General features: G+C 71.6%; 43 protein-coding genes and 1 pseudogene. 29 read left to right on the top strand and 15 right to left on the bottom strand.

The annotated features are described in order from the left end of the window. Positions 1-173: 173 nt before the first annotated feature. The 7 genes from ACG2DA_RS06110 (at position 174) to ACG2DA_RS06080 (ending at position 5,961) form a co-directional block, all read left to right on the top strand. Positions 174-1,244 (top strand): type II secretion system F family protein, encoded by a 1,071-nt coding sequence (locus ACG2DA_RS06110; protein WP_395254596.1) that lies wholly within the window; start codon positions 174-176, stop codon positions 1,242-1,244. After that, positions 1,244-2,287 (top strand): type II secretion system F family protein, encoded by a 1,044-nt coding sequence (locus tag ACG2DA_RS06105; RefSeq protein WP_395254595.1) that lies wholly within the window; start codon positions 1,244-1,246, stop codon positions 2,285-2,287. Before ACG2DA_RS06110 ends, ACG2DA_RS06105 begins: the two co-directional genes overlap by 1 nt. A gap of 91 nt (positions 2,288-2,378) precedes the next feature. Continuing rightward, positions 2,379-3,527 carry a type II secretion system F family protein gene (locus tag ACG2DA_RS06100; RefSeq protein WP_395254594.1) on the top strand — a complete coding sequence of 383 codons (1,149 nt, stop codon included), beginning with the start codon at positions 2,379-2,381 and terminating at the stop codon, positions 3,525-3,527. Next, entirely contained in the window at positions 3,524-4,051 is a 528-nt protein-coding gene (locus ACG2DA_RS06095; RefSeq protein ID WP_395254593.1) for a hypothetical protein, read from the top strand. The genes ACG2DA_RS06100 and ACG2DA_RS06095 overlap by 4 nt, the downstream gene beginning before the upstream one ends. Before the next feature lie 77 nt (positions 4,052-4,128). Further along, positions 4,129-4,596, top strand: a complete 468-nt coding sequence (locus tag ACG2DA_RS06090; RefSeq protein ID WP_395254592.1) for a hypothetical protein — start codon at positions 4,129-4,131, stop codon at positions 4,594-4,596. 56 nt (positions 4,597-4,652) lie between these two features. Next, positions 4,653-5,057 carry a hypothetical protein gene (locus tag ACG2DA_RS06085; RefSeq protein ID WP_395254591.1) on the top strand — a complete coding sequence of 135 codons (405 nt, stop codon included), beginning with the start codon at positions 4,653-4,655 and terminating at the stop codon, positions 5,055-5,057. Further along, the gene (locus tag ACG2DA_RS06080; protein WP_395254589.1) at positions 5,050-5,961 is read left to right on the top strand and encodes a DUF1559 domain-containing protein; all 912 of its coding nucleotides are present in this window, start codon (positions 5,050-5,052) and stop codon (positions 5,959-5,961) included. The genes ACG2DA_RS06085 and ACG2DA_RS06080 overlap by 8 nt, the downstream gene beginning before the upstream one ends. 154 nt (positions 5,962-6,115) lie before the next feature. Here ACG2DA_RS06080 and ACG2DA_RS06075 read toward each other — a convergent pair whose 3' ends face one another. Continuing rightward, positions 6,116-8,227 (bottom strand): flagellin, encoded by a 2,112-nt coding sequence (locus tag ACG2DA_RS06075; protein WP_395254588.1) that lies wholly within the window; start codon positions 8,225-8,227, stop codon positions 6,116-6,118. 388 nt (positions 8,228-8,615) lie between these two features. Then, positions 8,616-8,801: a carbon storage regulator CsrA gene (csrA, locus tag ACG2DA_RS06070; protein ID WP_395254586.1), complete on the bottom strand. Its 186-nt coding sequence runs from the start codon at positions 8,799-8,801 to the stop codon at positions 8,616-8,618. Between the two features lie 342 nt (positions 8,802-9,143). On the opposite strand from csrA, the gene ACG2DA_RS06065 reads away from it, so the two are divergent. From ACG2DA_RS06065 to ACG2DA_RS06020, 10 genes are all read left to right on the top strand, one after another. After that, complete coding sequence (locus tag ACG2DA_RS06065; protein ID WP_395254585.1) at positions 9,144-10,952, top strand: carbon starvation protein A; 1,809 nt, start codon at positions 9,144-9,146, stop codon at positions 10,950-10,952. A gap of 361 nt (positions 10,953-11,313) precedes the next feature. Further along, complete coding sequence (locus ACG2DA_RS06060; protein ID WP_395254584.1) at positions 11,314-11,664, top strand: hypothetical protein; 351 nt, start codon at positions 11,314-11,316, stop codon at positions 11,662-11,664. A gap of 118 nt (positions 11,665-11,782) precedes the next feature. After that, a complete protein-coding gene (gene def / locus ACG2DA_RS06055) occupies positions 11,783-12,424 on the top strand; it encodes a peptide deformylase (RefSeq protein ID WP_395254583.1) in 642 nt (213 codons plus the stop codon). 115 nt (positions 12,425-12,539) lie between these two features. Next, on the top strand, positions 12,540-13,484 hold the full coding sequence (gene fmt, locus ACG2DA_RS06050) for a methionyl-tRNA formyltransferase (protein ID WP_395254582.1): 945 nt from the start codon (positions 12,540-12,542) through the stop codon (positions 13,482-13,484). A 178-nt stretch (positions 13,485-13,662) separates the two neighbouring features. After that, a complete protein-coding gene (gene aceE / locus ACG2DA_RS06045; RefSeq protein ID WP_395254581.1) occupies positions 13,663-16,404 on the top strand; it encodes a pyruvate dehydrogenase (acetyl-transferring), homodimeric type in 2,742 nt (913 codons plus the stop codon). A gap of 90 nt (positions 16,405-16,494) precedes the next feature. Then, positions 16,495-17,835 carry a 2-oxo acid dehydrogenase subunit E2 gene (locus ACG2DA_RS06040; RefSeq protein WP_395254580.1) on the top strand — a complete coding sequence of 447 codons (1,341 nt, stop codon included), beginning with the start codon at positions 16,495-16,497 and terminating at the stop codon, positions 17,833-17,835. A gap of 136 nt (positions 17,836-17,971) precedes the next feature. After that, positions 17,972-19,816, top strand: coding sequence for a dihydrolipoyl dehydrogenase (gene lpdA, locus ACG2DA_RS06035; protein ID WP_395254579.1), 1,845 nt, complete (start codon positions 17,972-17,974; stop codon positions 19,814-19,816). Between the two features lie 317 nt (positions 19,817-20,133). Then, complete coding sequence (locus ACG2DA_RS06030; protein WP_395254578.1) at positions 20,134-20,931, top strand: DUF4058 family protein; 798 nt, start codon at positions 20,134-20,136, stop codon at positions 20,929-20,931. Positions 20,932-20,934: 3 nt separating this feature from the next. Next, on the top strand, positions 20,935-22,206 hold the full coding sequence (locus tag ACG2DA_RS06025) for a replication-associated recombination protein A (protein WP_395254577.1): 1,272 nt from the start codon (positions 20,935-20,937) through the stop codon (positions 22,204-22,206). Between the two features lie 78 nt (positions 22,207-22,284). Continuing rightward, positions 22,285-23,184, top strand: coding sequence for a universal stress protein (locus ACG2DA_RS06020; protein ID WP_395254576.1), 900 nt, complete (start codon positions 22,285-22,287; stop codon positions 23,182-23,184). A gap of 183 nt (positions 23,185-23,367) precedes the next feature. Here ACG2DA_RS06020 and ACG2DA_RS06015 read toward each other — a convergent pair whose 3' ends face one another. Then, complete coding sequence (locus tag ACG2DA_RS06015) at positions 23,368-23,676, bottom strand: DUF4190 domain-containing protein (RefSeq protein ID WP_395254575.1); 309 nt, start codon at positions 23,674-23,676, stop codon at positions 23,368-23,370. 195 nt (positions 23,677-23,871) lie between these two features. Between ACG2DA_RS06015 and ACG2DA_RS06010 the strand changes: the two genes are divergently transcribed. The 4 genes from ACG2DA_RS06010 (at position 23,872) to ACG2DA_RS05995 (ending at position 27,213) form a co-directional block, all read left to right on the top strand. Continuing rightward, positions 23,872-24,477 (top strand): sugar O-acetyltransferase, encoded by a 606-nt coding sequence (locus tag ACG2DA_RS06010; RefSeq protein WP_395254574.1) that lies wholly within the window; start codon positions 23,872-23,874, stop codon positions 24,475-24,477. A gap of 43 nt (positions 24,478-24,520) precedes the next feature. Next, complete coding sequence (locus ACG2DA_RS06005; RefSeq protein ID WP_395254573.1) at positions 24,521-25,507, top strand: glycoside hydrolase family 43 protein; 987 nt, start codon at positions 24,521-24,523, stop codon at positions 25,505-25,507. Positions 25,508-25,594: 87 nt separating this feature from the next. Further along, a complete protein-coding gene (locus ACG2DA_RS06000) occupies positions 25,595-25,987 on the top strand; it encodes a hypothetical protein (protein ID WP_395254572.1) in 393 nt (130 codons plus the stop codon). Further along, positions 25,984-27,213: a hypothetical protein gene (locus ACG2DA_RS05995; RefSeq protein ID WP_395254571.1), complete on the top strand. Its 1,230-nt coding sequence runs from the start codon at positions 25,984-25,986 to the stop codon at positions 27,211-27,213. The genes ACG2DA_RS06000 and ACG2DA_RS05995 overlap by 4 nt, the downstream gene beginning before the upstream one ends. A gap of 13 nt (positions 27,214-27,226) precedes the next feature. On the opposite strand, the gene ACG2DA_RS05990 is transcribed toward ACG2DA_RS05995, so the two are convergent. Then, positions 27,227-27,589, bottom strand: a complete 363-nt coding sequence (locus ACG2DA_RS05990; protein WP_395254569.1) for a hypothetical protein — start codon at positions 27,587-27,589, stop codon at positions 27,227-27,229. Between the two features lie 68 nt (positions 27,590-27,657). Continuing rightward, entirely contained in the window at positions 27,658-28,359 is a 702-nt protein-coding gene (locus tag ACG2DA_RS05985) for a hypothetical protein (protein WP_395254568.1), read from the bottom strand. A gap of 144 nt (positions 28,360-28,503) precedes the next feature. On the opposite strand from ACG2DA_RS05985, the gene ACG2DA_RS05980 reads away from it, so the two are divergent. From ACG2DA_RS05980 to ACG2DA_RS05970, 3 genes are all read left to right on the top strand, one after another. Continuing rightward, entirely contained in the window at positions 28,504-29,562 is a 1,059-nt protein-coding gene (locus ACG2DA_RS05980; RefSeq protein WP_395254567.1) for a ribose-phosphate diphosphokinase, read from the top strand. Further along, positions 29,562-30,140 carry a hypothetical protein gene (locus ACG2DA_RS05975; RefSeq protein ID WP_395254566.1) on the top strand — a complete coding sequence of 193 codons (579 nt, stop codon included), beginning with the start codon at positions 29,562-29,564 and terminating at the stop codon, positions 30,138-30,140. The genes ACG2DA_RS05980 and ACG2DA_RS05975 overlap by 1 nt, the downstream gene beginning before the upstream one ends. Before the next feature lie 165 nt (positions 30,141-30,305). Further along, on the top strand, positions 30,306-30,929 hold the full coding sequence (locus ACG2DA_RS05970) for a membrane-associated protein (protein ID WP_395254565.1): 624 nt from the start codon (positions 30,306-30,308) through the stop codon (positions 30,927-30,929). Positions 30,930-30,966: 37 nt separating this feature from the next. Here ACG2DA_RS05970 and ACG2DA_RS05965 read toward each other — a convergent pair whose 3' ends face one another. Both ACG2DA_RS05965 and ACG2DA_RS05960 read right to left on the bottom strand, forming a co-directional pair. Continuing rightward, the gene (locus ACG2DA_RS05965; RefSeq protein WP_395254564.1) at positions 30,967-32,613 is read right to left on the bottom strand and encodes a TolC family protein; all 1,647 of its coding nucleotides are present in this window, start codon (positions 32,611-32,613) and stop codon (positions 30,967-30,969) included. 107 nt (positions 32,614-32,720) lie between these two features. Continuing rightward, positions 32,721-33,158 (bottom strand): DUF1294 domain-containing protein, encoded by a 438-nt coding sequence (locus tag ACG2DA_RS05960; protein WP_395254563.1) that lies wholly within the window; start codon positions 33,156-33,158, stop codon positions 32,721-32,723. 278 nt (positions 33,159-33,436) lie between these two features. Here ACG2DA_RS05960 and rpsB point away from each other — a divergent pair, with 278 nt between their 5' ends. From rpsB to ACG2DA_RS05940, 4 genes are all read left to right on the top strand, one after another. Beyond that, the gene (rpsB, locus tag ACG2DA_RS05955) at positions 33,437-34,183 is read left to right on the top strand and encodes a 30S ribosomal protein S2 (protein WP_395254562.1); all 747 of its coding nucleotides are present in this window, start codon (positions 33,437-33,439) and stop codon (positions 34,181-34,183) included. Between the two features lie 144 nt (positions 34,184-34,327). Continuing rightward, entirely contained in the window at positions 34,328-35,164 is an 837-nt protein-coding gene (gene tsf, locus ACG2DA_RS05950) for a translation elongation factor Ts (RefSeq protein ID WP_395254561.1), read from the top strand. 111 nt (positions 35,165-35,275) lie between these two features. After that, positions 35,276-35,998: a UMP kinase gene (gene pyrH, locus ACG2DA_RS05945; protein ID WP_395254560.1), complete on the top strand. Its 723-nt coding sequence runs from the start codon at positions 35,276-35,278 to the stop codon at positions 35,996-35,998. Between the two features lie 93 nt (positions 35,999-36,091). Further along, positions 36,092-36,436, top strand: a complete 345-nt coding sequence (locus tag ACG2DA_RS05940; protein ID WP_395254559.1) for a TM2 domain-containing protein — start codon at positions 36,092-36,094, stop codon at positions 36,434-36,436. Positions 36,437-36,502: 66 nt separating this feature from the next. On the opposite strand, the gene miaB is transcribed toward ACG2DA_RS05940, so the two are convergent. The 8 genes and pseudogenes from miaB to ACG2DA_RS05900 form a co-directional block, all read right to left on the bottom strand. Beyond that, positions 36,503-38,011: a tRNA (N6-isopentenyl adenosine(37)-C2)-methylthiotransferase MiaB gene (gene miaB / locus ACG2DA_RS05935; protein WP_395254558.1), complete on the bottom strand. Its 1,509-nt coding sequence runs from the start codon at positions 38,009-38,011 to the stop codon at positions 36,503-36,505. Between the two features lie 95 nt (positions 38,012-38,106). Next, complete coding sequence (locus ACG2DA_RS05930; protein WP_395254557.1) at positions 38,107-39,171, bottom strand: hypothetical protein; 1,065 nt, start codon at positions 39,169-39,171, stop codon at positions 38,107-38,109. 41 nt (positions 39,172-39,212) lie between these two features. After that, complete coding sequence (locus tag ACG2DA_RS05925; RefSeq protein ID WP_395254597.1) at positions 39,213-40,730, bottom strand: SulP family inorganic anion transporter; 1,518 nt, start codon at positions 40,728-40,730, stop codon at positions 39,213-39,215. Continuing rightward, positions 40,719-41,261 (bottom strand): annotated as a pseudogene (locus ACG2DA_RS05920) (SulP family inorganic anion transporter); the annotation flags it as partial. The pseudogene ACG2DA_RS05920 and the gene ACG2DA_RS05925, both read right to left, overlap by 12 nt. Before the next feature lie 168 nt (positions 41,262-41,429). Next, positions 41,430-41,642, bottom strand: coding sequence for a hypothetical protein (locus ACG2DA_RS05915; RefSeq protein ID WP_395254556.1), 213 nt, complete (start codon positions 41,640-41,642; stop codon positions 41,430-41,432). 171 nt (positions 41,643-41,813) lie between these two features. Beyond that, the gene (locus ACG2DA_RS05910) at positions 41,814-42,545 is read right to left on the bottom strand and encodes an MIP/aquaporin family protein (protein WP_395254555.1); all 732 of its coding nucleotides are present in this window, start codon (positions 42,543-42,545) and stop codon (positions 41,814-41,816) included. A gap of 102 nt (positions 42,546-42,647) precedes the next feature. Beyond that, positions 42,648-44,024, bottom strand: a complete 1,377-nt coding sequence (locus ACG2DA_RS05905; RefSeq protein ID WP_395254554.1) for a hypothetical protein — start codon at positions 44,022-44,024, stop codon at positions 42,648-42,650. Positions 44,025-44,135: 111 nt separating this feature from the next. Continuing rightward, on the bottom strand, positions 44,136-45,029 hold the full coding sequence (locus ACG2DA_RS05900; protein ID WP_395254553.1) for a hypothetical protein: 894 nt from the start codon (positions 45,027-45,029) through the stop codon (positions 44,136-44,138). Positions 45,030-45,353: 324 nt separating this feature from the next. Between ACG2DA_RS05900 and aroA the strand changes: the two genes are divergently transcribed. Continuing rightward, positions 45,354-46,664 carry a 3-phosphoshikimate 1-carboxyvinyltransferase gene (gene aroA / locus ACG2DA_RS05895; protein WP_395254552.1) on the top strand — a complete coding sequence of 437 codons (1,311 nt, stop codon included), beginning with the start codon at positions 45,354-45,356 and terminating at the stop codon, positions 46,662-46,664. Positions 46,665-46,715 lie beyond the last annotated feature (51 nt).

Below are 46,715 nucleotides of genomic sequence, written 5' to 3'. Positions count from 1 at the left end.
ACCCTCACCCCCGGCCCCTCTCCCTCAAGGGAGAGGGGAGAGACGAGGCGTCGGCGCAAATACATTGCCGGGTCTGAACCCGCGCCGGTCGCGGAGCGTTCGTGAAACCCGCACACTCGCCGGGCGTCCCCCCGCTGAGCGCCGCCCGTTCGACGCAACGTTTCTCAGGTCCCGTGACTTCGCCCGCTCCCGCCGCCGACTCCCCTGAAGCGCTGCCGCCGCGGCGGCTGGAGGAGTTGATCGCCCTGGGCGACGAGGCCGCCGCCTTCGCCGCGGCCGGTCTGCCGTTGGAAGTCGGGCTGGGGGCGGGTGCCCCCGGCGGGCTGAGCGATCGCGTCGCCGAACGCCTGCGGGACGGGATGACTCTCCAGGAGGCCTACGCCGCCGAACGCGGCCCGCTGCCGACGGCGATGCGGGCGACGCTGGAAAGCGGTCTGCGGTCCGGTCGTCCCGGCGAAGCGCTGGCCCGGGTGGCGGAACGCTCCCGGTTGGCGGCGGACCTGCGGGCGGAGCTGGCCGCGGCCATGGTCGGCCCGCTGGCGGTGATCGGCGTCGCCGCGGCCCTGGCGGCGTGGGCCCTGCCGACGGTCGCCGGGCCGCTGGCGGACATGCTACGACAGGCCGGGGCGGAGGTCTCGACCCCGGTGCGGTGGCTCGAGAATCTTGGACGAGTCGACTCCGTCTGGCTCTGGTTCGTGCCCCCCGCGGCGGTGGGGGGCGCGGCGCTGCTGACGCGGTGGACCGGCGGGCGGGCGCTCAGCTGGGCGCCGGGGGTGCGGGGCGTGCGGAACGAACTGCGGTGGGCCAGTTGCGGCCATCTGCTCTCCCTGCTGACGGCCGCGGGCGTGCCGCTGGGCGAGGCGCTGCGGTCGGCGGCCGGATCCGCGGGGGCGACCGGCGCCGCCGCCCTCGCCCGCGCCGCGGACCGGCTGGACGCCGGCGAGGACCGGGCCGCGGTGTTCTCCGCCGCCGGTTCCTCCAGGCAGGCCCCGGCGCCGCCGCTGCTGTCCTGGACGTTGGCGACGGCGCCGGCGGCGGACCTGCCGGCGGCCCTCGCCGCAGCGTCGCGGGTGCACACCGGCCGGGCGCGGGCGGCAGCTGCCCGCTGCGCGGCGGCGTGGCCGCTGGCGGCGACGGCGCTGGTCGGCGGCGGGGTGGCGGCGCTGTACGTGCTCGGCGTCGCTCTGCCCGCGGTCGACCTGTTGGAGGCCCTCGCCCGGCCCGTCGTTCCGGAGGCGGGATGATGAACGAGGGGTTTCCCACCGCCGCCGTCGCCCCCTTCGCCCCGACGGCCGTCGACGACGGGTCCCCGCCGAAGGCCGTCGAGGAGCGACCGCTGCCGCCGGCGGCGGCGTTGCGGATCGCCGGAGAAAACCTGCCGCCCGGCCGCGCCCGCACGGCGGTGTGGACGGCAGCCGACCGGGTCGCGGGGGGAACCGACCCGGCGACGGCGCTGGGGGAGGTGAAGGACGCGCTGCCGCCGTCATTGGGCGGGCTGCTCGAGCTGCCGGTGGGGTCCGGACTGCCGGCCGTGCTGCACGTCGCCGCCGCCGCGACCGCCGAGCGGGCGGAGGACCGCCGCCGGCTGTCGGCCGCGGTCGCCTGGCCGCTGACGCTCAGCGGGGCGACGCTGCTGGTCGCCGCGGCGGCGCTCGCCCTACTGGCGCCGGGGTTCGAGGCGACGTTCCGCGACTTCGGAGCCCCCCTACCGTGGCTGACGCAAGCGGCGCTCTCCGTGGGCGGTTGGCTGCGGGCCGGGTGGTTCGTGGCGCTGCCGCTGGCCGTGGCGGCGTTGGCGGCGGGGCGGTGGGCGCTGCCGCGGTACGCCCCGACCCTGTGGCCGTTCTCCGCGTTCCTGCGGCCGGGGGAGCAGGCCCGGGCGTGCGAGTTGTTGGCGGCGCTGGTGGAAGTCCGCACGCCGCTGCCGGACGCGTTGCGGGCCGTCGGCTGGACGTGCCCGGACCCGCGGGTGGGTCAGGACATGGCCTTAACGGCGGACTCCGTCGCGGCAGGCGCCGAGGCGGCGGCGGCGGCCTCCCGCCGTCGCTATCTGCCCGTGGAATTCCGCACGGCGGTGCGGCGGGAGGACGATCCGGAGGCGCTCGCCGAGGCCCTGCGGACGGCCGCCGCGTCGCTGCGGGCCCGGCTGGCGGGACGGCTCGGCCCGGCGGGGCTGATCGCCGCGGCCCTGCAAACGCTCCTGCTGGCGGCCGTCGGGGCGGTCGTGCTGCTGTTCGGCGGGGCGACGATCCTCCCGCTGCTGAATTTGCTGAACGACCTGTCATGACCGCCCCCCGGATCGCCGCCGATCTCGTCGCCGGTTGCGTCGCCGGCGCGTCCGCTCCTCTGTCGTATCTGTCGTACGGAGGGGCGTGACGGTGGAACTTCTGTCTCTAATCCCGCTGGCGCTCGGACCGCTCACGCTGATCACGACCGTGACGGCGTGGGCGCTGGTCCGTCGCGCCCGCCGCCTGCGGGCCGCCACGTTGATGGGCGAACTGGCCGTCGCCGCCCGGCGGGGGGGGCCGCTGGCGGAGGAGTTCGAGGGGCTGGGCGAAACCCTGCTGCGGGGCCGGCGCGAGCGGGCCCGCCGGGCGGCGGCGCTGCTGGAGGCCGGGGGCGATTTAAGGTCAGCGTTGCGGACGGAACGCCTGATCCCCGCCGCCAGCGAGCCGGCCCTCGCCGCCGGCGAAGCGGCCGGCGGCCTGCCGCGGGCCCTCGCCGACGAGTCCGCCCGCCTCGCCCGGCAGGCCGGCGGGGCCGCGGGGGCGTTCTGGAACGTCGGCTTCTACCTGCTCGCCACGCTGTTCGCGGTGCAGGCGGTGCTGGGGTTCCTGCTCTATTACATCGTGCCGAAGTACAGAAGAATCTTTGAGGACTTCGGTGCCTCTCCCGACGGCTTGGCCGACGAGCGCGGGGCGGGGTGGCTGTCGGTCGCCTGGTTCGACCCGCTGGTCCAGTTCGGCTCCTTCGCGGTGCAGTACTGGTTCCTGCTGTTGGCCGCGTTCCAGCTGGCGGCGTTCGCCCTCCCGCTGGCGCTGGTGATGAAGCAAAAGGGCCACCGCCCGCCGGGCGGGCGGTGGGTCCGGCGCCGGCTGGGCTCCCGTCGGGCCCACGGATCGCGGGTCCTGCGGGCGTTGGCGAGCGCCGCGGAGAACGGTCGGCCGTTCCCGCCGGTGTTGACGGCCTACGCCGCGGCCGCGAACAGTCGGGGGCCGGCCCTCAGAACGCTGGCCCGGCGGGTGGAGGGCGGCGCCGACGTCTGGCCGGCGCTGCGGGACGCCGGGCTGCTGACCGCCGGCGAGGCCCGCCTCGCCGCGACCGGCACGGCCGCGGGCAACCTGCCGACCGTGCTGCGGCTGATCGCCGACCGCCGCGACGCCCTGGAGGACCGCCGCCGCGGCCAATGGCTGGCGCTGCTCCAACCGGCCGCCGTCCTGCTGATCGGGGCGCTCGTCGCCTGGGTCGCGTTGGCCTTCTTCACCCCGCTGATCCGGATCATGCACCACGTGGGACGACCGCTGTGACGACGTTTCCCCTCCTCGCAACAGGCTGCTCCGCCCGCCGGCCGCGGCGGGGGACGACGGCGATGGAACTGGCGGTCGCGGTGGCCGTGCTCACGACCGTGACGGCGATGCTGCTGCCGGCCGTCCGGCGGGCGGACGGGGTGCGGGCGGAAACCGACCGCCGCCGCCGGGCCGCCGCCGAGTTGTCGAACCTGCTGACGGACCTCTCCCGACGGCCGCCCGACCGGCTGCTGACGGACGGGGAGGGCGGGCCGCTGTCGGCGGAGGTGGCGGCGCTGCGGCCGCCCTTCGCCGCGTCGCTGCCGGGGGCGAACCTGACCGTCGTCGCCGTGCCGCTCGACGAAGCGGACGGGGCTCCGGAGGGCGTGGCGGCGGTGCGACTGGACGGCGCCCTCGGCTGGACGACCGCCGCCGGCGCCGCCGCCCGACCGGTGCGACTGAGCGCGTGGGCCTTCGGATCTGAACCGACCGACGACGGCCCCACCGACGACGAACTGACCGACGCCGGGGGGGCGGACGAATGAGGCCGACTTCACCTCGTCGCCCGCCTCGCCCGCGTCGGCCCCGACGGCGGGGCGGGTATTCGCTGGTCGAACTGATCGTGGTCGTCACCGGCACGGTTGCGCTGCTCTCGCTGGGGGCGACGACGATCGTCACGGTGCGGCGGGTGACGGTGGCCGCCCAGACGGCCGCGGAGTCCGGGGCGGCGCTGTCCCGGCTGCACCGCACGCTGCGGGAGGACGCCGCCGACGCGGTCTCCGCGACCGCGGACGAGATCGGCCTGACTCTCGCCGCCGCCGACGGCGCGGCGATCCGCTACGAGGCCGACGGCAGCGCCGTGCGTCGCATCGCGACCGGGCCGCGGGCCGGACGGGACCGCTTCCCGGTCGGCGGGGCGGGGTTCGCGTGGTTTGCGGAGGAGCGGCCGGGCAGCGTGCGGGTCGCGGTCGGCTACGACCCCGCCGGCGGGGCGGACGAACGTCGGGACGGGGCTGCGGTGGAACTCGCCGCATGGCTGCCCGCCGGCGCCCGCGTCGGCGACGCCGCCCCCGAGGAGGGCACGGAATGAACGGTCCCCTGTTCCCCTCGGCGCCCTCATCCCGGCCGGGCAGGTCGCGGCGGGGCGTGTCGCTGATGGTCGCGATCGTGTTGTTGGCAGTCGCGACCGGTCTGCTGCTGACGGCGGTGCGGACGGCGGCGGTGCACCGCCGCTCGCTGGAGCCGAACGAGGCCGCCGTGCAGGCCGCCCTGCTGGCCGACGCCGGCGCCCGGCTCGCCGCGGTGCGGACCGCCCGCGGCGCCGGGGCTCCTGAATCGTGGTCGCCGGCCCTGCCGGGAGGCGCCGCCGCGGTGACCTTCTCCCCCGCCGCCGAAGACGGCGACCTCCCGACCGTCGAGGCCCGCGTCGAACGCCGCGGCGTCGCCGCCCGGGCCCGGCGGACCGTCCGCCCCGTCCTCGCCGACTCCGCCCCGGCGGACCGTTCCCCGCTGCTCGCCCCGAAACCCGTTTCCGATTCCGACGATGAATAGCCCCGCCTCCCGCCGGCCGAGCCGTCCCGGGTTCACGCTGATCGAGTTGCTGGTCGTGATCGCCATTATCGCGATCCTGGTTTCGCTGCTCCTCCCGGCGGTGCAGCAGAGCCGGGAGGCGGCCCGGCGGGCGTCGTGCGCCAACAACCTCATGCAGTTGGCGCTGGCCCTGCAGAACTACGAGGTGTCCGCCGGCCATTTCCCCCCGGGGACGATCGCGGCGAACGGGCCGATCCGCACGCTGCCCACCGCGGAGGCTTACCGGGCGCTGGACCCGATGCCATATCACATGAACTGGCTTACCCAGATTCTGCCGCAGCTGGACGAGGGCCCGCTGTACGCCCACCTCGACTTCAGTCGCAGCGTGTACGCCGAGGCGAACGACGCCGTCCGTGAAACCCTGCCGTCCGGGATCCTCTGCCCGTCGTCGGCCACCTCAGCCGGCTACGCCGGGTGCATCGGCGGGGAGGACGAACCGATCGACGTCGACAACGGCGGCGTGCTGTTCCTCAACAGCGCGATCACGTACGCGGAGATCACGGACGGGGCCCACCACACGCTACTGATCGGCGAGGGCGGCGACGGGGGCTGGAGCACCCTGAGTTGGGCCAGCGGCACCGCGGCGACACTGGCCCACAGCGGCGTCGAGCCGAACGCGGCCCCCCGGCTCGGCAACGGCGCCCTGCCCGTGCCCGAGGAGGGCGACGTCGCGGCGGACGGGGAGACCCCGGACCCGGACGCCGTCGCGCTGGAGGTCAGCGGGTTCTATTCGTCCCACGTCGGCGGGGTGCAGGCGGCGCTGTGCGACGGGGCGGTGCGATTCTTCAGCGACAGCATCGACGCGACGACCTGGAGCCGCCTGGGCGACCGCAACGACGGCGAACTGCTCCCGCCGGGGTATTAAACGCAGGGAGAAGGGGTGAGGCGTAGGGGGTAAGAAAGCTGTGCGCAGCGAAACGCGAACGGCCCGGTCGCTCGGGGGAGCGACCGGGCCGTTCGATGCCGCGTGGGGTCCGGCGGCTTACGCCTTACGCCTCGCCCCTTTCGCCACCTTTATATTACCCGAGCAGCGACAGGGCCCGCTGGGGGCTCTGGTTGGCGATCGAGAGGACCGAGGTGGCGGCCTGGCCGAGGATCTGGGCCTTCTGCAGGTTGGCCGATTCGACGGCGAAGTCGGTGTCGACGATCTGGCTGCGGGCCTCGGAGATGTTCTCCAGGGCGACGCCGAGCGTGTTGATGTTGGTGTCGATCACGTTCTTCTGAACGGCGCCGATGCGGCCGCGGAGGCTGGAGACCTCGTTGATGGCCCCGTCGAGAATATTGACGAGGTCGGCGCCGCTGGCGTTGCCGTTGGCGACGTCGGACAGGCTCTTTCCGCCGCCGCTGGTCAGTTCGAACAGTTTGCCGGCGGTGCCGCCCAGGCGGGCGGTGTTGACGGCCTCGATGCCGATGCCGACCTGACCGGAGATGGTCACGTCCTGGCCGATCTGGAAGATCGCCCCGCCGCCGGTGACGTCCAGGGAGACGGACTCGTCCTCCGTGTTGCTCGCCGAGTCGAACGTGACCGAGGCGGTGAGGTTGGAGGTGTTGATGGACGCGGTGAGGCCGCGACCGATCGCCTTCTGGCCGTTGATGGAGGCGACGATGTCCTCGCCGGTGTCGCGACGGGACTCGGTCGAGAAATCGTCGATGCCGGTGGTGTCGAAGCTGCCGTCCAGCACGTTGACGGAGACGAACTCGTCGGAGCCGTAGGCTTCGCTTTCCAGCACCAGCGAGGTGCCGTTGGTCTCGTCGAGCTCGGACGCGGACAGGCCGTTGGCCAGCAGGGTGTCGTCGCCGTCGATCTCGATGTTGAGGGCGTCGGCGATGCTGGTGCCGTCCGACAGCGTCAGACCGCTGGACTCCAGCAGGTCCTTGACGTCCGCCAGCGTGCTGGTGACGACGTCGTTGGCGTCGGTGGCCAGCTGGATGGTGATGTCGTCGCCGCTGACGGAGATGCCCAGCGCCTGGCTCGTGCCGGTGTCGCCGAACGCGATGCTCACCCCGCCCCGGTTGTTCGGGCCGCGGACGTCGTCGATCCGGATGGCGCCCTTATCCAGGTCCGTCGAGGCGACGGCGGCGCCGAGGGTCGTCGTGGTCGCGTTGGCGGCGGCGGCGACGTCGAACAGGTTGTCGCCGTTCGTATCGGTCAGGCCGTCGAAGGCGGTGACGATGTCGGCGATGTCGGAGGTGACGGCGGTCCCGTCGTGACCCAGCGTGAGCTTGGCGGTGAAGGTGCCGTCGCCGTTGTCGACCAGCTCGGTGGACTCGGTCGCGGCGGCGCCGGGGTTGACGATCTCGATCGCCAGCCCGCCGCCGTCGACCATTTTGCGGCCGGCTTCGGTCAGCGCGAATTCGACGTTTTGGCTGTTGACGGCGATCACCTGGTTGCCGGAGGCGATCGTGCCGTCCAGAACCCGGGCGGAGACGCCGGTGGCGTCCGTGACGGCGTTGATGGCGGTGGCGGCGTCCTCGATGGTCGCCTCTTCGCCGAGCTGCACCACTTCGGTGCCGCCGGTGCCGCCGATCTCCAGCGTCGCCGCCGAGGTGAAGTCGCCGCCCTGGTACACCAGCTGGGCCTGCTCGGCCGCGCTGTTAATGGTGGCGTCGAGGTCGATCTTCGAGGCGCTGCCCAGCAGGGCCTGGTCGATGGAGTAGCTGCTGAGCTTGGCGTTGTCCGCGGAGCTAATCGACGTCGTGAACGCCTTCGAGCCGTCCAGCAGCTTGTCGCCGGCGAAGCTGGTGTTCGAGGAGATCCGGTTGATCGCCGTCAGAGCGTTGTCGATCTGCAGCTGGTTGGCGTCGCGTTCCTCCTGGGAGAGGGCGCCGTCGTTCAGACCTTCCTGGACCAGCCCGCGGACCTGCGTGAGCAGACCGCCGATCTCGCCCAGCGCGCCGTCGGCGGTGGTGAGAACGTTGTTGGCCCGGTTGGAGTTGGTGATCGACTTCTCGATCGTGGAGATCTGCGAGCGCAGGGTCTCGCCGGCGATCAGGCCGGAAGGGTCGTCCTTGCCGTTATTGATTTTGACGCCGGTCGACAGCCGCGTCATCGCGTTCGCCAGCATCTTGTCGCTCTTCGCCATGGAGCGCTGGCCGCGCAACGAAGCGACGTTGGTGTTGATACGGGTCATGGGTCCCGGGTTCCTTCAACGAGTTTGGGAGGGGAGCCGCCGGGGAGCGGCAATCGGCCGTCGATCCCGGGCGAGACCGAATCAGCCGATGAGGAGGGGAAACGCCCCGGCGGAGCGGGGACCCGCGACGCGCGGCGTCGTGCCGGCTAACGGGTGGGGCGGGATCGTCCTGACGGGCCCGGACAAACCATCGGTCCGGATCAGCGACCGCTTCGGATGCAACGTTGCATTTCGTCAACGATCTGACCCGGCCGCGTATTTGGCGCCGGCCGTGCCGGTTCTGCGGGCCCGCTGCGACTTGGCTTCGGGGGATTCCCGGCCCGGCGCGGGCCGCGCCGCCCGGGGCGACGTCGCCGTCGGCCTGGGACGATCGTTTGAGAAGAGCCCGTCAGGCAGCCCGGCGGGCGGGCTCGCCGGCGGCCAACGCGAGGAACACCTCTTCCCGATGCACCGTCACGTTCCGCGGGGCTTCGATGCCCAGGCGAACCTTGTCGCCCTTCACTTCGACGATCGTGATGCGGACGTCGTCCCCGATGACGATCGTCTGTTCCTTCTGGCGGCTTAAAACCAACATGGCGTCTCCTTACGGTGAGCGGGACACTGAGGGGCCTCGCCCGGCTCCTCCGGGCGAGGGGAGCGGTCAGGGAAACCCGACCGCCGGAATGACTTCGGCAGTTGCGGCAATCTGGGGGGATGCGATGTGCCGGAATATCTTCCCACGGCAACCCAACCCGTCGATCCTGCCGAGTCGTCCGACGGCGCCGCCTCGTCCGGTCGTGAGGGGCCCTCGGCGGGGGGCGCCTCGGCAGGGAGAGCGGGCGACGCGGGGCCGACCGCCGCGGTTGCGTCCGGGGGGGAGGCCGTTCACGCTGCCCGCGTTCGCCCCCGTGTTCTTCGATGAGTCAGGTCCCCGCCGATGTCCGTACTTGTGGTGTTGTTCGGGTCCGCGGCGGGCCTGGGGCTGGCATACCTGGCGCTGGGGCGGTGGCTGAGCGGGGTGTTCGGCGTGGACGCGAACGCCGTGGTGCCCAGCATCGCGAAAGAAGACGGCCGCGACTTCGTGCCGACCCGCCGCTGGGTCGTGTTCGCGCACCACTTCACCAGCATCGCCGGCACCGGGCCGATCGTGGGGCCGGCGGTGGCGGTGTTTTGGGGCTGGCTGCCGGCGCTGATCTGGGTGCTGGTGGGCAGCGTGCTGGTCGGGGCGGTGCACGACTTCGGCAGCCTGGTGGTCAGCCTGAAGAACGGCGGGGCCACGGTCGGCGAGGCGGCCGGCCGGCTGATTTCCCCCCGGGCGCGGTGGCTGTTCCTGTCGGTGCTCTGGCTGGCGCTGACCGTCGTCCTGGGCGTGTTCGGGCTGGTGATCGCCAGCGTGTTCAACCTGTACCCCGAAAGCGTGCTGCCAGTGTGGGCGGCGATGCCGCTGGCGATCCTGCTGGGCCGGGCCCTGAAGTCCGGGGCGAACCTGACCGTGCCGGTGGTCGGCGGGCTGGCGGTCCTGCTGGGCTGCGTCTGGCTGGGGGCCACCTCCCTGCCGATCGATCTGGCGGAGATCCTGCCGGCGGTCGGGCTATCCTCCTGGAGCCCGGTGGTCGTGTGGACCGTATTGCTGCTGGCCTACTGCTACGCGGCGAGCGTGCTGCCGGTGGGGCTGTTGCTCCAACCGCGCGACCTGCTCAACAGCGGCCTGCTGTTCCTGACGATGGCCGCGCTGGTCGTCGGGGCGGCGGTGGCGGGGGCGACCGGCGACGCCAGCCTGGACAGCGCCCCGATGATCGTCGCCGCGGACGCCCGCCCGTTCGACGCCCCCGCGATCCTGCCGTTCCTGTTCGTCACCGTCGCCTGCGGAGCGTGCAGCGGGTTCCACTGCCTGGTCGCCAGCGGGACGAGCAGCAAGCAGGTGAAAAGCGAACTGGACGCCCGCCCGGTCGGCTACGGGGCGATGCTGTCCGAGGCGTTCCTGGCGGTGCTGGTCATTCTGGCCTGCACCGCGGGGCTGGGAATGGCCGCGACCGGGCCGACGGGCGAGGCGTTCGCCTCCGGCCGGGCGGCGTGGGAAAGCACCTACGTGCCCGGCGGGAGCTGGGCGAGCTTCCGCCTGCCGCAGATGATCGGGGCGTTCGTCGCCGGCGGGGCGAACTTTTTGCAGGAGGTCGGCATCCCGGCGTGGTTCGGCGTGGGGCTGATCGCCACCACCGTGGCCGGTTTCGCGGCGACGACGCTGGACAGCGCCACCCGACTGCAACGCTACGTCGTGCAGGAACTCGCCGGCGGGCTGGCGGAGAAGGCGCCGGCGTTCCACGTCCTCACCGGCCGTCATCCGGCGACGCTGGTCGCGGTGCTGGCCGGCGGGGCGATCGCCCTGATCCGGGCGCCGGGCCTGGGCTACGGCACCGGCGGTCTGATCCTGTGGCCGCTGTTCGGGGCGACGAACCAGTTGCTCGCCGGGCTGGCGTTCCTGGTGATCGCCTTTTACCTGCACCGCCGCCGCGCCCCGGTGCTGTGGCTCGTGCCCGCGGCGCTGCTGATGATCGCGGTCCCGGCCTGGGCGATGGCCGTGCAGGTGTTCGCCCCGGAGACCGGCTGGATCGCCCGGGAGAACTGGCTGCTCAGCGCGATGGGCTGCGCCGTGTTGCTGCTGGAAAGCTGGGTGTTGGTGGAAGCCGTGCGGATGTGGCCCCGCGTCACCCGGGCCGACGTCGCCCCCACCGCGACCCCGGCCTGAGCGACCCCGGCCTGAGCGACCCCGGCCTGAGCGACCCCGGCCTGAGCGGCGGCGGCGAAGCGGGAACCGCGGCGGTCCCACGCGCGCGGAGGAGGGTTCGGAACGATTTTGCACCGGGTTGCAAAAATTCCTTCAAGTCCCTCTTGGGGCTTCGGCCGCGAAGGACTACACCCCGCCCCGCACGGCGACGTCACTCTCCCCCAGGGTTCGACGCGGCCGGTCGCCCCGACCGCCGCCCGAACCGCCCGTCGCCCGCTTTCCCTCGGCACAACCCATTTCCGTTTCTCACCGGACTTCGTCGGTTCCCCCCCACCTTTGGGGAGCGGGGCGGCGGCGGCCGGACCACGCAAGGACTGCCCCCATGGCCCGGTTCACGACCCTCGCCCGCTGCCTGAAGCCCTCCACCCTGAAGCGCCTGGCCCCGGCCGTCGTCGGCGCCGGCGTGATCGCCCTGTCCACGGGGTGCTGCTGCTCGCACGGCGCCGGCTACGGCAGCTTCTACGGCGCCCCGGCCTACGGCGGCGGCTGCGAGACCGGTCAGTGCGGCGGCGGCTACGGCGCCCCGGTCTACCCGCAGGGCGCCATGGCCGCCCCGATGGGCCCCACCGCCGCCGCCCCGGTCTACTACCAGACCGCCGCCGCCCCGCAGGCGTACTACGTCGCCCCGACGCAGACCGCCGCCGCCCCGGCCAACTGCGTGCCGACCTACTGAGTCGGCCGCGGCCGGGGGACGTTAGCCGCTCTCTGTCAGAGAGCGGCTAACGAGGTCGCCCCTCGAATCCAGCGGGCGTAGGATGCGGACTCGTGTTCGCCCCCTCGCCCCCCGCCTGATGTCCGAGACGACCGCTCCCGGCGCCATCGCCCCCGACACGGTTTCCGTCTCGTCCGGCGCGGACGCCCTGAAGATCGTGCCGCACCCGCACCCCGCGTTGCGGCGGAAGGCGGCGCCCGTCACCGAGATCAACGCCGCCCTGCGGCGCCACGTGGCGGAAATGTTCGAATTGATGTACGCTCACGAGGGCGTCGGACTGGCGGCCACCCAGGTCGCCCGACCGTGGCGGCTGTTCGTCGCCAATCCCACCGGCGAAGCGGAGGAAAAGGACCAGGAACTGGTCTTCATCAACCCCGAGATCGTCCGCCGCACCGGCAGCGAGACCGCCGAGGAAGGCTGCCTGAGTCTGCCCCAACTCTTCGGCGACGTCCGTCGCGCGAAGTCGATCACCGTGGAGGCGTTCGACCTCAACGGCGAATTGTTCGCCCTCGATCTGGAGGATCTGCCCGCCCGGGTGGTCCTGCACGAGTTCGACCATTTGGACGGGGTGATGTTCCCCGACCGCATGACCGCCGCCGAAAAGGCCAAGGCCGCCCCCAAGCTGGCGGACTTCGAACACGCCTGGACCAAGGGCCAGAAGGCCGGCGAGATCCCCTCGGACCGGGACCTGCTCAAAGAGTTCGAAGCGTTCAAGCTGTAGGCGGCTGCGCGTGAGCCCGGAGCGCAAGCTCCGGCCGTCGGCGCCGCCGGCGGAGCCCCTCCGAAACGACTCCGCACTTCCGGAGCTTGCGCTCCGGGCCCACCCTGTCGACCCCATGCGCGTTCTCTTTCTCGGCACCGGCGCCTTCGGCGAGCCCGCGTTGCGGGCGATCGCCAAGTCGCGGCACAAGCTCGTCGGCCTCGTCACCCAGCCGGACCGCGGGGGGAAGGGGAAGCACACCTCCGTCCCGCCGATGAAGGCCGCCGCGGAAAAGCTGAACCTCCCGGTGTTCCAGCCGCCGCGGGTCAACGTCGCCGACAGCCTCGAGCGGTTGCGGTCGTTCGAGGCGGACGTGTTCGTCGTCGCCGCCTACGGGCAGATTCTCAGCGAAAAGCTGCTGGCGATCCCGCCGAAGGGGGCGTTCAACCTGCACGCCTCGCTGCTGCCGAAGTTCCGCGGCGCCGCCCCGATCCACGCCGCAATTCGGGCGGGGGAAGAGGAGACGGGGGTCACCGTCTTCCAGATCGTCCGCGAACTGGACGCCGGCCCGATCCTGGGGGCGGAGGCGACCGCGATCGGCCGGTTCGAGACCGCCGGGGAACTGCACGATCGGCTCGCCCGGCTCGCCGCCCCGCTCACGATCGAAGTGCTGGACGCGCTGGAGGCCGGGACCGCGGTGCCGGTGCGACAGGATCACGACCTCGCCACCTACGCCCCGCAGATGGAGAAGTCGGAGGGCCGCATCGACTGGACCCGCTCCGCCGGCGCCGTCAGCCGGCACGTTCGCGGGATGAGCCCGTGGCCGGGGGCGTTCTCGATTTTCGAACCCGGCGGGTTGCAGGCGAAGGGCGGCAAGCCGGCCCGGTGCGTCTTTGAGGCGGTCGACGCCGTACCCGGCGACGGCAGCCGCCCCGGCGAGGCGGCCGACCGCGGCGGCGATCTGGTGGTCGCCTGCGGCTCCGGCGCCGTGCGGGTGCGGTCGATCAAGCCGGCGGGGAAACGCTCGATGAGCGGCGCCGAGTTCCTCCGGGGCCGCGGCGCCGGCCGGTTCGTCAGTTAGCCGCTGAGCTCTCAGTTCGCCGCTCGCTTGAAGAGAGCGGCGAACTCCCAGCTCAGCTTGGCCGTCCCGCGCCGCCCCACTACACTGCGCGACCGGCCGCCCCGCCCCCGTCGCCGTTCCGGGCGCGGGGTCTGTCGGTTCCGGTTTGCGCTCCCGTCCCCGCTGCGAAACGACTCCGATGGCCTCCGGCTCACTCGCCACGCCCGAAGCCCGCGCCAACAACGCGCCGCATTCCCGCAACGGGCAGGGCGGCCCCGGCGCCGAGATCCCGCAGAGCCTGGACGACGCCGAACTGCGGGACTGGTTCGAGTCGCTGGAAGACGTGCTGCACCGCCACGGCTCCGCCGAGGCGACCCGGTTGCTCCGCCGGTTGGACGACTACGCCCGGCAGCAGGGCGTCGAACTGCCGTTCGACCCGACCACCCCCTACATCAATTCGATCCCCCCGGAGCGCCAGCCGGACTACCCCGGCGACGAAGAGATCGAACGCAAGATCCGCAGCCTGATCCGCTGGAACGCCGCGGCGATGGTCGTGCGGGCCAACAAGGGCGACAAGGGCGTCGGCGGGCACATCTCCACCTACGCGTCCAGTTGCACGCTGTACGAGGTGGGCTTCAACCACTTCTTCCACGCCCGGACCGAGGACCACCCCGGCGACTTCATCTACTTCCAGGGCCACGCCGCCCCGGGGATGTACTCCCGCGCCTTCCTGGAAGGCCGGTTCGACGAGTCGCACCTCGATAACTTCCGCCAGGAACTGCCCCGCGGCACCGGCCTGTCCAGCTACCCGCACCCGTGGCTGATGCCGGACTTCTGGCAGTTCCCCACGGTCTCGATGGGCCTGGGGCCGATCACCAGCCTCTACCACGCCCGGTTCCTGCGGTACCTGAAGAACCGCGGCCTGCTGCAAAACGACAGGAGCACCGTCTGGGCGTTCCTCGGCGACGGGGAAATGGACGAGCCGGAATCGCTCGGCGCCCTCACGCTGCCGGTCCGCGAGGGGCTGGACAACGTCGTCTGGGTCGTGAACTGCAACCTGCAGCGCCTCGACGGCCCGGTCCGCGGCAACGGCAAGATCGTGCAGGAGTTGGAGGGCATCTTCCGCGGCGCCGGCTGGAACGTCGTGAAGTGCCTGTGGGGCACCGGCTGGGACGAGCTGATCGCCAAGGACAAGACCGGCAAGCTGAAGGCCAAGCTGGAGGGCACCGTCGACGGCGAGTTCCAACGCCTCTCCGTCGCCCCCGGCGCCGTCGTCCGCGAGGAGTTCTTCGGTCCCGACCCGGACCTGAAGGCCCTCGTCGCGGACATGACGGACGAGGAGATCGAACGACTCCGCCGCGGCGGCCACGACCCGAAAAAGGTCTACGCCGCCTATAAGACCGCCACGGAGCGGAACGGCCGGCCGACCGTCGTGCTGGCCCAGACCATCAAGGGCTACGGCCTGGGCGAGGCCGGCGAGGGCAAGATGGTCGCCCACAACGCCAAGAAGATGAACGCGGAGCAGCTCAAGGCGTTCCGCGACCGCTTCCACGTGCCCGTCAGCGACAAGGAGTGCGAGGAGGCCCCGTTCTACAAGCCGCCCGCCGACTCCCCGGAGATGGAGTACCTCACCGCCCGCCGCAAGGAACTGGGCGGCTCCATGCCCCGCCGGCTCGCGGAGCACGAAAAGCTCGACGTCCCGGCGCTGGAGAAGTTCAAACGCTTCTTCGACGGCACCGGCGGCAAGGGCGTCAGCACGACCTTCGTGCTCGGCCAGTTGATGCAGGTCCTGCTCAAGGACAAGGGCGTCCGCGAGCGGGTCGTGCCCATCATCCCCGACGAGGCCCGCACCTTCGGCTTCGAGGGGCTGTTCTCGCAGGTCGGGATTTATTCGCCCAAGGGCCAGCTCTACGAGCCGGTCGACCGCGAATTTACGATGTATTATAAGGAGGCCAAGAACGGCCAGCTGCTCGAAGAGGGCATCAACGAAGCCGGCGCCATGAGCAGCTTCGTCGCCGCGGGCACCGCGTACGCCAACGTCGGCGTGCCGATGATCCCGTTCTACGTCTACTACAGCATGTTCGGCTTCCAGCGGGTCGGCGACCTGATCTGGCTGGCCGGCGACAGCCGCGCCAAGGGCTTCCTGTGCGGCGGCACCAGCGGCCGGACGAGCCTCAACGGCGAAGGTCTCCAGCACCAGGATGGCCACTCCCCGCTGATCGCCACCACGGTCCCCAACCTGCGGGCCTACGACCCGGCGTATAACTACGAACTGGCGATTATCGTCCAGGACGGCCTCCGCCGGATGTACGCCGACGGCGAGGACTGCTTCTATTACCTGTCCGTCTATAACGACGACGGCTACAGCCACCCCGCCATGCCGGAGGGCTGCGAGGAGGGCGTGCTGAAGGGGCTCTACAAGCTGAAGAGCGTCGACGGCAAAAACGGCCGCGTGCAGCTGTTCGGCAGCGGACCGATCCTGCCGTACGTGTTGCAGGCTCAGGAAATTCTGTCCGAGCAATACGGCGTCGGCAGCGACGTCTGGAGCGTGACCAGCTACAGCGAACTGGCCCGCGAGGCCCGCGCCGTCTCCCGCCATAACCGCCTGCACCCGGCCGACGAGCCGAAGCAGAGCTACCTCGAACAGGTCCTCCCGACCGACGGCGGCCCGTTCGTCGCCAGCAGCGACAACGTGCGGCTCGTGCAGGATCAGATCCGCGAGTGGGTGCCCGGCCGCTACGTGGCCCTCGGCACCGACGGCTTCGGCCGCAGCGAGACCCGCCCGGCCCTGCGTCGGCACTTCGAGGTCGACGCCGAGTCCGTCGCCTACGCCGCCCTGTCCGCCCTCGCCGCCGACGGCGACTTCGACGCCAAAAAGCTGCCCGGCGTGCTCAAGGACCTCGGCATCGACCCGGACAAGGTCGACCCGATGGGCGCCTGACGCCCCCCGTTCCTCCTCCAAGTTTATCCTTCAACGCGGAGGCCCCGCGGGGCCTCCGCTTTACGTTCCCGACCAGCTCTCCCGTCCCCCATGGCGACCGCATTCAACCTGCCCGAAGTCTCCGAAGGGGTCGAGGCCGCGGACATTTCCGAGATCCTCGTCGCCGTCGGCGACAAGGTCGAGAAAGGTCAGATGGTGATGGAGGTGGAGACGGAAAAGGCCGTCGCCCCCGTCGAGATCCCCTTCGCCGGCACGATCACGGAGATCCTCGTCGGCGAGGGCGACACCGTGAAGATCGGCGCCCCGCTGCTGAACGTCGAACAGGGCGAGGGCGCCGCCGCCCCGGCCGCAGACGACCAGCCCGCCGCCCCGGCTGAGAAAGCGCCGGCCGCGGCGTCCGCCCCGGCGAAGTCCGCCCCCGCGGAGGCGTCCTCGAAATCCGTCTCCACCGCCCCGAGCGGCGACCGTCCGCCGGCCCCCGCCGCCCCCAGCGTGCGGCGGCTGGCTCGGGAGTTGGGCGTGAACCTGTACGACGTCTCCGGCAGCGCCCGCGGCGGGCGCATCCTCGCCGAGGACGTGAAGGCCCACGCCGCGGGCGGCGCCAAGGCCGGCGGCGGGGCGAACCGCCTGATCCCCGCGGACCGCGGCGGCGTCGACTCCGCCCTGATTCCCGCCTCCGGCGCCGGCGCGATGGCCGCCCCGGACCTGCCGGACTTCAGCCAGTACGGCGTCATCCGGCGGGAGCGGATGAACAAGATCGCCAAGACCTCGGCGTCGCACCTCTCCTACGCCTGGCAGACGATCCCGCACGTCACCCAGCACGACGAAGCGGACATCACCGCCCTCGAAGCCGCCCGTAAGGCCTATGGCGCCGGCGCCGGCAAGAACGGCCCGAAGGTCACGATGACGGCGATCCTCGCCAAGGCCGTCGCCGGGGTGTTGAAGGAGCACCCGATCTTCAATTCCTCGCTGGACCTCGGCAGCGGGGAAATCATCTTCAAAGAATACGTCAACATCGGCATCGCCGTGGACACCGAGGCCGGCCTCGTCGTCCCGGTGATCCGCGACGTGGATCAGAAAACGATCCTGGACATCGCCGCCGAACTGACGGAGATCGCCGGCCGGGCCCGGGACCGCAAATTGGGCCTGGAGGAGATGCGCGGCGGCACCTTCACGATCAGCAACCTCGGCGGCATCGGCGGCGGGCACTTCACCCCGATCGTCAACCACCCGGAGGTCGCCATCCTCGGCGTCAGCCGCGGGAAAAAGGTCGTCGAGTTGGACGACAGCGGCAAGCCGGTCCAGAAGCTGATGGTCCCGCTCTCCCTGAGCTACGACCACCGCGTCATCAACGGCGCCGACGGCGCCCGCTTCATCCGCAGCCTGAACGTCGCTCTCAGCGACTTCATGTCCCTGCTGGTCAGCGCCTGAGGGCAATCGGGAGCGGAACGACCGGCGCATCCGGACCGCGGTCGCCGTGCGACCGTCCGTCCGGTTGGGGACGCGGGCGGGGGGCCGTAGAATCGGCGTTCACCCCGCCTGATTCCGCTCGACCGACCCTGACCCGATGGCCCGCGATTTTGTCCTCCCCGAAGTCTCCGAGGGCGTCACCGAGGCCGACGTGTCTGAAGTCCTCGTCGCCGAAGGGGATACGGTCGAGGAAAATCAGGTCGTCGTCGAGGTGGAGACGGAGAAGGCCGTCGCCCCGGTCGAGATTCCCTTCGCCGGCACCGTGACCAAGCTGCACGTCGCCCCCGGCGACACGGTGAAGATCGGCGCTCCGCTGCTGACCGTCGAGCCCTCCGGTGAGGGCGGTGATGCCACGCCGGACGCCGCCGCGGCCCCGCAGAAGGCCGAGCAGCCCACCGCCGCCAACACCCCCGCGGAGGCCGCGGCTCCCGGCGACGCGGACAAAGCCCGCACCGGCGACTACGACACCGCGGCCGATTCGTTCGACGGCGTGCGGCCCGAGGGGTCCCCCACCCCGATGAGCGACCTGCCCGAGGGCGCCTACGACGTGGTCGTGCTCGGCGGCGGCCCCGGCGGCTACCCCGCCGCCTTCGAGGCCGCCGACCGCGGCATGAAGGTCGCCCTGATCGACGAAAACCCGAAGCCCGGCGGCGTCTGCCTGCGGGTCGGCTGCATCCCCTCCAAGACCCTCCTGCACGTCGCCAAACTGCTGCACGAGGCCGAGGAGGCCGAGCAGTGGGGGATCCATTTCGAAAAACCGACGATCGACCTCGCCAAGCTGCGGGACTTCAAGGGCGGCGTCGTCAAGCAGCTCACCGGCGGCGTGGCCCAGTTGGGCAAGGGCCGCGGCGTGGAGATGATCGAGGGCCGCGGCACCCTGACCGGCTCGAACAGCCTGACGGTGAAGGGGCCGGACGGCGAGGAGCGGGAACTGCACTTCGGCCGCTGCATCGTCGCGGTCGGATCGACCCCCGCGGTGCCGAAGATTTTCGACATCGGCGACCAACGTGTGATGGACAGCACCGGCGCCCTCGAATTGAAGGACGTGCCGGAGAAACTGCTGGTCGTCGGCGGCGGCTATATCGGCTTGGAGATGGGCAGCGTTTACGCGGCCCTCGGCTCGAAGGTCACGGTCGTCGAAATGACCGACGGCCTGCTGCCCGGCGCCGACCGCGACCTCGTCAAACCGCTGCAAACGCGAATCGAAAAGAGCTTCGACCGCGTCCTGCTGAACACGAAGGTGGAGTCGTTGAAGGCGACCGACGCCGGCATCGAGGCCGCCCTCTCCAACGCCGACGGCGAGACGACGGAGACCTTCGACCGCGTGCTCATCGCTATCGGCCGCCGCCCCAACGGCAAGACCTGCGGCGTGGAGACCACCAAGGCCGAGGTGAACGACCGCGGCTTCGTCGTCGTCAATCGCCGCATGGAGACCGCCGACCCGAACATCCTCGCGATCGGCGACGTGGCCGGCGAACCGATGCTCGCCCACAAGGCGACCCGCGAGGCGAAGATCGCCGTCGAAACGATCGCCGGCGAGGACGCCGAGTTTGATAACCGCGGCATCCCCGCCGTCGTCTTCACCGACCCCGAACTCGCCTGGGTCGGCCTGACCGAGACCGAGGCGAAGCGGGACGGGATCGACGTGACCGTCGCCCGCTTCCCCTGGGGCGCCAGCGGCCGGGCCCAGACGATCGACCGCACCGACGGCCTGACGAAGCTCGTCTGCGATCCCGAAACCGGCCGGGTGCTGGGCGTGGGCATCGTCGGCACGAACGCCGGCGAACTGATCGCCGAGGGCACCCTCGCCGTGGAGATGGGCGCCGTCGCCGCGGACCTCGCCGAGACGATCCACGCCCACCCGACGCTCTCCGAAACCCTGATGGAGGGCGGCGAAGCGGTGTTCGGCCAGGCGACCCACTACTTCAAAAAGAAGCGGTGACGCACTTTTCAGCGCCGGAGTTAGAAGCGTCCACGCGGGTCGAGATTTACGGCCGTTCCCACGGGTGGTCGCTGAGCCCGATTGAGGGCGCCCCGGCGCTGCCTCGCTCAGTCTGCGTTCAGCTGCGAATCCAACCTGACGGGATCAAGAGAGGGCAAGGCTGTATCCTCCAGATGATTCCCGAAGGCTTTTTCGCAGCCGATTCCTATCATCTCACTTATGATGACGCTATGAGTTCCGCCGAGGAGCAGTTCGGCGTCCGCCGGAACGATTGGCGTCCGGCCGCCGCCGGGCCGGATATCGACTAGACTACCCCGATGGCCGAGCCCCCCGCGACCGTCGACGACTGGACCCGCGTGGACGCGGGAACGTTCCACGACTTCCACCAGACGTGGATCCCGCAGTTAAAGCTCGCCCTCAACGGGGGCCTGCTGCCGCCGGGCTACTACGGGCACGTGGAGCGGTCGTTCGGAACCGTGTCCGCGGCGGAGCACGAGGCGGACCTGCTGACGCTCGAGGAGGGCGCGGCGGTCTTCGGCGGCGAGGGCGAACGGGACGGGGGGACGGCCGTGCTCGACGCTCCCCCGCGGGTCGCCGAAGTGACGGACCTCGCGCACGTGTCCGAGTCGGAGTATTACGCCGCTCGGGCCAGCCGGCTGGCGATCCGGCGGGAGGTCGACCACCGGGTCGTGGCGTTGTTGGAACTTGCCTCGCCAGGAAATAAAGATCGACCGGCGTCCGTGGAACGCTTCGTCTCCAAGTTGACGGAGGCGATGGAAGACGGGGTGCACGTCGTGCTGATCGACCTGCTCCCCGGCGGCCGGTCCGATCCCGCGGGCCTGCACGGTGCGGTGTTGGAGGCGCTGGGCCGCGACTACGAAGCGCCCGCCGGCAAGCCGCTGTGTGCGGCGGGCTATCAGGTCGGACCGCGCTGGCGGTCCTACGCGGAGCCGCTGGCGGTCGGCGATCCGCTGCCGACGGTGCCGCTGTTCCTCACGCCCGACCGCTACGTGCCGGTCCCGCTCGGTCCGTCGTACGGCATCGCGCGGGGCGGCATCGGGCACTTTTGGGAAGAGGTGTTGGACGGCGTCCGCGACGCTCCGGGGCGTGGGTAGTTCATGTCGCTGTTCGCCGCCGCCGAAGCCGCCCGTGCGGAAGCCGCCCAGCCGCTCGCCGCCCGGATGCGGCCGCGTACGTTGGACGAGTTCGCCGGGCAATCGCACCTGCTGGGCGAGGGGAAACTGCTGCGGCGGATGCTCGCGGCAGACCGCGTCGGCAGCGTGATCCTGTTCGGTCCGCCGGGCGCCGGCAAAACGACGCTCGCTAAACTGATCGCCAAGCATTCCAAAGCCCACTTCGAGAGCCTCAACGCCGCGGCGATCGGGGTGAAGGAGGTGCGGGCGGTCCTGAGTTCCGCTGCCGATCGCCTCTCCGCGGTGGGCGCCCGCACGGTGCTGTTTCTGGACGAGATTCACCGGTTCAGCCGCTCCCAGCAGGACGTCTTGCTGCCGGACGTGGAGGCCGGCCGGGTGACGTTGGTGGGGGCGACGACGGCGAATCCGTATTTCGCCCTCGTCGGGCCGCTGCTGAGCCGGTCGACGATCTTCGAACTCAAACCGCTGTCGAACGAGGAGATCGTCGGCGTCCTGCAGCGGGCCCTCGCCGATCAGGAGCGCGGCCTGGGCGACGCCGGGGTGACGGTCGAACCGGCGGCGCTGCGGTTTCTGGCGGAGATCTGCGAGGGCGACGCCCGCCGGGCCCTGACGGGGTTGGAGGTCGCCGTCCGCAGCGTTGAGAAGGGTTCGACCGTCACGCTCGCCGACGCCGAGGAGAGCGTGCAACGCAAAAGCCTGCACCACGACGCCGCGGGGGACGAGCATTACGACGTCATCTCCGCATTCATTAAAAGCATGCGGGGCTCCGACCCGGACGCGACGATTTACTGGCTCGCCCGAATGCTCGACGCCGGGGAGGACCCGCGGTTTCTCGCCCGCCGCATCGTGATCTGCGCCGCCGAGGACGTGGGCAACGCCGACCCGCAGGCGTTGATTTTGGCCCAAAGCGCCGCGTCGGCGCTGGAGTTCGTCGGCATGCCGGAGGGCCGCATTCCGCTGGCGCAGGCGGCGGTGTACGTCGCCACGGCGCCCAAGTCGAACGCCTCCTATAAAGCGATCGACGCGGCGCTGGAGGAGGTCCGTACGAAGCGCGTGCTGCCGGTGCCGCCCTATCTCAAAGATCCTCGCAGCGGCGGCAGTCGGCAGGCGCCGGCGAAGGGGGAGTATCGTTATCCCCACAATTATCCCGGCGGGCGGGTCGAGCAGGACTATCTGCCGGAGCCGCGGTCCTTTTACGAGCCGACCGGCCGCGGAGCGGATCGCCGCGATCGGTGAGAGGCCGTTCGGGCGGCGACCCCGGCGGCGGTGCGGTAAACTGTTCGGCGTTCGCCCCGAGCCAAAGCCCCCCCCCCGATGAGCGCCGCCCCCCGCCGCGTCCTGCTGGCCACCGACCACTCCGACGAGTCCCGGGCCGCCGGAAAAACGCTGGCCGCCCTGCCGTTCCCGGCGCCGCCGGAGGTCACGCTGCTGCACGCGATGACGGTGCCCACCGTCTCCACCGGCAGCGGTCCGACGCCGATTCCCGACGCCGCGATCGAACGGATGCAGGCCTCCGCTCAAACCGCCCAGGCGGCGGAGGTCGGACCGTTGGAGGCCGCGGGGCTGACGGTGTCGCCCGTAATCCAGCGGGGCAAGCCGGCCGAGGTAATCGTCGCGGCGGCCGAGGAAGGGAACGCGGACCTCGTCGTGCTGGGGGCGGTGGGGCAGTCGGCGTTGGAGCGGTTGCTGTTGGGCTCGGTCTCCGACCGCGTCGCCGGCGCCACGGGCAGCTCCTGCCTGGTGGTGCGGCCGACGGGCTGGCCGGAGGAGGGCCGCCCGCCGCGATTGATGATCGCCGTCGACGAGACCCCCGCGTCGGCCCGGGCGGCGGAGACGCTGGCCGCCCTGAAGTGGCCGGCGGGCACGAGCGTGGCGCTGGTCTCCGTGATGCAGACCTTCGACACGTTCGTTCCGGACTTCACCAACACCCTGCCGACGCTGTGGGACGAGCTGCGGACGACCTCCGAACGTCGGCTGTCCGAGGCCGCCGCCCCCTTCGAGGCCGCGGGGCTGACGGTGACGACCGACCTGCAAACCGCCGCCCACGTCGGCGAGGAACTCTGCCGCCGGGCGCGGAAGCACCAGGCCGACTTCGTGGCGGTCGGCGACCACGGCGGCAGCGCCGCGATGAAGTTCCTGTTGGGCAGCGTCTCCCGCTACGTGCTGCGGCACAGCCCCAGCTCCGTCTGGATCTGCCGCGGCGGCGCCGACTGACGCCCCAGCGCTCTCCGCGCTGGCGGTCCGCCGCCCGCTGAGAGGTCGCCCCGTTGCCCCCGCTGCGCGGTTCGAGGAGTCGACGCGACGACAGCCCTCCCGCCGCGATGCACGACGCCCGCGGCGGGCTTCGTCGGGAATTCCTCGATCGCCCCGGGGCGGGGTCGACGTCGATGTGGGGGTCTAATCGATGCTCGGGTCGGCTTGCGGGACACCGTTCCTCTCGACCGGGGGGCCGAACTCGCCGCGTTGGACGGCGTCCCAGTCCATCGTGATCCGGCCGAAGGCCAAGAGGGCCACGAACAGCACGATGCCGGCGATTCCCAGCGCCAGCCCGCCGACGGCCAGGCCGTGGCCGGTGCCTTTGCCCTGCTTGATCTGCCCCGACGCGACGTAGCCGCAGATTATCGCGGCGATGTCGAGCGGGAGGCCGATCGGAAAACAGCAGTACGACAGGAGCAGCCCGACGCCGCCGAGTAAGGCGGCTTCCATCGCCAAGGTGTTCGTGGCGGCGCTCCCAGCGGGGCGCGGGCCGGCGGACGGGGGTGGATCGGGATCGGCGATCAGGCGGGCAATTCTGGAACGCTGGGGGCGCTGGGTCGCGTGCACGGTAGCCGGCGGGTTTCGCCGTGCAATCGAATCGATCACGATCGCCAAGTTCGCCCCGCCCCCTGCCCGCGGCCGTGCATGTCTTCCCCTTCGATGCGGCAGCGGATGCTCGCCGGGGAGCCGTATCGGGCGGACGACCCGGAATTGGTCGCCCTCCGCCGACGGGCGACGCGGTTGTGCGCCGCTCACGCCGCGGCCGCGCCGGAGGACGACGCCGGACGGACGGCGATCCTGGCGGAGTTGTTCGGCTCGCTCGGCCCGGGGGCGGAGGTGACGGCGCCGTTCCGCTGCGATTACGGGGCTCACGTCACGGCCGGGGAGCGGTTCTACGCGAACTTCGGCTGCGTGATCCTGGACGTCGCCCCGGTGAGGATCGGCGACCGCGTGCTGCTGGGGCCGAACGTGCAGATCTACACGGCGACGCACCCGCTGGACGCCGCCGAACGCGCTACGGGGTGGGAGTCCGGGGCGCCGGTGACGATCGGCGACGACGTGTGGATCGGCGGCGGGGCGATCGTCCTCCCGGGGGTGACGATCGGCGATGGCGCCGTGATCGGGGCCGGCAGCGTGGTGACGAAGGACCTGCCCGCCGGCGTGATCGCGGCCGGCAACCCCTGCCGCGTGCTCAAGCCGGCGCCCGGCGGGCCGGACGCCGCGGGGTGGGCGAACGGCGACGGCCGCTAAACTGCCTGTCACTCGCCCGTTTCGTCCCCCGTCTTTGCGCGTCATGTTTTTCAGAGCCCACTCCCTGCTGTTCGCCGCCGTCGCGCTCGCCGGCATCCTGCCAGGCTCGGCGCCCGCCCAGGAGGCCGCCCCCGCGGGCGACGCCGCCCCGGCGACCTACACAAACCCGATTATTCCCGCCATCGGCCCCGCCGACCCGGACGTGATTAAATACGAGGGTACGTATTACCTCTACCCGACCGACGACGGCCGCGGGTACGACGTCTATACCTCCGACGACCTGGTGCACTGGGAGAAAGGACCGAAGGTGTTCGAGCCGGAGCGGGGGCGGCGGTTGTGGGCCCCGGACGTATTCCGCGACCCGACGGACGGCAAGTTCTATCTTTATTACACCTGGGACTTCACCGTGGGCGTCGCCGTCGGCGACGGCCCCCTTGGCCCGTTCGAGAAGAAGGCCGACCTGTTCGAGGGGGCGATCGACGCGGAGATGTTCCGCGACGACGACGGCCGGATCTATCTCTATTACGTGAAAACCTCCCCCGGCAACGTCGGCCCGTTCCGCATCCGGGTGCAGCCGATGAAGTCGCCCGTCGAAAAGGAGGGGGACTCGATTCCGCTCATTGAACCGACCGAGCCCTGGGAGACCGTCAGCGGGGAGATCACCGAGGGCCCCGTCATGCTCAAGCACGACGGAACGTATTATCTTATTTACTCCGGCACCGGCGCGGCCTCCCTGAATTACGCGGTCGGCTACGCGACCTCCGACAACCCGACCGGGCCGTTTAAAAAGTACGAGGGGAACCCGATTATTTCTCGCGGCGGGGGCGTGTACGGCCCGGGGCACGGCTCGGTCGTGCGGGACGCCGCCGGGGCGCTGTGGCACGTGTATCACCAGCAGAAAGACGGGACGCGGGATTGGAACCGGTTCCTCGCACTCGACCCGCTGTGGTTCGACGAGCAGGGCGTGCTGCACGGCCGGGCGACCCGCGGCACGCCGCAGCCGGCCCCGGCGACGAACGCTGCGGAGTAGCCCCGGGCGACGTTCGTACGAGCCGATGCGTCCGTGCGGCGCGGCGGCTAAGTTCGTCATCTCACCGCCCCCGCCCGGATCGCGACGATGACCGCCCCGCTGCTCCTCTCCGCCCTGCTGCTGCCGGTCGCCCCGACCGTCGAACGCCCCACGATGCCGCGGTCCGACGCGTCGATCGTCGCCGTCGGCACGGTGCGCGACGTCTTCACCTCCGGCGCCGGCACGCAGCACGTCAAACGGGTCACGCTGCTGGAAGTCGAGGAGGTGGAGCGGGGCCGGGAACTCGTCCCCGGGCGGTTCCTCTATCTCTCCACCTTCGAGAACCGCATGGGCCCGGTCCCGACGGTCGGCGCCGGCGGGCACGCGGGTTATAAACCGGCCGGTTTCCGCCTGCGGGTGTGGGTCGTCGGCGAGGACGGTCGTAACGAGGGCCTCTATCCGGAGTGGTACGAGGTTTTGCCGACCGCCGAGGGCCGATGAGCGCCGCGGCCGATCCTCCGCCCGCCGCGGCCCCGCGGTACCGGGTGGGGGTGATGACGATGGAGGTGGAGGGCGACCGGCCGGACGCCTTCGCGGCGCTGGTGCAGTCGGCGGTCGATCGGTTCGACACGGCGATCCAATCCGACGGGGGGAGCGCGGGGGCGACGGGGGTCTCCGTGGAGTTGCTCGCCTTCCGCGGGCCGCACCTGACGCCGACGGAGGGGGCGTATCGGCCGCTGGACTTTCTGCGGGTCGGGATGACGGAGAAGCTGGAGCGCCGCGTGCACTTCCTGCTGGTCGTCACGGAGGTGGACCTCGCCTCCACGGCGTTCACCTCGACCGTGGCGCTGCCCAGCCGGCTGACGAACGTGGCCGTCGTTTCCACAAAGCGGCTGGACCCTGCATATCGGGGCGGGGAACCAGACCCCGACGCCGCCGCGACCGCCCTGACCGCGTTGCTGCGGCACTGCTTCGGCCATCTGCTCAACCTGCCGCATCACCCCGACCCGGGCAACGTGATGTACGATTTCGGGGCGGTGGACGAACTCGCTGCGATGAGCAGCCTCACCGAACCCCAGCGGGCCCGTCTGCGACGGAACCTGCCGCGGGAGGCCCGGGAGCGCACCACCGCGGACCGGGCCGGGCGCCTCGCGCGGTGGGCCTTCGCCCTGCGGACGACGGCCGCGAACGCCGGGGGGATCGTCGCGGCGGCGGTGCGGGCGAATCCGCTCCGGCTGCTCGGCCGGCTGCCGACGCTCGTCACCACCGCCCTGAGCGTCCTGCTGGTGCTGTTCTTCAGCCCGGAGCCGTGGGACGTCGGCAGCACGGTCGAGCTGTACCAGTTGGCCCTGTTCAGCGCGGTGGCGGTTCTCGGGGCGACGGCGGCGCTGTACCGAGCGTTTGCGTTCGGCGCGATGCGGAGCCGGGAGCGGGCGCTCTCGGAAAGCGCCGTCGTGACCGCCGCGGCCACGCTGCTGAGCCTGGGGGCGACGATGGCGCTGCTGTTCGCGCTGCTGACCGGGCTGGTCTGGCTGGGGTCCTCGACCGTGTTCCCCCGCAAATTGATGGAAACGTGGCCCACGGTCGATCCCGCGGTGCGGACGGCGGACCACCTCAAACTGAGCCTGTTCGTCGCCGCGATCGCCACGCTGGCCGGGTCGCTCGGCGGACGGGCCGACAGCCGCGACCTCGTCCGCGGCGTGCTGTTCGTGGACGAGGAGGCGTGAGCGGCCCTCGGCGTTACGGGGACGGTACGACCGCGAACTCCGCCTCGGCCTTTTCGTCGAAGGCCCACGGCAGATCGACCCGGCCGCGGACGCAGTAATACAACTCGATCAACTCCCCGGCGAAGGACCGCGGGGCGTCCGCCGGCAGCGGCGCCTCGAAGGGCACGCGGACGGTCTCCCCGGCCCTGACCGGGGCGGTCTCGCGGTCGGCGGCGGCGACCACGCCGCTGCTGACGTCCCCCCGGCCGCGGGTGCTCCAGAGCGCCTCCAGGCGGATGCGCTTCGGCGTGACCTCCTTCTCGGCGGTGAAGACCGCCGTGCCGCGGACGGTCCCGCCGGCGGCGACCTCTTGGGAATCCAATTCGATGTGGAACACGGGGCGGCGATGGGGTCAGGGGAACGGCCGGGCGGGCGTCGGCGGAGCGTCAGACGACGTTCGGAGCGTCAGACGACGTTCAGCTTGAACGTGGTGGAGGCGTCCGGGTGGCGGTCGATGACGAGCGTGACGTCCAGCGTCCAGTCGACGTCGTTGTTGGCGCTGTCCAGCGAGGGCGGGGCGTCCTCGGGGATCGCGATCTCCCACACGGCCGTCACGGCTTGTCGGGCGGGCTCGAAGGCGCCGCCCTCGGGGGAGAGGTCCACCGGGGGCAGCGTGACGACGTGGCGGTCGGCGGTGTCGGTGCGGGTGTCGGTGCCCACGCGGTAGCGGGCGCGTTCGACGCACTTCAGTTCCGCGCGCAACTCCCGCAGGGCCAGTCCCTTTTTCAACCGCTGAGCGAACCGAACCTCGCCGGCGCTCCCGGGCCGCAGCGGCCAGGGGAAGACGGCCGCCTCCGCGGGGTGCACCGCCCAGCGGACCATCAGCCCGTAGCCCAGCAGCCCCAACGCCGCCGCGGCCCCGGGCACGATCACCAGCGCCAGCGACCAGTCAGGCCAACCGAACTCCCGAAAGAACTGGGCGGCGACGAACGTCAGCACGCCGGTGGCGAACAGGATGCCGACCAGCCCGCAGCTGAGTCCGCACCAGGAATCGCTGCCCTTCAACTTCACCCCGGCCCCCGGCGAATCGCCGAGCGGTTCGGCGTCGAAGGACGGGACGGGCGCGGTTCGTTCGGTCGGTACGAGGGTGAGGACGTCCGGGGACATGCGGCGGGGCGACGGCGAAGACGGCCGGGGAACCGGGGGAACCGGGTGAACCGAGGGGCGAGCGGCGTTAGGCTGGACGGTCCGCCCGAATCCCGACGAAGGAGACGGCGGCCCGCGTTCCTCTTTCTGACGACCCCGCCCGCAGTGCACAACTTTCGGCTGTTCGGGCTCGACGGCTCCAAAACTTACGCCGACCGGGTCGCCGATCACCTCGACGTGCCGCGCAGCCGGCACGTGGAGACGTTCTTCGAAGACCGCGAGACCTACGCCCGCAGCGGCGTGAACGTCCGCGGCTGCGACGTGTACGTTATCACCAGCCTGTTCGCCGACCCGGAGCAGTCCGTCCCGGAGAAGCTGGTCAAGCTGCTGTTCTTCGCCGGCAGCCTCAAGGACGCCAGCGCCAAGCGGGTCGCAGTGGTCTGCCCGTACCTCGGCTACGCCCGGCAGGACCGCAAGACGGAGAGCCGGGCCCCCATCTCCATCAAGTACCTCGCCCAGTGTCTGGAGAGCGTGGGGGTCACGCGGATCCTCACGATGGACGTGCACAACCTGTCCGCGTTCCAGAACGCCTTCCGCATCCCCACGGACAACCTCGAAGCGAAGAACCTGCTGGCGGACTACCTCTGCGGATTGGACGGCGGCCGCAACTCGACCGGGACGCCGCAGCCGGTGGACGACCACCTGCCCGAGCCGCTGAAGAACGCCGGCTGCGAGGACGGGCAGCTCGCCGTGCTGGCCCCCGACAGCGGCGGCATGGGCCGGGCCCGCCGCTTCCGCAACGCCCTTGAAACCCGGCTCCAGACGAAAAACGCGATCGGCGTGGCCTACCTGGACAAGGAGCGCGTCGACGGCGGCACGGTCCGCGGCAACACCGTCGTGGGCGACATCCAGGGCAAACGGGTGATCATCCTCGACGACATGATCGCCAGCGGCGGCACGATCCGGCTGTGCGCCGAGGCGATCGACCGCCACGGCGGCGAGGTGTTCGCCGCCTGCGCCACGCACGGCCTGTTCGTCGGCAAAGCCGCGGAGAACCTCGCCGAGGTCCCCCGCATCGTGGTCACGGACACGATCCGCCCCTTCCGCCTCGACGGCACCCCGGCGGCGAAGCGCCTGCACGTGATCCCCACGGCGAAGATGTTCGGCAGCGCCCTGCGACGGACGCACGAGGAGGGCGGGTCCATTAGCGATTTATTGGAGTAATGGTGAAAGACGCCTCGGGCGAGAACGCCGTCGCTCGCGGTCGGCTGGCGCTGAGCGCCCTGCTCCGGAAGCGTCCTTGGCTGTCCTACGTGCTGACGGTCGCAATCATCGTCGGGGCATCGGTCGTCGGATTTTTTCTCGATCGTTGGAATGTTCAGATCAACGTCGGCGGCGACGGCGGATCGGTCCCGTGGCAGTACCGTTCTCAGCACGAAGTGTTGCACGGCTATTATCGAGGCGCCGTCGCCCCCGGCGACTTCGATTTAGAAGTCCACGGCCCCGGCGCGATCGTGAACGGGAAGCCGATCAATTTTCCCGCCCGCCCCGCGCTGCTCCTCATCTGTGCGGACGGGACGCACCGCTTGATCGATCCGGACTTCGAACTGTTTGAGGAGGATCCTGGACCGCGACGGACCGGCTTGTCGTTCAAGGTGCGTGAGATTCTCTCCGGCCGTGATTCGATACGAGTTCGCGGCGAGCCGAAATGGGACCGCTTCGAACTGATGCTGGAAGACCTCTGCGGCCCTGACGCGGCCGGCGAGGGCTGGTCGGCCCTGACTGATCATCGGGGAGGATGACGAAGTTCCCCCAAACGCCTGACGAGTGCAGACGCGCCCGGTGCGGCGTGCGTTTATAGAGCAACTGAGGCCGTGCCGGCCCGCTTTCCCGACCTCCTCCGCCGGCCGGTCCCCGCCGCCCTAACGTGGTGCGCCCCCGGCCCGCAGCCTCCATGTGAAATCGTCGTGTCCCTGCCCCGCCCGCATCGCCTGTCGCTCTGGATCAAGATCCCCTACACGCTCTGGGTGATCGTGTTGATCCCGGTGTGGGTGCATTATCAGGGGTGGAATAATTTCCTCTGGTTTTCGGACATCGCCTTTCTGGCGACGTGCCTGGCTCTGTGGCGGGAGAGCCGGCTTCTCACCAGCATGACGGCGGTCGGCATCCTGCTGCCCGATCTGGCCTGGACGGTTCACTTTCTCGCCGACCTGACCGTCGACACCGGCCTGTTCGAGCAGTCCGGCTACATGTTCAACGAGGAGATCCCGCTGTTCGTCCGCGGGCTGTCGTTATTTCACGCGGTCGTGCCGCCGCTGCTGGTCTGGATGATCTATCGACTCGGCTACGACCGCCGCGGGCTGACCGCCCAGACGCTGCTCGCCTGGCTGGTCCTGCCCCTCTGTTACTTCGTCACCGATCCGGCCGAGAGCATCAACTTCGTGTTCGGGTTCGGCGAGCCGCCGCGGCCGCCGGCGCCGCAGCCGTGGTGGCTGATCGCAGAGATGGTCCTGCTGCCGGTCGGCGTTTATCTGCCGACCCACCTGTTCTTGACGAAATGGCCCGGGCGACGGCCGCAGCCGGCAACGTAACGCCGCCGGAGCGGCGCCCGTCCGGCCGGCGGTTGGCCTACTGCCCGCCGAGGGCCTGGTCCCGCAGGCCGACGCCCTGCAGGTTGTCGCCGCCGGCGTCGGGGAAGTCGGTCAGGGCGCCGGAGAGCAGCAGGCCGTCGATCAGGGCCGCGGCCTCCTGGCGGTCGGCGGCGGCGGTGACCCGGGCCAGCTCCGCCTCGAACAGGCTGCGGCGGGCGGTGACGAGGCGGATCGCGTCGAACTCGCCCTGGCGGTAGCCCTGCTCGGACAGGTCCAGGTTTTCCCGGGCCGCGGGGAGCACGTCCTCGGCGAGGCGGGTCGCCCGGTTTTGAGCCGCCTGGTAATCCGCCAACGCCGCGGCGAGCCGGGACCGCAGGTTCAGTTCCAGCCGGGCCAGGTCGGCGGCGGCCCGGTGCACGTCGGCCATCGCGGCGGCGACGTTGCCGCGGTTATCGTTGTGCACCGGCAACGGCATGCCGAGCTGGAATCCGCCGACCGGCTCCTCGCCCGCCACCCCGTAGGCGAGGCTCGCCTGGGCGTTGAGATTGGGGATCGGCTGGACCCGCTGCCGGCAGAGGGCCGCCTTGGCCCGCTCGATCCGCGCCCGGGCCGCGGCGACCTCCGGGCTGGCGGCGAGAATGCCGGCGAGCAGTTCCTCGAAGTCCGCCGTGATCGGCTCCCCCTCCAACGACCCGACCGCCGGTCGGACCGGCCGGCCGGGCGTGCCGACCGCCGCCATCAGCGCGCGCCAGGCGGCGTCCCGGGCGACCGCGGCGTTCTCCCGGGCGATGCGCACCTCGCCCAACTGAATCTGCGCCTGGAGCACGTCCGGGCGGGCGACCTCGCCGGCGTTCAGCAGGTCTTCGGAAAGCCGCACGCCGGACTCCGCCAGGGCGACCAGTTCGTCCGCGATCTCCACCCGGCGCTGGGCGGCGAGCAGCCGGACGAACCGCTGCCGCACGTCCGTGAGCGTCCGCAGCCGCTGGGCCTCCGCCCGCAGTTCCAACCCGCGAACCTCCCAACTCTCGACGGCCCGGCTCAGCTCCAGCTTGTTGCCGCGGACGAACGTCTGCGAGGCGAACACGCCGTACCGACCGGGCTCGCCGTCCTCGCCGACGTCCTCCCCCACCAGGCCCAGCGTCGGGTTCGGGCGGAGACCGACCTGCGTGTACAGACCGCGGGCCTTTCGGACCGCGGCCGTCGCCCCGGCGAGCGTCGGGTTCCGGGCCAGCGCCGCGGCCTCCGCCTCGGCCAGCGTGAGCGGCTCGAGGACCGCCTCGCCAGTCGCGGGCGTGTCGCCGGCCGGGTCGTCGGCGCCGAGCCCCTCCGGCAGCGGGGCGGGCAGGGGGGCGACCGCCGCGTCGTCGCCCGTTCCGTCCGGCGTCGAGGCCGCGGGTTCCGGGGCGTCGGACTGGTAGTTCGCGGGGCGGACGGAGTTCGAATCATCCCCCGTCGTCGCGGCGACGCGGGCGATCGGTTCCGCGGCGGCCGGCCCGGACGCCGCAGCCGCGACGCTCCCGGCGACGGCCGGCGGGACGACGGCGCTGCCGGGGGCATAGGTGACGAGCGTCGGCGGTGCGCCGCAGCCGGCCAGGGCGGCGGCCCCGAGCGCTGCGCCGCCCAGCCGCCGCCAAGTGGTCCGCGGGCAGCGGGGGGCGGTCTGCGGGGGGCGGGAGCGGCTCATGCCGTTCCCGTCGGCACGTCCGGCAGGACCGTCGGCGCCGGACTCTCCCGTCCGGCCGCGGGGGAGGGGGAACCGGGCCGGTTGGGCAAGCTGCGGGAACGCTCGGTTCACTCGCCGAGCGTCTCCGGGAGCACGTCCCCGGTCAGCACGTCGTCCCGCACCACGTCCCCAAAACCGTCGCCGAACCAGAGGTAACCGCCGAGCGCGACCGCGTTCGCCGCCGCGCACAACCAGAAGACCAGCCGGTAGCTGACCTTCGCCGTTTTATGACGAAACAGATGCCGGCTCAGCAGCGCCCCCGGCCAGCCGCCCAGCAGTTCGAAGAGGTGCAGCACGAGTTCCGGCACCCGACGGCCGCCGCGGGTCGCCCGCCATTTGTCCCCCCCGTGCAGGACGAAGGCGACGACGCACAGGCCCAGCAGCGCCCAGCCGACCCACGCCGGCAGACGCTCCCAGTACACGCCGGCGGCGACCGCCGCGGCCCATCCCGCCGCGGCGAGGAACGGCCAGTGACGCAGGACGGAGCGGCGGCGAGAATCGGTCATGCCGCGATCATCCGCGACGGCGGCGCCCGCGGCCACACACGGCGGTATTGGGGCCGTCCCGCCGGCAGCCTCTCAGCGCAGGCGTGGGGCGGGCGGCGAGCCCGGTTTGACCGGCCGAACCGGCCCCGGTACAGTCCCCCGCCCCCCGTCCTGCGCGGGGGTTCCAGAGTTCTCACCCCGCCGAACCGCGGCGAAGGCACACGGGTTTCGCGGCTCCTCGAGCCCCAAATCCAGCCGCGGCGGCTCTCTCCTCTCGTGCCTGACGAAAGACGACGCGCATGGCGACCACGCTTAAGGCCAACGATTTCCTGGAGGCCGGCGCCCACTTCGGGCACCGCACGGCCAACTGGAACCCGAAGATGCGGCCCTACATCTTCGGGAAGAAAAACCTGATTCACATTATCGACATTAAGGAGACCGTCCGGGGGATGCTCCGGGCGGAGAAGTACCTCAAGGAGGTCGCCGCCGCGAACAAGCTGATCCTGTTCGTCGGCACCAAGCGGCAGGCCGCCGAGCCCGTCCGCGAAGCCGCCGAGGCCTGCGGCTGCCCCTACGTCACCGAACGCTGGCTGGGCGGCACCCTCACCAACTTCCGCACCGTCCGCGGCCGCCTGGACCGGCTCGAGGAACTCGAGCACCTCCGCGACACCGGCGAGCTGGACACCTACTCCAAAAAGCAGCAGTCCCGCCTGATGCGGGAGTACCGCAAGATCTACCGCAACCTGAACGGCATGCGGCAGCTCGAGCGGATCCCGGAGGTCATGGTGATCTGCGACCCCAAGAAGGAACACAACGCCGTTCACGAGGCGAACCTGCTGGGCGTCAAAACCGTCTGCCTGATCGACACCGACAGCAACCCGGACCTGATCAGCCTGCCGATCCCCGGCAACGACGACTCGATTCGCACGATCCGGCTGGTGTTCAACTACCTCGCCGACGCCATCAACGCCGGCAAGCAGCACCTGCCCGAGCCGGAAAAGAACGACGAGGAAGCCGAACCCAAAGCGGTTCCCTCCTACGGCTGATCGCGGCCGCCCCGGCGGAATGACGAATGGCGAATGAGGAATGACGAGAGGGGCCGTCCCCGCCGTCTGCATTCATTCGTCATTCCATATTCCTCATTCGACATTCCCTTTTACGACTCACGAAGTCCTCACCAGCCCGCCCCCATGGCCACCGTCACCGCCGCCGCGGTTAAAGCGCTCCGCGACCGCACCGACCTCCCGATGATGAACTGCAAGAAGGCCCTCGTGGAGGCCGGCGGGGACGAGGAGAAGGCGATCGCCATCCTCCGCAAGATGAGCGGCGACAAGCTGGCCAAGCGGGCGGACAACGTCACCGCCGAGGGCCGCATCTTCCAGTGGGTCGCCGACGACCACAGCGCCGCGGCGATGGTCGAGGTGCAGTGCGAAAGCGACCCGGTCGCCAAGAGCGAAGGGTTCATGACGCTCGGCAACGACCTGCTCAAGCAGCTCGCCGAGGGCCCGGGCGCGGCCACCGTGGACGAACTGCTCGATCAGCAGAGCCCGTCCGCCGGCAAGAGCCTCCGCGATCAGCACGAGGAGATCAGCAACAAGATCCTCGAGAAGATCGTCGTCGCCCGCGTCTGCAAGCTCAGCGGCCCGGTCGCCGGCTACGTGCACCACGACGGCAAGACCGCCGTGCTGTTCCAGGCCGACGGCGAGAAGGCCGACAGCGAAACGATGCGGGACGTGGCGATGCACATCGCCGCCCTGCGGCCGAAGGTGACCGTCGCCGAGGACCTCGACGCCGACGCCGTCAAAGCCGAACGGGACCGCCTCACCGCGGAGGCGAAGGGCTCCGGCAAGCCGGACAACATCATCGATAAGATCGTCGACGGCCGCATGAAGGCCTACTACGTCGAAAACGGCGTGTTGAACCTGCAGCCGTTCGCCAAGGACGACAGCAAGACCGTCAGCCAGGCGCTGGCCGAGAAGAACCTCACCGCCAAGGGCTTCACCCTCTGGGTGCTGGGCCAGGGCTGATCCGGGAATGACCGAATGTGGAATGACAAATGACGAAACGGCCGTGCCGTGGAATCGTTCGTCATTCGACATTCTTCATTCGTCATTTCCTTCGTAAGACCGCCCGAATTCATGTCCGAGCCCGCTTACCGCCGCGTCCTGCTCAAAGTCTCCGGCGAAACGTTCTGCCGGCGGGGGGAGAGCGGCATCGCGATGGATCAGGTCGGCGTACTCGCCGACCAGATCAAAGACGTGGCGAACGCGGGCTGCCAACTCGCCGTCGTGACCGGCGGCGGCAATATCCTGCGGGGCAAGCAGTTCAGCGAGGTCTCCGCCAGCATCAACCCGCCGACGGCCCACTATATGGGCATGCTGGCGACGGTGATCAACGGCCTGGCGCTGCGGGACGCGCTGGAGAACGTCGGCGTGCAGGTCCGGCTGCAGAGCGCCATCCCGATGGCGAACGTCTGCGAGCCGTTCATTAAAGGCCGCTGCGAACGGCACCTGGAAAAGGGCCGCGTGGTGATTCTCGCTGCGGGCACCGGCAGCCCGTTCGTGACCACCGACACCGCCGCTGCCCTGCGGGCCCGGGAGATCGGAGCGGACGCCGTGCTGAAGGCGACGAAGGTCGACGGAATTTATTCCGAAGATCCGCTGAAGAACCCGCACGCCCAGCGGTACGAGACGATCACCTACAAAGACGTGCTCGACAAGGGCCTGCAGGTGATGGATGCCACCGCGATCCACCACTGCATGGAGGGCGGCATCCCGATCGTGGTCTTCGATTATCAGCGGGCCGGCAATATCGGCCGCGTCGTCGCCGGCGAGCGGATCGGCACCCGGGTCGAAGCGTAGCGGACCGACGGGGGCGGGCGGGAACTCGGTCGACGGGGGAGCGGGCGGCGGCGACTCGCTACCCTCGGGCGTCCCCGATCCCGAAAGATCGCCATGAGCGTCGAACCGCCTCCCCCGCACCAGCCCCCGCCGCCCCACGGCGAGCCCCACGATCCGCGGTCCCAAGCGTCGGAGAAGAAGCTGCTCGCCGGCGTGCTGGGCATCGTGCTCGGCGGGCTGGGCGTGCACAAATTCGTCCTCGGCATGAACACGCCGGGGATCATCATGCTCGCCGTCACGGTGGGCTGCTCGATCGTCAGCCCCTGCCTGTTGTTCGTCCCGCTCCTCGCTCCGGCGGCGATGTCCGTCATCGGCCTGATCGAGGGGATCATCTACCTCACCAAATCGGACGAGGAGTTTTACGAGACGTACATGGTCAGAAAGAAGGAGTGGTTCTAACGAACCGCCTCCGAGGGCGCGCCGCCTCACGGCGACGGCGAACCGGGGGAGGCGTTTTGAGCGTCGTCAGACCAGCACCGGCAAGCCGCCGAGGTGCGTCACCTCGCGGGTGACGATCGAGCCGATCAGCGTGGTGCCGGTGCAGTCGTCCACGTGCACCTGCGTCGTGCTGCCGATCAGCCGGGGGTTGCCGTCGAACACCACGATGCGGTCGCACCGCGTGCGGCCGGTGAGTTGAATCGCCTCGCCCGGGGCCGCCGGTTCGTCCGTCTTCTTCTGGCGGACGCTCGGGCCCTCGACCAGCACGGAGACCTCCTCGCCGATCTTGCGGGCGTTCTCCTCCTCGCTGACCTCGTTCTGTACGGCGAGCAGTTCGTTGTTCCGCCGCCGCTTCACCTCGTCCGGCACGTCGTCGGCCAGCCGTTCGTGAGCCTTGGTGCCGGGGCGGGGGGAGTATTTGAAGATAAAGCTGTTCTTGAAGCGGAACTCCCGCACGCTGTCGACGCTCTTTTCGAAACTCTCCTCGGTCTCGCCGGGGTGGCCGACGATAAAGTCGCTGCTGACCGAACAGCCCGGGACGGTCTCCCAGACGCGGTGCATCATGTCGCGGTACTGCTCGACGGTGTAACCCCGCTTCATCACCTTGAGCACGTCGTCGCAGCCGCTTTGCAGCGGGACGTGCAGGTAGTGGTAGCACTTCTTGAGATCGCGGATCGCCTCCAGCAGGTCGTCGCCGAGGTCCCGCGGGTAGCCGGTGACGAATTTGATCCGCTCCACGCCGGGCGTGTCGTGGATTAAGTACAGCAGGTCGCTGAGGCGATAGGTCTTGCCCTCGCCGGAGTGTTTATAGCTGTTGACCGTCTGGCCCAGCAGGGTGATCTCCTTCACGCCCTGCCCGGCGAGCACCTGCACTTCTTTGAGAACGTCGGAGGGGGCGCGGCTCTGCTCCGGCCCGCGGGTGCTGGGGACCACGCAGTAGGTGCAGAACTTGTCGCAGCCGATCATCACCCGCACGAACGCCTGGTGCGGCGTGGGCCGCATCGTCGGTTCGCGCAACGGGTCGTAGCTTTCAAAGCTGGCCTCGATCTCCTTGCGGGCGCCGCCCTTCCGGGAGAGCGACAGCGCCGTCAGCCGGCTCTTCGAGCCGCGGAGGGCGTTCTCACGGGCGGCGTCAATCAGGTCCGGCACCTCGGCGAGCTGCCCCGTGCCGACGACGAGGTCGACGTGCGGCATCTTGCGGAAGACGAGATCCTTATCTTTCTGGGCCATGCAACCGAGCACGCCGATCACGGTGCCGGGCCGTTTCCGCTTGCGATATTTCAGCCGGCCGAGGGAGGAGTAAATCTTCTGCTCGGCCTTCTCCCGCACGCTGCACGTGTTGAACAGCAGGGTGTCGGCGGCGTCGGGGTCGGAGGTCACCTCGAACCCGCGTTTGCGCAGCGCCCCAACGACCAGTTCGCTGTCGAGCACGTTCATCTGACAGCCGACCGTCTCGATATACAGCCGGCGGTTCGGGCCGTCGGCGGCGGACCCGTCGGCGGGGGGGGCGGCGGCGGGGAGGATCGGGTCGGTCATATCGGCCGGGGAGAACGGGGGCGGCCGGCAGTCTACGCAGGAACCGCCGACGGCGGCAGGCCGGCTCCCCCGCGCCGGGCGGGACCGCGGCGGAGTCAGCCCGGAATCAGGTCTTCGAGCCCCCAGTCCCGCAGACACCGCACCGCCCGCCGCCGTTCACGGCGGCGGCCCCACGCGGAGCCGGGCCACAGGCCCCGCCACGTCATCCGGTAGGCGAGCCGCCGCGTCGCCGGGTAGACGCCGGGCGGGACCGGCGGAGCCGCGACGCCCCGCCGCGCGGCCTCCCGGAGTTCGGTGACGACCTCCGGCGGGCCGGTCCGCTGACCGGCGAGAATCTGCCGGCCGATCGCCCGCCGCGAGCCGCGGTCGACCGCGTCCGCCCAGTCCCGGGCGGGATGATGCACCGGCTCGGCCGTCCGCCACGCCCGTTCGGCGGCCTCGAACGCCCGCCAGAGGTCCCCGGCGGCGGACGGTTCGGTCAGCCAGTCGGTCACCAGAACATGCTCGCCCGCCGAGCGAATCGGGGCGTCGAGCAGACTGTTGCTGACGGAGATGAGAGAGCCGTCGGCGTACTCCCGCGTGATCTGCACGACCTGCCGCGCCGGCAGCGGTCCGCTTGGCGAGACGAACGCCACCACCACGCCCGCTTCAAGGTTGGGGTCGCCGGGGGCGGCCCGCGGCGGGTCCGTCAGCAGCGCCCACCGCACGCTCGCAGCCGGCGCCTCGTCCGGGGCGGACGCCGGCATCTCCAACCGGGCGGTTCGCCCGAATCCGTACGGCGCAAGAGACCGCTCCGCCTCCGTGAGAAACGCTTCGTCCTCGGCGGAAAAGGGCTCGTTCGGAGCGAGCGACGTCGGCGACCGAGTGGCGTCCAGCGCCAACACCCTGCGGACCTTCAGCGGCAGGACGCCGTAGAGCAGGCCGGCGACCGCGAGGATTGGCAAGCCGAGGAACAGGGCGATCGGCCGCCACGGGTCCGGCAGCTCCCCCGGGACGAAGAGCGGCAACAGCGCCAGCCCCACGACGACCGTGAGAACGATCAGACAGCCGCCGGTCGCGTCGATCTCGACCGTTTGCGCGGGCCCGCCCGCGGAGGCCGAGCCCGCGCGATCCTCATCGAACTCGAGGTCGACGGGTTCGTCGGTCTCCGCCGGGGCCATCGGTCCAGCCTCTCACCGGGAACGGGCTGAGCGCGCCGGGCTCACGCCGGGGTCGACTGCATCGCCCCCTCGGGCAACGCCGCCTTGCGGGAGCGGTCCTGCAGCACGTCCCAGTCGATCGACAGTTCGCCGCCGGACTGTTCGTGCTGGGTCCGCCACTCGGCCAGCAGTTCCACGCAGGCGTGGTCGATGTAGCTCAACCCGGCGAGGTCCGCCCGGACGTCGGCGTCGGGGGGGATCTGGTCCAACGCCTCGGCGAGCTTCGGCAGCTTCAGGAAGGTCGCGGCCCCGCGGAGCCGGAGGTGGTAGATCGGCGACTCGCCGGGCGCGGCCGGCTCCTCCAGTTCGCCCTTCACGTCCAGCTTGTTGAACTTGGTCAGCAGGCGGATCGCCGCCAGCACGATGCCCGCGACCACGCCGCTGAGCAGGTCGAAGCAGACGATGCCCGCGACGGTGACCGCGAACACCAGCAGTTCGCCCTTGCCGAGCTTCCACAGCTCCCGCACGGCGTGGAAGTCGATCAGCTTCCAACCGACGTACACCAGCACGCCGGCCAGGGCGGTGGTGGGGATCAGGGCCAGCAGGGAGCCCAGCAGGGCGACGAAGATCAGCAACCAGAGGCCGTGCAGGATGGCGCTGGACCGGCTGGTGGCCCCGCTGCGGACGTTGGCGCTGCTCCGCACGATCACGCCGGTCATCGGCAGGGCGCCCAGAAAGCCGCAGACCGTGTTGCCGAGGCCCTGGGCGAACAGTTCCCGGTCGAAGTTGGCCCGCGACCCGGTGTGCAGCTTGTCGACCGCCGCGGCGCACAGCAGCGACTCGGCGCTGGCCACGGCGCCGATCAGCAGCCCGCCGGAGATCACCGCCCCCCAATCGACGGTCCGCAGGACCGCCATCGTCGGGAAGCGGATTTCGTCGAACAACGACTCCGGTACTTCGACGTAGACGACCGGCAGCACGAACGCCCACGCCGCCGCGGTCGCCACCAACACGGCCAACAGCGCCGCCGGGATCACGTTGAGGAACTTCAGCGGGCCGACCTTCGTGACGAGCAACTGCCAGACGACGATCACCGCGATCGTGAGGAAGCCGACTTTGGCGGCCACGTCGTGGTTCTTCAGGCTGTTTTCGAACTCCAGCAGTTCGTCCTCGGCGGCGCCGACCTTCGCCCGCGCGTCGAGGGCCGCCGCGACCGAGGGGTCCTCGGCGGCATTGAGGGCGGCGACGGCGGCCTCCAGCGCGGCGGTCGCCTCGTTCAGGCGGTCGAACCGGCGTTCGCTGCGGGCGCCGTCGCCCAGCCCGGCGGCCTCGAAGCTGGAGCGCAGGTCGCGGAGGCCGTCCGCGATCTCGGCTTGGGTGGCGGCGAGGCCGGCGGCGTCCTCGGCGAGGCCCTCGGCGATCGCCACGGCGGCCGGGTCGTCCTCGTCGCCCAAGGCGGGGGCGAAGTCCGTGGGGACGTGCTCGGCGACGCGTTCCCGCAGGATCTCCTGCCGTTCGTGCAGGGCGCCGCTGGCCTTCAGCAGGTCCACCTGGACGGTGCGTTCGTCCTCAGGCCGCATCTCCGGCCAGGGCAGCCCCTTCTGAATCGCCTTGGGGATGGTGGCGAGGTTCTGCAATCCGCCGCCGGGCGGAAGATCGTCCACCAGCACGTGCATCTGGCTGGCGAAGATCAGCACGCCGATGCCGGTGAGCATCCCGCGGATCACCGCCGGGCTGACCGCCCGGAACCAGACGCCGAAGCCGACCAGCCCGCAGACGACCTGCAACAGGCCGCCCACCAGCACGCACAGGCCGAGCGTCTCGATGCCGTGCTCGCGGACGATCTCGTAGACGATGACCGTCAGCCCCGCCGCCGGCCCGCTAACCTGCAGCGGCGCCCCGGCGAAGAACCCAACCAGCAGCCCGCCGACAATCCCGGTGATCAGCCCCGCGGAGACCGGCACCCCGCTGGCCAAGGCGATGCCCATGCACAGCGGCAGGGCGACGAGGAACACCACCACCGAGGCGGAGAGGTTTCGCCCCGGAGAGTCGAATAATCCTGCCGGGGCGGGCTTGGTCGCGGCGGGACGGGCGTCGGGAGCGGCGGACATGGCGACCGGAGCGGGGGGCGGAGCGGAGCGATCGTAAAGATCCCGGCGCCGGCGGAACACTCAGATCGGCCCTGCGTCCCGGGGATTTGCCGCTTCGACGCCCCTGGCGCCCCCCGCGGTCGGCGGTCGCCGAGGGGCGTCCGCCGGCTCTCCCGCGGGAGCGCACGCTCAGGCGGCGCGGCGGAGGGAGCGGGCCTGCAACGCCGCGAATTCCGCCCGTTCCCGGTCGCGGGCGGCCATCTCCTGCCAGACGACCGGGTGCCACAGCGGGTCGCGTTCGGCGGCGGGCACGTGGTGCTCCCGGGCCCAGCGGCGGAGCTTCAACTCCGCGATCGGATCCAGCGAAGCGGCGAGGGGGGCGTGCAGCGTGAGGTCGGACATGACGGCGGGGGAGCCGAAAGGGAGGGCGAACCCGGGTTCGGTCGGCCGCCTCGCGCCGGGCTCCCCACTCGCCCGCCGGGCGCCGCCGCGACCGGCAGAGCTGGTAGGGTCCGCTCTGCGGACCGGGGATCGTCGTCGCAACCCCGCTGAGAACGGTCCGCACAGCGGACCCTACGAGCCCGCAACCGCGGCCGGGCGGATCAGCCGGTACAGCGGCACCGCCGCGGCCGCTCCGACCGTCGGGCCGACGAGGTAGAGCCAGAGGTCGCCGAACTCCGCCGCGGCGACCGCCGGGCCGAGGGAGCGGGCCGGGTTCATGCTCGCCCCGGTCACCGGGCCGAAGGCCATCGCCTCGATCGCCACGACCCCGCCGATGGACAGCCCCGCCAGCAGGCCCTTCTCCTTCGGGCCGGTGGCGACGGCGAGAACCGTCGTCATCAGCCCGCAGGTCAGCGCCGCCTCGACCAGCAGGGCGCCGATCTGGGTGATCCCGATCGCCGCGTTCGGCCGCGTCACCCCAGCGTGGGCCGGGTCGCCCAGCAGGGCCAGCAGGCAGTACGCCGCCGCCGTCGCCCCGAGGCACTGGGCCGGCAAATACACCGGCACGTCCCGCCAGGCCAGCCGGCGGTCCAGGGCGAAGGCGACCGTCACCGCCGGGTTCAGGTGCGCCCCGCAGATCGGCCCGACGGTTTCGATTACGCAGAACACCACCAGCCCGAAGGCGAGGGCGACGCCCGGGTGAGTCACCGCCCCGGCCCCCGTGGCCTCGGCGGTCGCCGCGTTGACCGCGGCGGCGCCGCAGCCGATCGCCACCAGGGCGAACGTGCCGACGACCTCCGCGACGGCCCGGCGCCACAGCGGTTCACGCCAGAGAAACGGCCGCGGGAAGGGTGCGTCGGTCAACGGAACGGCGGCGAACGGCGGACGTGCGGGACGTTCTCACAGATACCCTAACGTCACCGCCGCCGTCATCCGTCGCCGCGACCCGACCCCCGCCCCGGCCGCCTACCGCCGGGCGGGAGTGATCCAGAGGAAGCCGCGGCCGGCCTCGTCGCGGCGGAGTTCGCTCTTGAGGGCGTGCTCCGCGACGGCGTACCGGACGGCCCGGTCCCACGCCCCGCGGCCGGGGGGGACGGAGACCGTGGCGGTCGCCGGGTCCACGCCGACCGCCCGCAGCGCGGCGACGTCCAGCACGACCGGCGCCCCGCAGGCGGCCTCGACGGCCGCGGCGAAGTCGTTGAGGGAACTCTCCCGCACCCCGACGTTCGTGAGGGCGAAGATCCCCCCCGCCGCCGCCAGGCGGCCGGGGCCGTCGGCCACCTTCCAGCCCACGGGCCACGCTCCGACAGGGGCGGCGGCGTCCGCGTCGACGGCCTCCGCGGCGTCCGCCGTGCCGGGAATCGGCGTCAGGGCGTCCGCGGCGGGCCGTTCGACCACAACGAGTTCCAGCCCGCCGGCCGGGGTGCGGGTCGGGTGGAACGCCAGCCCCCGCCGGGCCAGCAGGGCCGCCAGCGCGGTGCCCTTGGAGAACGTCGGCAGCGGGCCGTCGTCCGCCGCGGCCGGGCCGTTGATCGCCGGGTCCCGCAGCCGGGCGGTCGCCTCGGGGGTAAACCGCAGCGGGAGGGTCGGGGGCAGTTCTAGCGCCAGCAGCGCCGGGTTGACCGCCCCGCCGGCCCGCGGCCCGAACGCCGCCGGGGCCGGGGCGGAGAGGGCGTCGAAGACGGTGCGGAACTGCCCGCCGCTGAGCCCCCACAGCGGCTGTCCGCGGGGATCGCCGGCGGCCCCGTGGGTCGTCAGGGAGTTCACCCACGCCTTCAGCGCCCGCCGGTCCCCCGGAGCGAAGCGGCGGTCCGGGAAGACGAGTTCGCCGCCGCGGTCGAGGCGGCCGGTGGCGGTGACGGTCCGCAGGCCGACGCCGGTCGAGTCCGTCACGCCGATCGTGTCGCCGGGCCGGCCGGTGCGGACGGTGGTGTCCACGCCGAGGGAGGCCAGCGACTCCCGCCAGACCCGCGCCCCGAGTACGCCGGCGGCGCCGTCCACCAGCACGACGACCGTCACCTGGGTGACGACCCCGTCGGCGTCCGGTTCGTTCCGCAGGAGCCGGGGTCCGTCGAGGGCCGCGTCCGGCACGCCGCCGCCGAAGTCCCCGAAGGAATAGCCGCCGGCGCCCCGGTAGGAGGAGCGCTGCCGCCGGGCCGCGTCCCGTTCCCGCTGGGCCAACCGCACCGCCGCCCGCCGCTCCGCCAGCGTCGGCCCGTACCCGGCCCGGGACCGTTCCTGGGCCGCCGCCGTCGAGAGGGTCGGGCCGAACGCCGTCGCCGCCAGCAGGACGAGCCCCGCCGAACGGGAGACGCGACGGCGGCGGAGCGAACGGACGATCATGAGGACACGGCGGCGGAAACGAGCAAGCGACGGAGACCCGAGCAGTGGGGAACCGGGCGACGCGGGGGGGCGACGCCGATTCTATCGGCCGGTCCGCCGACCGCGGGCCGGTTACTGGCGGAGCGGGCCGGCTGTGCCGTCTGTGCCGGCTGCGTTGTCGGCCCCGGCCGTCCGGGCGGCGGGCGTCGCCAGTTCAGTTCCCATCCCCGACCAAGCCCCCGGCGCCGTGGCGGCGAGGAAGCGGGCGACGGCGTCCGCCACCGCCCGCGGGGCGCCCGCGGTGCGGATGACGCGGGCCGGCGTTTCCACCAACCGCGTCCCGCCCGCCCGCCGGGCCGCCCGCACCGCGGGGGAGGCCGGCTTGGCGGCGATCAGCGGCAGGCGGCCTGACGCCGGTTCCTCCGCGGGCAGGAGGGCGGCGAAGACCGGGGGCGGCTCCGGCGCCGCCAGCGCCGGCGTCCCTTCGGCGACCTGAACCGGGACCGCCGGCGCCGCGACGACGCCCGGCAGCCGGGGCGTCGCGGCGACGGCGACCGACCGCACCGGGTGCACCGCCAGCCCGGCGCCGCTGAGCCAGTCCAACTCCGCCGCCGCCGCCCGCTCCTCCCGGGGCGCCGCCCCCGGGGCCGCCAGCGCCAGCAACGCCGGGGCGAGCGCCGGCGCCGGTTCGACGGCCTCCCGCTCCCCGATCGTCGCCGTGCCCGCCGCCAGCTCCGCCGACGCCTCCGCGGCCGAGGGGAACGAGGCGAACTCCGCCCCGGACGCCGCCCAGGAACTCGCCCGCCGCCACCGGGCCGCGTCGCCGACCCCCGTCAGCCCGTCGATCGACGCCGCGTCCGCCACCGCGGCCCAAGGATCGGTCGGGAACAGCTCCGCCCCCGCCGCCGACGAAGCGAGCGGACCGATCATCGGCCCGAGCATCACGCCCAACCGCACCGCACGCCGCAGCGCCCGGCGAAACAAATCGGACCGCAGGAGGCGGAACGGGGCGAGGCCGGCGAGCATGGACGTCCGGGGGCGGCGGGGCGGGGGACGGGGCGGGACGGTCCCGGCAAAGGGCGGGACCGCGGAGGGGAGATCGGCCGCCGGGCGACCCGGGGGCCTCCGCCGCTCGGGCAAATTCGGCAAGATGCGCCGGTTGCGGAGTTCGTCCCCGCCCTCGGCCGGACGACCGCTGCCGCCGCGCTCGTCTGGAGCAATCCGGCGGCGGGAGGTCGATTCGCCTCAAGCGGCCGGACCGGGTAGCCTGCCGGGTTCGGCGTCCCGCCGTTCGTCGTTCCCCCCGCTGTCCGAACCGGAGCCCTGGCTCCGGCTTAGGCTCGCTCGCCCGTGCTCGATTCGCTCCCCGACCCGCTGCCGATCACGCCCGTCGAGGGCTTCGGCGGCGCCACGCTCCGCCCGCCGGGCAGCAAGAGCCTGACGAACCGGGCTCTCGCCGTCGCGGCGCTGGCGGACGGGACGTCCACCCTCACCGGCGTTTTGGACAGCGACGACACCCGCGTGATGCTCAACGCCTTGGCGGCGTTGGGGTTAGACGTCGACCACAACCCGGACGCCGCCACCGTCCGCCTGACCGGCTGCGGGGGCGAACTGCCGGTCAGCGACGCCGGGCTGTTCTGCGAGAACAGCGGCACGAGCATCCGCTTCCTCACCGCCCTCGTCGCCGCCGCCGGCCGGGGGACCTACCGGCTGGACGGCGTCGCCCGGATGCGGCAGCGCCCGATCGGCGACCTCGTCGACGCCCTGAACCAACTCGGGGCGACGGCGACCTGCGACCTGAACAACGGCTGCCCCCCGCTGACGGTGAAAACGACCGGCCTCTCCGGCGGCACGGCGACCGTCGAGAGCGGCGCCAGCAGCCAGTTCCTCAGCGCGTTGCTGATGGCCGCCCCGGCGGCCCGCGGGCCGCTCACGCTGCGGGTGCCGGGAGAGTTGGTCTCGGTGCCGTACGTCGTGATGACGCGGCGGGTCTTGGAGGCGTTCGGCGTGAACGTGACCGAGGACGGCAACACGTTCCACATCGCCCCCCAGACGCCGACCGCCGTCGAGTACGCCGTCGAACCGGACGCCAGCGCCGCGAGCTACTGGTTCGCCGCCGCGGCGATCCTTGGGGGGACCGTCACCGTGGAGGGCCTCGGGACCGGCAGCGTGCAGGGGGACATGGATTTTCTGTCGGTCCTCGAAGCGATGGGCTGCCGGGTGGTGAGAGAAGAGGTGAGGACGACCGTCACCGGCCCGCCGAACGGCCGGCTGAAGGGCGGGCAGACGTTCGACATGGGGCCGATCTCCGACACCGCCCAGACGGCCGCCGCGGTGGCGGTGTTCGCCGACGGGCCCACGACGGTCACCGGGATCGCCCACGCCCGGCACAAGGAAACGGACCGCGTCGCCGCCGTGGTGACGGAACTCCGCAAGCTCGGACAGGAGTGCGAGGAGCGCCCCGACGGCTTCACGATCGCCCCCAAGCCGGTCACGCCGGCAACGGTTCACACCTACGACGACCACCGCATGGCGATGAGCTTCGCCCTGATCGGCCTGCGGGCGAAGGGCGTGCGGATCGCCGACCCGGGCTGCGTGGCGAAGACCTATCCTGGGTTCTGGCAGGATCTCGATCGCCTTCGCACAGGGGTGACGTCGTGAGCCCGGAGCGCAAGCTCCGGCCGTGCGTCGTCCGCCGCACGGCCGAGACGA

This window comes from Alienimonas sp. DA493, assembly GCF_043951915.1.
Classification (GTDB): domain Bacteria; phylum Planctomycetota; class Planctomycetia; order Planctomycetales; family Planctomycetaceae; genus Alienimonas.
Note: the sequence above shows the minus strand (reverse complement) of the source record. Positions and strands in the feature narration are given on the sequence as shown.

What these genes read in the sequence shown, in the direction of transcription:
- ACG2DA_RS06040 (WP_395254580.1), top strand. Translation starts at nt 16,495, where the DNA reads ATGGCGACCGCATTCAACCTGCCCGAAGTCTCCGAAGGGGTCGAGGCC.
- ACG2DA_RS05905 (WP_395254554.1), bottom strand. Translation starts at nt 44,024, where the DNA reads ATGATCGTCCGTTCGCTCCGCCGCCGTCGCGTCTCCCGTTCGGCGGGG.
- ACG2DA_RS06075 (WP_395254588.1), bottom strand. Translation starts at nt 8,227, where the DNA reads ATGACCCGTATCAACACCAACGTCGCTTCGTTGCGCGGCCAGCGCTCC.
- rpsB (WP_395254562.1), top strand. Translation starts at nt 33,437, where the DNA reads ATGGCGACCACGCTTAAGGCCAACGATTTCCTGGAGGCCGGCGCCCAC.
- ACG2DA_RS05965 (WP_395254564.1), bottom strand. Translation starts at nt 32,613, where the DNA reads ATGAGCCGCTCCCGCCCCCCGCAGACCGCCCCCCGCTGCCCGCGGACC.
- ACG2DA_RS05975 (WP_395254566.1), top strand. Translation starts at nt 29,562, where the DNA reads ATGGTGAAAGACGCCTCGGGCGAGAACGCCGTCGCTCGCGGTCGGCTG.
- ACG2DA_RS06030 (WP_395254578.1), top strand. Translation starts at nt 20,134, where the DNA reads ATGGCCGAGCCCCCCGCGACCGTCGACGACTGGACCCGCGTGGACGCG.
- fmt (WP_395254582.1), top strand. Translation starts at nt 12,540, where the DNA reads ATGCGCGTTCTCTTTCTCGGCACCGGCGCCTTCGGCGAGCCCGCGTTG.
- ACG2DA_RS06015 (WP_395254575.1), bottom strand. Translation starts at nt 23,676, where the DNA reads ATGGAAGCCGCCTTACTCGGCGGCGTCGGGCTGCTCCTGTCGTACTGC.
- lpdA (WP_395254579.1), top strand. Translation starts at nt 17,972, where the DNA reads ATGGCCCGCGATTTTGTCCTCCCCGAAGTCTCCGAGGGCGTCACCGAG.
- ACG2DA_RS05900 (WP_395254553.1), bottom strand. Translation starts at nt 45,029, where the DNA reads ATGCTCGCCGGCCTCGCCCCGTTCCGCCTCCTGCGGTCCGATTTGTTT.
- ACG2DA_RS06105 (WP_395254595.1), top strand. Translation starts at nt 1,244, where the DNA reads ATGAACGAGGGGTTTCCCACCGCCGCCGTCGCCCCCTTCGCCCCGACG.
- aceE (WP_395254581.1), top strand. Translation starts at nt 13,663, where the DNA reads ATGGCCTCCGGCTCACTCGCCACGCCCGAAGCCCGCGCCAACAACGCG.
- def (WP_395254583.1), top strand. Translation starts at nt 11,783, where the DNA reads ATGTCCGAGACGACCGCTCCCGGCGCCATCGCCCCCGACACGGTTTCC.
- ACG2DA_RS06020 (WP_395254576.1), top strand. Translation starts at nt 22,285, where the DNA reads ATGAGCGCCGCCCCCCGCCGCGTCCTGCTGGCCACCGACCACTCCGAC.
- ACG2DA_RS05995 (WP_395254571.1), top strand. Translation starts at nt 25,984, where the DNA reads ATGAGCGCCGCGGCCGATCCTCCGCCCGCCGCGGCCCCGCGGTACCGG.
- ACG2DA_RS06025 (WP_395254577.1), top strand. Translation starts at nt 20,935, where the DNA reads ATGTCGCTGTTCGCCGCCGCCGAAGCCGCCCGTGCGGAAGCCGCCCAG.
- pyrH (WP_395254560.1), top strand. Translation starts at nt 35,276, where the DNA reads ATGTCCGAGCCCGCTTACCGCCGCGTCCTGCTCAAAGTCTCCGGCGAA.
- ACG2DA_RS05925 (WP_395254597.1), bottom strand. Translation starts at nt 40,730, where the DNA reads ATGCGGCCTGAGGACGAACGCACCGTCCAGGTGGACCTGCTGAAGGCC.
- ACG2DA_RS06005 (WP_395254573.1), top strand. Translation starts at nt 24,521, where the DNA reads ATGTTTTTCAGAGCCCACTCCCTGCTGTTCGCCGCCGTCGCGCTCGCC.
- ACG2DA_RS06080 (WP_395254589.1), top strand. Translation starts at nt 5,050, where the DNA reads ATGAATAGCCCCGCCTCCCGCCGGCCGAGCCGTCCCGGGTTCACGCTG.
- ACG2DA_RS05960 (WP_395254563.1), bottom strand. Translation starts at nt 33,158, where the DNA reads ATGACCGATTCTCGCCGCCGCTCCGTCCTGCGTCACTGGCCGTTCCTC.
- ACG2DA_RS05985 (WP_395254568.1), bottom strand. Translation starts at nt 28,359, where the DNA reads ATGTCCCCGGACGTCCTCACCCTCGTACCGACCGAACGAACCGCGCCC.
- ACG2DA_RS06010 (WP_395254574.1), top strand. Translation starts at nt 23,872, where the DNA reads ATGTCTTCCCCTTCGATGCGGCAGCGGATGCTCGCCGGGGAGCCGTAT.
- csrA (WP_395254586.1), bottom strand. Translation starts at nt 8,801, where the DNA reads ATGTTGGTTTTAAGCCGCCAGAAGGAACAGACGATCGTCATCGGGGAC.
- ACG2DA_RS05930 (WP_395254557.1), bottom strand. Translation starts at nt 39,171, where the DNA reads ATGGCCCCGGCGGAGACCGACGAACCCGTCGACCTCGAGTTCGATGAG.
- ACG2DA_RS06065 (WP_395254585.1), top strand. Translation starts at nt 9,144, where the DNA reads ATGTCCGTACTTGTGGTGTTGTTCGGGTCCGCGGCGGGCCTGGGGCTG.
- ACG2DA_RS05915 (WP_395254556.1), bottom strand. Translation starts at nt 41,642, where the DNA reads ATGTCCGACCTCACGCTGCACGCCCCCCTCGCCGCTTCGCTGGATCCG.
- ACG2DA_RS06060 (WP_395254584.1), top strand. Translation starts at nt 11,314, where the DNA reads ATGGCCCGGTTCACGACCCTCGCCCGCTGCCTGAAGCCCTCCACCCTG.
- miaB (WP_395254558.1), bottom strand. Translation starts at nt 38,011, where the DNA reads ATGACCGACCCGATCCTCCCCGCCGCCGCCCCCCCCGCCGACGGGTCC.
- tsf (WP_395254561.1), top strand. Translation starts at nt 34,328, where the DNA reads ATGGCCACCGTCACCGCCGCCGCGGTTAAAGCGCTCCGCGACCGCACC.
- ACG2DA_RS05940 (WP_395254559.1), top strand. Translation starts at nt 36,092, where the DNA reads ATGAGCGTCGAACCGCCTCCCCCGCACCAGCCCCCGCCGCCCCACGGC.
- ACG2DA_RS06000 (WP_395254572.1), top strand. Translation starts at nt 25,595, where the DNA reads ATGACCGCCCCGCTGCTCCTCTCCGCCCTGCTGCTGCCGGTCGCCCCG.